Annotated in this window: 46 protein-coding genes; 21 read left to right on the top strand and 25 right to left on the bottom strand. The window is 65.8% G+C overall.

Annotated features, from left to right (window positions below):
• Positions 1 to 41: 41 nt before the first annotated feature.
• The 3 genes from AB4Y35_RS32205 to AB4Y35_RS32195 all read right to left on the bottom strand — a co-directional run bounded on the left by AB4Y35_RS32205 (position 42) and on the right by AB4Y35_RS32195 (position 5,370).
• Complete coding sequence (locus tag AB4Y35_RS32205; RefSeq protein WP_368707597.1) at positions 42 to 947, bottom strand: LysR family transcriptional regulator; 906 nt, start codon at positions 945 to 947, stop codon at positions 42 to 44.
• Positions 948 to 1,038: 91 nt separating this feature from the next.
• Positions 1,039 to 1,806, bottom strand: coding sequence for an SDR family NAD(P)-dependent oxidoreductase (locus tag AB4Y35_RS32200; protein ID WP_368690813.1), 768 nt, complete (start codon positions 1,804 to 1,806; stop codon positions 1,039 to 1,041).
• A 30-nt stretch (positions 1,807 to 1,836) separates the two neighbouring features.
• Positions 1,837 to 5,370 (bottom strand): indolepyruvate ferredoxin oxidoreductase family protein, encoded by a 3,534-nt coding sequence (locus AB4Y35_RS32195; protein ID WP_368707596.1) that lies wholly within the window; start codon positions 5,368 to 5,370, stop codon positions 1,837 to 1,839.
• A gap of 141 nt (positions 5,371 to 5,511) precedes the next feature.
• Between AB4Y35_RS32195 and AB4Y35_RS32190 the strand changes: the two genes are divergently transcribed.
• On the top strand, positions 5,512 to 5,985 hold the full coding sequence (locus tag AB4Y35_RS32190; protein WP_069263434.1) for an Lrp/AsnC family transcriptional regulator: 474 nt from the start codon (positions 5,512 to 5,514) through the stop codon (positions 5,983 to 5,985).
• Positions 5,986 to 6,047: 62 nt separating this feature from the next.
• Here the strand turns inward: AB4Y35_RS32190 and AB4Y35_RS32185 are convergent, their stop codons facing one another.
• A complete protein-coding gene (locus AB4Y35_RS32185) occupies positions 6,048 to 7,007 on the bottom strand; it encodes a DNA-binding protein (RefSeq protein ID WP_368707595.1) in 960 nt (319 codons plus the stop codon).
• Between the two features lie 456 nt (positions 7,008 to 7,463).
• Between AB4Y35_RS32185 and AB4Y35_RS32180 the strand changes: the two genes are divergently transcribed.
• The 5 genes from AB4Y35_RS32180 (at position 7,464) to AB4Y35_RS32160 (ending at position 10,721) form a co-directional block, all read left to right on the top strand.
• Positions 7,464 to 8,870: an FAD-binding oxidoreductase gene (locus AB4Y35_RS32180; RefSeq protein WP_368707594.1), complete on the top strand. Its 1,407-nt coding sequence runs from the start codon at positions 7,464 to 7,466 to the stop codon at positions 8,868 to 8,870.
• 34 nt (positions 8,871 to 8,904) lie between these two features.
• On the top strand, positions 8,905 to 9,198 hold the full coding sequence (locus tag AB4Y35_RS32175; RefSeq protein WP_342923072.1) for a GYD domain-containing protein: 294 nt from the start codon (positions 8,905 to 8,907) through the stop codon (positions 9,196 to 9,198).
• A gap of 298 nt (positions 9,199 to 9,496) precedes the next feature.
• A complete protein-coding gene (locus AB4Y35_RS32170) occupies positions 9,497 to 9,841 on the top strand; it encodes a hypothetical protein (RefSeq protein ID WP_342923157.1) in 345 nt (114 codons plus the stop codon).
• 4 nt (positions 9,842 to 9,845) lie between these two features.
• Complete coding sequence (locus AB4Y35_RS32165; RefSeq protein WP_368707593.1) at positions 9,846 to 10,187, top strand: hypothetical protein; 342 nt, start codon at positions 9,846 to 9,848, stop codon at positions 10,185 to 10,187.
• A gap of 81 nt (positions 10,188 to 10,268) precedes the next feature.
• Positions 10,269 to 10,721 carry a lytic transglycosylase domain-containing protein gene (locus AB4Y35_RS32160; protein WP_368707808.1) on the top strand — a complete coding sequence of 151 codons (453 nt, stop codon included), beginning with the start codon at positions 10,269 to 10,271 and terminating at the stop codon, positions 10,719 to 10,721.
• 48 nt (positions 10,722 to 10,769) lie between these two features.
• Here the strand turns inward: AB4Y35_RS32160 and AB4Y35_RS32155 are convergent, their stop codons facing one another.
• Together AB4Y35_RS32155 and AB4Y35_RS32150 are read right to left on the bottom strand one after the other, a co-directional pair.
• The gene (locus AB4Y35_RS32155) at positions 10,770 to 11,741 is read right to left on the bottom strand and encodes a DUF6492 family protein (protein WP_368707592.1); all 972 of its coding nucleotides are present in this window, start codon (positions 11,739 to 11,741) and stop codon (positions 10,770 to 10,772) included.
• A 19-nt stretch (positions 11,742 to 11,760) separates the two neighbouring features.
• Positions 11,761 to 13,782: a GumC family protein gene (locus AB4Y35_RS32150; RefSeq protein ID WP_368707591.1), complete on the bottom strand. Its 2,022-nt coding sequence runs from the start codon at positions 13,780 to 13,782 to the stop codon at positions 11,761 to 11,763.
• 391 nt (positions 13,783 to 14,173) lie between these two features.
• Here AB4Y35_RS32150 and AB4Y35_RS32145 point away from each other — a divergent pair, with 391 nt between their 5' ends.
• From AB4Y35_RS32145 to AB4Y35_RS32130, 4 genes are all read left to right on the top strand, one after another.
• Positions 14,174 to 14,827, top strand: coding sequence for a polysaccharide biosynthesis/export family protein (locus tag AB4Y35_RS32145; protein WP_368707590.1), 654 nt, complete (start codon positions 14,174 to 14,176; stop codon positions 14,825 to 14,827).
• Between the two features lie 64 nt (positions 14,828 to 14,891).
• Positions 14,892 to 16,178: a hypothetical protein gene (locus AB4Y35_RS32140; RefSeq protein WP_368707589.1), complete on the top strand. Its 1,287-nt coding sequence runs from the start codon at positions 14,892 to 14,894 to the stop codon at positions 16,176 to 16,178.
• A complete protein-coding gene (locus AB4Y35_RS32135) occupies positions 16,165 to 17,850 on the top strand; it encodes a glycoside hydrolase family 44 protein (protein ID WP_368707588.1) in 1,686 nt (561 codons plus the stop codon). Before AB4Y35_RS32140 ends, AB4Y35_RS32135 begins: the two co-directional genes overlap by 14 nt.
• Positions 17,843 to 19,225, top strand: coding sequence for a lipopolysaccharide biosynthesis protein (locus AB4Y35_RS32130; RefSeq protein WP_368707587.1), 1,383 nt, complete (start codon positions 17,843 to 17,845; stop codon positions 19,223 to 19,225). Before AB4Y35_RS32135 ends, AB4Y35_RS32130 begins: the two co-directional genes overlap by 8 nt.
• Here the strand turns inward: AB4Y35_RS32130 and AB4Y35_RS32125 are convergent.
• Positions 19,222 to 19,365, bottom strand: a complete 144-nt coding sequence (locus AB4Y35_RS32125; RefSeq protein WP_368707586.1) for a hypothetical protein — start codon at positions 19,363 to 19,365, stop codon at positions 19,222 to 19,224. The genes AB4Y35_RS32130 and AB4Y35_RS32125 overlap by 4 nt on opposite strands.
• Before the next feature lie 29 nt (positions 19,366 to 19,394).
• Between AB4Y35_RS32125 and AB4Y35_RS32120 the strand changes: the two genes are divergently transcribed.
• On the top strand, positions 19,395 to 19,733 hold the full coding sequence (locus AB4Y35_RS32120) for a hypothetical protein (protein ID WP_368707585.1): 339 nt from the start codon (positions 19,395 to 19,397) through the stop codon (positions 19,731 to 19,733).
• Positions 19,734 to 20,083: 350 nt separating this feature from the next.
• Positions 20,084 to 21,874: an FAD-binding protein gene (locus AB4Y35_RS32115; protein WP_368707584.1), complete on the top strand. Its 1,791-nt coding sequence runs from the start codon at positions 20,084 to 20,086 to the stop codon at positions 21,872 to 21,874.
• 78 nt (positions 21,875 to 21,952) lie between these two features.
• On the opposite strand, the gene AB4Y35_RS32110 is transcribed toward AB4Y35_RS32115, so the two are convergent.
• The 3 genes from AB4Y35_RS32110 to AB4Y35_RS32100 all read right to left on the bottom strand — a co-directional run bounded on the left by AB4Y35_RS32110 (position 21,953) and on the right by AB4Y35_RS32100 (position 24,565).
• A complete protein-coding gene (locus AB4Y35_RS32110) occupies positions 21,953 to 23,635 on the bottom strand; it encodes an alkaline phosphatase family protein (RefSeq protein WP_368707583.1) in 1,683 nt (560 codons plus the stop codon).
• 282 nt (positions 23,636 to 23,917) lie between these two features.
• Positions 23,918 to 24,172 (bottom strand): hypothetical protein, encoded by a 255-nt coding sequence (locus AB4Y35_RS32105; RefSeq protein WP_368707582.1) that lies wholly within the window; start codon positions 24,170 to 24,172, stop codon positions 23,918 to 23,920.
• A gap of 60 nt (positions 24,173 to 24,232) precedes the next feature.
• On the bottom strand, positions 24,233 to 24,565 hold the full coding sequence (locus AB4Y35_RS32100) for a PilZ domain-containing protein (protein ID WP_368690811.1): 333 nt from the start codon (positions 24,563 to 24,565) through the stop codon (positions 24,233 to 24,235).
• A gap of 243 nt (positions 24,566 to 24,808) precedes the next feature.
• Between AB4Y35_RS32100 and AB4Y35_RS32095 the strand changes: the two genes are divergently transcribed.
• Complete coding sequence (locus AB4Y35_RS32095) at positions 24,809 to 27,214, top strand: putative bifunctional diguanylate cyclase/phosphodiesterase (RefSeq protein WP_368707581.1); 2,406 nt, start codon at positions 24,809 to 24,811, stop codon at positions 27,212 to 27,214.
• A 166-nt stretch (positions 27,215 to 27,380) separates the two neighbouring features.
• The gene (locus AB4Y35_RS32090) at positions 27,381 to 28,928 is read left to right on the top strand and encodes a methyl-accepting chemotaxis protein (RefSeq protein ID WP_368707580.1); all 1,548 of its coding nucleotides are present in this window, start codon (positions 27,381 to 27,383) and stop codon (positions 28,926 to 28,928) included.
• Between the two features lie 52 nt (positions 28,929 to 28,980).
• On the opposite strand, the gene fabI is transcribed toward AB4Y35_RS32090, so the two are convergent.
• The 3 genes from fabI to AB4Y35_RS32075 all read right to left on the bottom strand — a co-directional run bounded on the left by fabI (position 28,981) and on the right by AB4Y35_RS32075 (position 33,441).
• Positions 28,981 to 29,763, bottom strand: a complete 783-nt coding sequence (gene fabI / locus AB4Y35_RS32085) for an enoyl-ACP reductase FabI (RefSeq protein ID WP_368690616.1) — start codon at positions 29,761 to 29,763, stop codon at positions 28,981 to 28,983.
• Between the two features lie 27 nt (positions 29,764 to 29,790).
• Positions 29,791 to 30,972, bottom strand: coding sequence for an acetate/propionate family kinase (locus tag AB4Y35_RS32080; RefSeq protein WP_368707579.1), 1,182 nt, complete (start codon positions 30,970 to 30,972; stop codon positions 29,791 to 29,793).
• Positions 30,973 to 31,050: 78 nt separating this feature from the next.
• The gene (locus tag AB4Y35_RS32075) at positions 31,051 to 33,441 is read right to left on the bottom strand and encodes a DUF3141 domain-containing protein (RefSeq protein WP_368707578.1); all 2,391 of its coding nucleotides are present in this window, start codon (positions 33,439 to 33,441) and stop codon (positions 31,051 to 31,053) included.
• Between the two features lie 441 nt (positions 33,442 to 33,882).
• On the opposite strand from AB4Y35_RS32075, the gene AB4Y35_RS32070 reads away from it, so the two are divergent.
• A complete protein-coding gene (locus tag AB4Y35_RS32070; RefSeq protein WP_368707577.1) occupies positions 33,883 to 35,634 on the top strand; it encodes a SulP family inorganic anion transporter in 1,752 nt (583 codons plus the stop codon).
• A 28-nt stretch (positions 35,635 to 35,662) separates the two neighbouring features.
• Positions 35,663 to 36,343, top strand: coding sequence for a VIT1/CCC1 transporter family protein (locus AB4Y35_RS32065; RefSeq protein ID WP_368707576.1), 681 nt, complete (start codon positions 35,663 to 35,665; stop codon positions 36,341 to 36,343).
• 77 nt (positions 36,344 to 36,420) lie between these two features.
• Here the strand turns inward: AB4Y35_RS32065 and AB4Y35_RS32060 are convergent, their stop codons facing one another.
• From AB4Y35_RS32060 to AB4Y35_RS32045, 4 genes are all read right to left on the bottom strand, one after another.
• A complete protein-coding gene (locus AB4Y35_RS32060) occupies positions 36,421 to 37,488 on the bottom strand; it encodes a hypothetical protein (RefSeq protein ID WP_368695517.1) in 1,068 nt (355 codons plus the stop codon).
• Positions 37,489 to 37,848: 360 nt separating this feature from the next.
• On the bottom strand, positions 37,849 to 39,750 hold the full coding sequence (locus AB4Y35_RS32055) for a hypothetical protein (protein ID WP_368707575.1): 1,902 nt from the start codon (positions 39,748 to 39,750) through the stop codon (positions 37,849 to 37,851).
• 260 nt (positions 39,751 to 40,010) lie between these two features.
• A complete protein-coding gene (locus tag AB4Y35_RS32050; protein WP_368707574.1) occupies positions 40,011 to 40,559 on the bottom strand; it encodes a DUF488 family protein in 549 nt (182 codons plus the stop codon).
• 120 nt (positions 40,560 to 40,679) lie between these two features.
• Positions 40,680 to 41,387, bottom strand: coding sequence for a transposase (locus tag AB4Y35_RS32045; RefSeq protein WP_368707573.1), 708 nt, complete (start codon positions 41,385 to 41,387; stop codon positions 40,680 to 40,682).
• Between the two features lie 21 nt (positions 41,388 to 41,408).
• On the opposite strand from AB4Y35_RS32045, the gene AB4Y35_RS32040 reads away from it, so the two are divergent.
• Positions 41,409 to 41,537: a hypothetical protein gene (locus AB4Y35_RS32040; protein ID WP_368707572.1), complete on the top strand. Its 129-nt coding sequence runs from the start codon at positions 41,409 to 41,411 to the stop codon at positions 41,535 to 41,537.
• A 203-nt stretch (positions 41,538 to 41,740) separates the two neighbouring features.
• On the opposite strand, the gene AB4Y35_RS32035 is transcribed toward AB4Y35_RS32040, so the two are convergent.
• The gene (locus AB4Y35_RS32035; RefSeq protein WP_368707571.1) at positions 41,741 to 42,688 is read right to left on the bottom strand and encodes an NAD-dependent epimerase/dehydratase family protein; all 948 of its coding nucleotides are present in this window, start codon (positions 42,686 to 42,688) and stop codon (positions 41,741 to 41,743) included.
• Positions 42,688 to 44,406: an FAD-dependent oxidoreductase gene (locus tag AB4Y35_RS32030; protein WP_368707570.1), complete on the bottom strand. Its 1,719-nt coding sequence runs from the start codon at positions 44,404 to 44,406 to the stop codon at positions 42,688 to 42,690. Before AB4Y35_RS32030 ends, AB4Y35_RS32035 begins: the two co-directional genes overlap by 1 nt.
• A 308-nt stretch (positions 44,407 to 44,714) precedes the next feature.
• On the opposite strand from AB4Y35_RS32030, the gene AB4Y35_RS32025 reads away from it, so the two are divergent.
• On the top strand, positions 44,715 to 45,539 hold the full coding sequence (locus AB4Y35_RS32025) for a WecB/TagA/CpsF family glycosyltransferase (protein WP_368707569.1): 825 nt from the start codon (positions 44,715 to 44,717) through the stop codon (positions 45,537 to 45,539).
• Between the two features lie 58 nt (positions 45,540 to 45,597).
• On the opposite strand, the gene AB4Y35_RS32020 is transcribed toward AB4Y35_RS32025, so the two are convergent.
• Both AB4Y35_RS32020 and AB4Y35_RS32015 read right to left on the bottom strand, forming a co-directional pair.
• Positions 45,598 to 47,040, bottom strand: coding sequence for an undecaprenyl-phosphate glucose phosphotransferase (locus AB4Y35_RS32020; RefSeq protein WP_368707568.1), 1,443 nt, complete (start codon positions 47,038 to 47,040; stop codon positions 45,598 to 45,600).
• A gap of 630 nt (positions 47,041 to 47,670) precedes the next feature.
• Positions 47,671 to 48,030: a DUF4148 domain-containing protein gene (locus AB4Y35_RS32015; RefSeq protein WP_368707567.1), complete on the bottom strand. Its 360-nt coding sequence runs from the start codon at positions 48,028 to 48,030 to the stop codon at positions 47,671 to 47,673.
• A 271-nt stretch (positions 48,031 to 48,301) separates the two neighbouring features.
• Between AB4Y35_RS32015 and AB4Y35_RS32010 the strand changes: the two genes are divergently transcribed.
• From AB4Y35_RS32010 to AB4Y35_RS32000, 3 genes are read left to right on the top strand one after another with little or no spacing between them, the layout of a single operon-like run.
• Positions 48,302 to 51,511 carry an efflux RND transporter permease subunit gene (locus AB4Y35_RS32010; RefSeq protein ID WP_368707566.1) on the top strand — a complete coding sequence of 1,070 codons (3,210 nt, stop codon included), beginning with the start codon at positions 48,302 to 48,304 and terminating at the stop codon, positions 51,509 to 51,511.
• A 10-nt stretch (positions 51,512 to 51,521) separates the two neighbouring features.
• On the top strand, positions 51,522 to 52,736 hold the full coding sequence (locus tag AB4Y35_RS32005; protein WP_368707565.1) for an efflux RND transporter periplasmic adaptor subunit: 1,215 nt from the start codon (positions 51,522 to 51,524) through the stop codon (positions 52,734 to 52,736).
• A 12-nt stretch (positions 52,737 to 52,748) separates the two neighbouring features.
• Positions 52,749 to 54,233 carry an efflux transporter outer membrane subunit gene (locus AB4Y35_RS32000; RefSeq protein ID WP_368707564.1) on the top strand — a complete coding sequence of 495 codons (1,485 nt, stop codon included), beginning with the start codon at positions 52,749 to 52,751 and terminating at the stop codon, positions 54,231 to 54,233.
• Here the strand turns inward: AB4Y35_RS32000 and AB4Y35_RS31995 are convergent.
• The 4 genes from AB4Y35_RS31995 to AB4Y35_RS31980 form a co-directional block, all read right to left on the bottom strand.
• Positions 54,208 to 55,623 carry a heavy metal sensor histidine kinase gene (locus AB4Y35_RS31995; protein ID WP_368707807.1) on the bottom strand — a complete coding sequence of 472 codons (1,416 nt, stop codon included), beginning with the start codon at positions 55,621 to 55,623 and terminating at the stop codon, positions 54,208 to 54,210. The two genes, AB4Y35_RS32000 and AB4Y35_RS31995, sit on opposite strands and share 26 nt — an antisense overlap.
• An 8-nt stretch (positions 55,624 to 55,631) precedes the next feature.
• On the bottom strand, positions 55,632 to 56,309 hold the full coding sequence (locus AB4Y35_RS31990; RefSeq protein WP_133183191.1) for a heavy metal response regulator transcription factor: 678 nt from the start codon (positions 56,307 to 56,309) through the stop codon (positions 55,632 to 55,634).
• A gap of 170 nt (positions 56,310 to 56,479) precedes the next feature.
• Positions 56,480 to 56,980 (bottom strand): type VI secretion system lipoprotein TssJ, encoded by a 501-nt coding sequence (gene tssJ, locus AB4Y35_RS31985; protein WP_368707563.1) that lies wholly within the window; start codon positions 56,978 to 56,980, stop codon positions 56,480 to 56,482.
• A gap of 26 nt (positions 56,981 to 57,006) precedes the next feature.
• The coding region (locus AB4Y35_RS31980; protein ID WP_368707562.1) for a type VI secretion system baseplate subunit TssF at positions 57,007 to 57,671 on the bottom strand (665 nt) is incomplete at its 5' end.

Genomic DNA, 57,671 nt, shown 5'->3' with positions numbered 1-57,671 from the left:
TTTACCCAGGTACGGTGAGCGGAGGAGCGCGGCCGCCCCCCTCAATTCCCGCAAGCATGAATCAAAAACTGCTGCATCGCTCTCGCCGGATCGCTGAGCACTGCCCCAGGATGCCACAACATGCCCGCTTCCATCTGCGGAATGGCATCCTCGATGGCGCACGCGTCGATGCGCTTGCCCTCCAGCGACCACGGCCTGAACACCATGTCCGAGAGTATCGTCACGCCGAAGCCGTGCGCCACGAGCCCGCGCAGCGCCTCCATCGAACTCGTGCGAAACGCGATATTCGGCGCGACGCGACGCTTTTTCCAGTAGCGCAGCGTCGAGGCCTCGCCCTCGTCCACCGTAAGCTGGATATAGGGGTAACGGGCGATGTCGCGCAGCGTGACGGTGCCCATCTGCGCGAGCGGATGCGTCGGCGCAGCCCACAACTGGCGGCGTGAACGCATCAGCAAGTGGTGGCCGAAGCGCGCGCGCCGCTCCACGTTGGAAAGCAACGCCACGCCGAGATCCACCTTGCCCGCGAGCACGGCCTCTTCGATGGCGGGCCGGTCCAGATCGTGCAGATCGATCTCGATCTCGGGATAGGTCGCACGAAAGCGCGCGAGCAGTTCCGGCAGGAAATAGCCGAGCAGCGTATAGGAGGCGGCCATGCGCACCGTGCCGCGCAGGCTGTGCGCGCGAAACGGCGCCTTGTGCAGCGCGTCGCGCACCGACTCCAGCACGTGGCGCGCGTGATTGAGGAAGTCCTGCCCGTCGGGCGTCAGTTCCACGCCTTGGGGCAAGCGCACGAAGAGCCGCGTGCCGAGCGCCTCCTCGAGCGCGAGCACCGCATTGGTGATTGCCGACTGCGAGACATGCTCGGCCGCCGCCGCCATCGAAAACTGCCCGTTCTGCGCCGCCGCCACGAAGTAGCGGAACTGCCGCAAGGTCACGTCCTTGGCCATGTGCTTTTCGAATATCGTGAGTCGATGGATCCGATTCTACGATACGTGGTCTGCGACGTCCCCGCGGCGGTCGGCCCCACACAACCCGTTATCAGCGCGGCGCCATGCGCAAGGCGCCGTCGAGCCGGATCACCTCGCCGTTCAGATAGCGGTTGCCGACGATATGCTCGACGAGCGCCGCGAACTCCGCGGGCTGGCCAAGACGTTGCGGAAACGGCACGCCCGCGCCCAGCGCCTGCTGCACTTCGGCGGGCATGGCGAGCAGCATCGGCGTTTCGAAGATGCCGGGCGCGACGGTCACGACGCGAATACCGTTGCGCGCCAGTTCGCGCGCCGCGGGCAGCGTGAGCGAAACGACGCCGCCCTTCGAAGCCGCATAGGCCGACTGGCCGATCTGGCCATCGTACGCGGCCACCGAAGCCGTATTGACGATCACGCCGCGCTCGCCGCCGGCGTCGGGCGTGTTGTTCGCCATCGCCACGGCGGCGAGACGCATCACATTGAAGGTGCCGATGAGGTTGACGCTCACGACCTTGGCGAACAGATCGAGCGAATGCGCGCCCTCTTTGCCGACGATGCGCTGCGCCGGTGCGATGCCCGCGCAGTTGACCACGCCATGCAGTGCACCGAAGCGCTGCGTGACGAGCGCGATCGCCGCCTCGACGCTTGCCGCCAGCGTCACATCCACCTCGACGGCCAGTGCATGCTCGCCGCCGAGCGCCGCCACGTCACGCGCACGCGCTACGTCGATATCGCCGAACACAACATTCGCGCCGCGTTCGAGCAGGTGTCGGCCCACCGCCGCGCCGAGTCCAGAACCACCGCCCGTGATAAAAAACGTCTTGTCCTGCACAACCATTTGAGTCTTCTCCATTAGTTATCCGATCTTTTAAACCGTCTCAACCACCAGTTCCGCGCGATACTTTTCGCGCACGCCGCGCGAACGCTCGTAATTGCGCTCCTTGACGATACCGAAGCCTCGCACCGCACCCGGCACGCCGAGCAGGCCCACGGCCGCAGCAAGCGTCTGCTGCGTAACCTTGCCGAGCACGAGGCGCACGTCGTCCTCGAATTCGCCGATCATCGCGCGCTCGATCACGCGGTCGCGCTGCCGTGCGAACGGATCGAGCGGCGTGCCGCGCAGCGCCTTGCCGTGCTTGAGCACGCGCAGCAGCGGCTCGGCCCACACGCCGCGCAGCGCGATCTTGTTGCGGCGCCCCGTTTGCGCATCGCGGCGCGTGAGGAGCGGCGGCGCCATGTGGAAAGTCTTCTTGCCCGCCGTGCCGTCGAACAGGCCGGACAGGTACGCGCCGAAGCCGCCATCCGTGTGCAGGCGCGCCACTTCGTACTCGTCCTTGTAAGCCAGCACCTTGAAGTAATGGCGCGCTGCCGCTTGCGCGAGCGCGCCGCTCGCCCCTTCGATCGCGCGCTCGGCCTGCGCGACGGCATCGACCAGCGCGCGATAGCGCTTCGCATAGGCGGCGTTCTGGTACTGCGTGAGATCGCGCTCGCGTTCGGCCACGAAACGTGCGAGATCGAACGGCGTGTCCGCGGCCGCAACCTCCGCTCCCGTCACGCGTCCGAGCACACGAGTGTCCTGTGCGATCAGACGCCCCCAAAGGAACGCGCGTTCGTTCATCTTCACGGCCGCGCCATTGAGCCCGATTGCCTGCAGGATCGATGCTTCGCTAAGCGGCACGAGGCCGGACTGATACGCGTAGCCCACCATCATCATGTTCGAGGCGATGGCGTCGCCGAAAATCGCTTCCGCCGCCGCCGTACAGTCCCAGAACACCGCGCCGTCCGCGCCCATCGCGCTCTCTATCGCCGCTTGATGGACGGCCTTGCTCACGGGCAGATCGCCGTCGCGCACGAAATCGGCGGTCGCGTTGATGCGCTCGTTCACGATCGCGCGCGCGCCGCTGGCCGGCAGGCGCGAGAGCGCGCCCGACGATGCCGCCACCACCGCGTCGCAGCCCAGCAGCACGTTGGCCGCCTGCGCGCCGATGCGCGAGGTGGTGATGAGCCCGCGGCTCTGCGCGATCTGCACGTGGCTCAACACCGCGCCGTTCTTTTGCGCGAGGCCGGTGAAGTCGAGCGTCGAGGCGCCGCGCCCTTCGAGGTGCGCGGCCATGGCGAGGATCGCGCCGATCGTCACGACACCCGTGCCGCCCACGCCGGTCACGACCATGCGCAGATGTTGCTCCAGCGCCTGCGGCACGCGCGCGGGCGGCGCGAGCGTGGCGCGCAGTTCGGCTTCGATGCGCTGGATGCGCGCGGCGTCCGGGCGCTTCGGCTCCATGCCCTCGACCGTCACGAAACTCGGACAAAAGCCCTTCACGCACGAGGTGTCCTTGTTGCAGCTCGATTGATTGATGGCCCGCTTGCGGCCCAGCGCCGTTTCGAGCGGCTCGATCGCGATGCAGTTCGACTGCACGGAACAGTCGCCGCAGCCTTCGCACACGGCCGGATTGATCACCACGCGCGTAGGCGGATCGATCAGCTTGCCGCGCTTGCGGCGGCGGCGCTTTTCGGCGGCGCAGGTCTGGTCGTAGACGATCACCGAAACGCCCTTCTGCTCGCGCAGGCGGCGTTGCAGCGCATCGAGCGCGTCGCGGTGCAGGAGCGTCACGCCCGCAGGCAACCCCAGCGATCCCGCGTATTGCTCAGGCCGGTCGGTGACCACCACGACTTCGTTCACGCCTTCGGCCTGGACCTGCGCCACCACGCGATGCACGGTCAGGCCGCCCTCGGCGGGCTGGCCGCCGGTCATCGCCACCGCGTCGTTGAAGAGAATCTTGTAGGTGACGTTCGCGCGCGCCGCCACGGCCTGGCGGATCGCCAGGCTGCCCGAGTGCTGGTAGGTGCCGTCACCGAGATTCACGAACAGATGCGGCATGTCCGTGAAGGTCGACATGCCGACCCACTGCACGCCTTCGCCGCCCATCTGGCAGAACGTCGCCGTGTTGCCCGCCTCGCCGAGCGCCATGATGTGGCAGCCGATGCCGGCCGCGGCATGCGAGCCGTCCGGCAGACGCGTCGACGTATTGTGCGGGCAGCCCGCGCAGAAGAACGGCTTGCGCGTGAGCGGTTCGCCTTGCGGCACCTGCGCGAGCGCGATCACGCGCTGCGCGCCGCCCAGACGCGCCTGGGTTGCGCTCGTAGCGAGCAGCGGCACATCGACCTCGACGTGCCGGAAAAACCGCTGCAGTGCTTGCGCGAGCTGCTCGGGCGCGAACTCCATCGCGGCGGGCAGCAGCGGCTCGTGCTCGCCAAGCGTCTTGCCGTGCACGGAGGGCCGCTCGTCGGCACGCACGTTGAAGAGCGCCTCCTTGATCTGCCGCTCCACGAACGAGCGCTTCTCCTCCACGACGAAAAGCGCCTGCATGCCGCGCGCAAATGCCTTGATCCCTTCGGTTTCGAGCGGCCAGATCATGCCGACCTTATAAAGCCCGATACCGAGTTGTTCGAGGCGCGCCGCCGTGAGGCCCAGCGCCTCGAACGCGGCCAGCACGTCCGCATGCGCCTTGCCCACCGTGACGATGCCCACGCGCGCCTGCGCGGGGCGCAGCAACGCGCGGTCGAGCGGATTCGCGCGCATGAAGGCGAGCGCGGCGGGCAGGCGCTCTTCGAGCACGCGGCGCTCCAGTTCGGCGCGCTCCGCGGGCCAGCGCAATTGCGTGTCGTAGTTGAAGCCGCGCGGCGCCGGCACCGCGATGTCCGCAGGCAAGCGCAACGGCGCGCCACGGCCCACGCGCATCGAACGGCCGCTTTCCACCGTCTCCGTAATCGCCTTGAAACCGACCCACAGCCCGCTGAAACGCGACAGCGCATAGCCGGTGAGCCCGTACTCGATGTACTCCTCGACCGATGCCGGAAAGAGAATCGGCATCATCGCGCCTTCGAAGACGTGGTCCGTCTGGTGCGGAAACATCGACGACTGCGCCGCGTGGTCGTCGCCGGCCACGGCCAGCACACCGCCGTGCCGCGCGGTGCCGAGCATGTTGGCGTTGCGGAATACGTCGCCGGTGCGGTCCACGCCCGGCCCCTTGCCGTACCACATCGAGTAGACGCCTTCCACACGTTTGCCGGGGAACGCGTCGAGTTGCTGCGCGCCCCACAGCATGGTCGCGCCGAGGTCTTCGTTCAGGCCCGGCTCGAAGCGCACGTCGAAGTCCGCGAGCAGTGCCTTCTGGCGCCACAGTTCCTGATCGAATCCGCCGAGCGGCGAGCCGCGATAGCCGGAAACGAGACCCGCCGTTTTCAGCCCGGCAAGCCGGTCCGCGCGCGCCTGTTCGATCAGGATGCGCACCAGCGCCTGGGTGCCGGTGAGAAACACCGCGCCGTCCTCGCGCAGATAGCGGTCTTCGAGGCGATAGTCCGTATCGATCTGGCGGTCGGTCTCGACGGCTCGCATGTTCATGGTTGTCTCCGCTGTTCGGCTTGTGGGTATTAGCGGATTCTAGGTAGCCAATAGCGGCGATTCGTGCCAAACTGAGCCACAGTTTGCTCACGAATTAGCAACACTCGCCCCAAATTCACCTTTTTCAGGGAAACCTGGCCAATGAAATTCGACCGCGTGGATGTGGCCATCCTGCACGCCCTGCAGCGCGACGCGCACGTGAAGTCCGCCGACCTCGCGGAATCGCTCGGGCTTTCGCTCTCGCCGTTCTACCGGCGCATCCGCATGCTCGAAGAGCGCGGCGTCATCACGCAGTACGTCACGCTGCTCGATCAGGAGAAGGCGGGCTTTCCCGTCAACGCGTACGTGTCGGTGGCAATCGAGAAGAAGAACGAGACACGGCTGGCCGCGTTCGAGCGCGCGATCTCGAACTACGACGAGGTGATGGAGTGTTATTTGATGACGGGCGCGTTCGACTACATGCTGCGCGTAGTGGCGAGCGATATTGCGGGCATCGAGCGTTTCGTCATGACGCGCCTCACCAAGATCGAGGGCGTGCGTGACATTCACACTTCCGTGGCGCTGCGCCGCGTGGAGTACAAAACCGAGCTGCCGGTGCGCGTGCGCGACGAGTGACACGCGGCGCGACGCCGTGGTTCAGTGAGGAGGTCGAAGGAATCGCGGAACAGATAAAGCCGTCACGCCTTTTGTCCCGCCTTGCGCGCCGCTCGCAGCGGCTTCGCGGCAGCGCCGTTCTCCGGCGCCGCCTCACGCTCTTGCCCCTGAATTGTGTGGGTCGAACGCAGTGCGTCGAGCCGGCCTTCGAGCGTGCCCACCTGGTGGCGCAAATCGCCGAGCTGCGTCTGCAACGCCTGAATTTCGGCGCGCGCGCTGTCCTCCGTGCGCGCCGCGCGCTGCGTGGCGGCTTCGGCATCGCGCTGCAAACGCGCGTTGGCCGTGCGCTCGCGCTCGATTTCGAGCTGGGCGCGCTTCTCCGCTGCCTGCCAGCGCGTTTCCGCGAGTTCGGCGCTTGCGCGCAGCTTGTCGCGTTCGGCCGCAAAGTCGGCGCGCGCCTGGGTGAGCGCCGTGTCGCGTTCGCGGCTTGCCTCGCGCTCGCGCACCAGTTCCGCTTCGAGTGCGCCGCGCGTGGCAACCGCGGCGGCTTGCGCCTGCTCCAGCTCCTGAATGCGCACCTGCGCCGTGAGCAGCGCGGCGGTGCGCTGTTCGAGCGCCACCTCCGTGTGTGAGAGGTCCGCGCGCACGGCGGCCGTTGCGCCTTCCGCCGCACGGCGCGCCTCCTCCACTTCCAGCCGCAGCGCTTCGAGCGACGCCTGTGCGGCCGCCGTGGCGCGCGTCCAGAGCGCGCCCATGAGTTCGCCGGCGGCGCCTTGCAGTTCCTCGGGCAGATCGGCGTGCTCGATACGCACGCGGCTCTTCTCGCGCAGGGTGGCCCAGAACTCCGAAAGGACTGCCGTAGGCGTGCTCATGCTGCCGCGGTGCACGAGCTGATAGAGCCGGTTGGCCGTGGGCGTGATGCCATAACGGAAGAACATCAGCGCGCACACTTCGCGATACAGCTCGCGCGTTTTGGGAAACTCGGCCTTGAGCCGTTCGATCTCGGCGGCGAGGCGTACTTCGTCGGGGGCGACGTCGGTCATGGGACGGTGCGGGGCTGGAATGCGTCGATATTACAACGTAAAGCGTACGATTCCTACCGCCACGCATGCCGCCCGCTCGTGCGCGAAAATTATAGAAGCCATGCAGTGCGCTTGCTAAACTATTAAAGCGAATCCAGACGCGACAATAATCTGATTTAATTGCACGTTTTTTTATCAGGCTGCGTAATTTAGGTTATCTAATGAATCGGCGAGGCTCGGTGTCACAAAGCGCTCGCCCCCGGTCCCTCGCGGTCCGGCCAGAGGCGGCCCCCGCCGCCCTTTGCGAAAGCCCTTCCTTCCCGCTTTCCCGACCGGACGCACGCCGCGTCACGCGCGTGCGTCAGCCGCATTGATTCGACAATTGAAGCGGTCGCCCGCAGTTCCGTTCAGTCCATGAAAACGCACGCCCGGCTAGTGGCGCGCGCTTGTCCGATCCGTTGAATTGAGAGGTGTGCCATGTCGAGCCTGTCGAGCGAATCCATCGCCACATTGAAAAGCGCGCTGCGCGGCGAAGCCCTGCAACCCGGCGACGCGGCCTACGAAGAAGCCCGGCAAATCTGGAACGCGATGATCGAGCGCCGCCCCGCGCTCATCGTGCGCTGCCGCGGTTGCGCCGACGTGCGCCAGGCCGTGGCGCTCGCGCGTGAAAGCGGGCTGCCGCTCGCCGTGCGCGGCGGCGGCCACAATATCGCGGGCAGCGCGCTATGCGACGGCGGCATCGTGATCGATCTCTCGCTCATGAAGTCGGTCAGAGTCGAGCCCGCCACGCGCCGCGCGTATGTGGAGCCAGGCGCCACGCTGCACGACTTCGACCATGAAGCGCAGGCGTTCGGCCTCGCCACGCCGCTCGGCATCAACTCGACGACGGGCGTCGCGGGTCTCACGCTCGGCGGCGGCTTCGGCTGGCTGAGCCGGCGCTTCGGCATGTCGATCGACAACCTCGTCGCCGCCGACGTCGTGACCGCCGACGGCAATCTGCTGCGTGCGAGCGCCGAAGACAACGCCGACCTCTTCTGGGCGTCGCGCGGCGGCGGCGGCAACTTCGGCGTGGTGACGATGTTCGAGTTCGCGCTTCACCCCGTCGGCCCCGAGATCTACGGCGGACTGGTCGTGCTGCCGTTCGACGCCGCGAAAGAAGCGCTGACGCATTACCGCGAGGCGGCCGAAGCGATGCCCGAAGACCTGACCGTGTGGAGCGTCTCGCGTCTCGCGCCGCCGCTGCCGTTCCTGCCGCCCGAGGTGCACGGCAAGCCCGTCATCGTGTTCGCGATCTGCTATTCGGGGCCGCCGGAAAACGGGCCGAACGCGGTGGACGCGGTGCGGCGCTTCGGCAAGCCGTGTGGCGAACATCTCGGGCCGATGCCCTACGCCGCGTGGCAGCAGGCATTCGATCCGCTCCTCACGCCGGGCGCACGCAACTACTGGAAATCGCACAATCTCAACGCGTTGCCCGACGGTCTCATCGACACGCTGATCGACGCCATCGCCGCGCTGCCCTCGCCCGAGTGCGAAATATTCTTCGGCCAGATCGGCGGCGCGACGCTGCGCGTCGCGTCCGATGCGATGGCCTACCCGAGTCGCGACGCGCTCTACGTCATGAACGTGCACGGCCGCTGGACCGATCCCGCCGACGACGCGCGCTGCGTCGCCTGGGCGCGCGGCTTCTTCGAAGCTTCCGCGCCTTACGCGCTCGGCAGTGTCTACGTGAACTTCCTCACCGACGACGAACGCACGCGCGTCGAAGCCGCCTACGGTCCGAACATGAGCCGTCTCGTCGCCGTCAAGACGAAATACGACCCGCACAATCTTTTCCGCCACAACCAGAACATCCGGCCCGAAGGGTCGGCCGAGGGAAGCCAGTAGTCCGCGTATCGATGTCATCGTAAGGAGATTCGTCATGGCGACTTATGTGGTGCTCTCGCAGTTCACCGACCAGGGTATCCGCGCCGTCAAGAACAGCGCGCAACGCGCCAGTCAGGCAGCGGAACTCGCCAAAACTTTCGGCTGCGAAATGAAGCAGATCTACTGGACGCTCGGGAAATACGACGTCGTCACGGTCATCGACGCGCCCGACGAGCAAAGCTTCATGGCGTTCGGCCTCGCCCTCGGGTCGCTCGGCAATATCCGCACGCAAACGCTGCGCGCCTTGAGCAAGGACGAGTTCACGGCGGTGCTCGGCAAGCTCAATTAACGAGCGCCGGCGCGCGGCACCCGGGCCGGTGCCGCGCGGCCGTTCAGCATTCTTCATACCTATTCGCCGCATGCGCGGCGCATTCCCCTTCCAGATCGGGGAGGCAGTTCCCTGCCCGAACACACCATGGCGCGCGGGCAACCTTCCGGGAAGCGGCACTGCGCGAGCGAAGTCTTTCTTTTTGGCAAACGTTTGCCGCCTGGGTATCAAGTCCGCGCGCGCGAGGCCGACAACGCGTACATCGCCACGAATTTTTGGAGACCCGGACGTGACGCGCGTTTTGCTTTTACTTGCCGTAATGGTTGTGACAGGCTGCGCGCAACTGCAGCCGCCCAGCACGGCGCAAACCGGGAAACCCGCCGTGTCGAACGTCATCATGAAGTTCGACATTCCCGCCGATGCGCTAGGCGCGCACGACCCGCAGCTGAGCGCGGTGCTCGCCAAGGCGGGCGCGCTCGCCGCCGCGCAGAAGCAGCCCACCGTGATCCGCGTGACGGCGCTCGGCCAGGACTTCAAGTACATCAATCAGGCCATCTGGCGGGGCGTGCCCGCGCAAGGGCCCAAGCCCACGCTCGAAAACCTGACGGCTGGCGCGAACCAGACGTACAGCGTCTCGATCGAACCGTGGCATGCGGGGAGCTGACACGATGCGTCCGATCGTTTTCGCCGCCGCATTCGGCTTCTGTAGCGCCGCCTGGGCGGGCCAACCCGCCGCCAGCGCGCCCGCCACAGCCACCGTCGTTGCCGCTGCGGCGACGCCCGCCGCCGACAAGGTCTATCCGCCGCTGCCCTCGCTCGCCATGCTGCCGCCCACGACCGGCGACGACGACGAGGTTCCCGCGCCGCATTCGTCTTCGCACAGCAAGAAGAAGGTGCGCCAGCGCGATTGCCACTGCGCCATGCCCACGCCGCGCCTCGTCGTCTCCGACACCTCGCGCGCCTACCTCAGGGACATCGAGCAGCAACTCGATTCCGCTCTCGCGCAGTGACGTCGCGCATTGACGCCCAACCCGGAGCTTTGACCCATGCAGCAGAAGACCAACGCCCTGCGCCAGTTGCGATCGCGAGTCATGCGCGCGTGGGTCGCGTTCATGAGCCTCGCGGCGCTCGGCGCAACGGCCGCGCACGCCGCGCCGCCCGCCGACGAATGCTTCGAAAAGGCCGGCGCCTACCAGGGCGTGAATCCGCTCGTGCTGCGCGCCGTGGCGTGGCGTGAATCGAAAGGCGACGCGGCGGCCATCAATCACAATGCGAACGGCTCGATCGACGTCGGGCAAGCGCAGATCAACTCGATCCACTTTTCGGAGCTTTCGCGCGAGGGCATTCCGCACGGCGCCCTCACGGACCCGTGCGTGAATATTTTCGTGGCCGCCTGGCTGCTCAAGCAAAAGATGGTGCGATACGGCAACACGTGGCGCGCCATTGGCGCGTACCACTCGGAGTCGCCGCACGAGCGCGATGCCTACGCGCGCAGCATTCAGGCGATCCTCGTGAGCTGGGGCCACCTGCAGCCGGGGCGATGAACGACGCGCACGGCGTCGCTTCAGATTCGTTGCCTGCGCAACGACCGCTTAGCCGCGCAGCTTGTTCAACAGCTTGAGCCCGCGACGCGCCACAGCCGAATAAAGCTCGGCGCCCTTGAGCGCGGGGTCGATATGGCGCTCGTAAGGCTGCAGCGTGATCGGGAAATACGGCGCAAGCTTTTCCACCACGCGCTGCGGCGAGATGTGCGTGTTGCTCTGGACCACGGCGAACATGCCGTCGCTTTCCGGCGCGAGGTGGCGCGCCTCGCTCCAGCCTTCCATCTTGTCGGCGAACCAGACGCTTTCGTCGGCGTGCAGCGCGCGCTGGCCAGGCTTCGGGCCCGTGTGGTACTGCTCCAGCAGCCCTTCGTTTTCCGCGTTGAGCCAGTAAAGCGTGTATTCGGTCCAGTCGAGCGCGTAATTGGCGAGCAGCACGCGGCGCCAGTCGGTGCCGTGCAACGCCGCCAGGCGCTCTTGCAGGCTCAGGCACAGCGTGCGCGACAGGATGGCCGGCGTCCACCAGATGCCGTCGCGCGCGAGTTGCGGATCGAGATCCAGCAGCTTCGCCGAAGCCTCCCAGTAATACGGCTCCACCGTACGCGGCTGCACATGCGTGAGCGCACGGCCGTCGAGAATCAGCGTATCCGCGCTGAAGCGATGCGTGGCGAAGCAGTCGGGGTCGAGCACGAGGAAATACTCGGTCTCGATCCATTCGGGCGCATTTAGCTTGATGATCTGCTGCCGGTGCCAGTTGCGGATCTGGTGACGCTGCGAGAACTCCGCAAAAATGCCCATGTACAGCGATTCGTCGACCACTTCGATGGGGAAATCGGACCACGCCTTCGCGTAGCCTTTGACCTCGTCGAGTTCCTCGTGCGGCACGACGATCACGAAACGGTGAAACGTTTTGGGCGTCGTGAAGTGACGCAGCGACGAGAACAGGATGTCGCAGCGGCCGATGTTGTCGGCGTAATGCCGTCCCCGCGTCTTGACCGGCAGGATGGCGCTGATCTGATGCATGGCAGTCAGGTCCCGAATGTTAGAAGAATCGATAAATGAAGTTCGGGATATAGCCGCGCCGATGCGTCAGCGCGATGCCGATCAACCTGCCGCCCGCGTCGAGCAGCTGCGTTTTGAGGCCGAGGACCACGGGCTTGCGCGACACCTCTGCGCGCACCGCCATGACCGTGGCGTCCGCCAGCGCCGCGTTTTCGATGCCGGCGAAGGACTGGCTCGCGGGCGGCGCATGCACGACGATGTAGTCGTGCGCCTCGCGCAGCGCGTCGAAGAGAGTCGTGGTCTGCTGCCACGAAGCCGGGAACGTGCCGCTTTCCGGCCGCGCGACGACGATGTTGTGCCGCTCGACGCTCTCGAACACGAGTCCGCCCGAAGCCGCGATCTCCGTGGGCGCCGCGCTCGCCGCACGGCTTTGCCCGCCGTGCCCCGACCACGTCAGCAGGCCCTGCGCGTTCGGCGGACCGTAGAGCGGCGCGTCGGCGCCGGAAGCCATGTCGAGAATGAGGACCGGCTTGGTCGTGCGGTGCTCCAGTTCGACGGCGAGGCCGCGAATCACTGAAAGCAGCCCGTCGTTCTTGCCGAACGAGAGCGCCATGACGACCTTGGCGGGCGAGTCCGTGCTCGCGTTGATGGCCGCGATCATGCGTCCGTACGCCATATGCGCGGGCCGGCTGGCTGCCTTGCCCGCGTCGGCTGACGCGCCCGCGGCGCCGGGCCGGCGCGCACCGCCACCGCCGAGCATCACGGGCGCGTTCAGCACCGGCAGCAGCAGCGAGCGCTCGGCCTGCTCCGGACTCAGGAAGGTCTCGCGCAGGCTCGCCATGACGAGCACGACGAGCGCCGCAATCAGCAGACCCGCCGCCACGCTCGCCGCAATGACGAGGCTCGCCGACACGCTGCGCTGCGAAGGCGGGAACGGCGCCTGGATCACGCGCACGTTCGTGCTGTTCACCTGGCTCACCTGCCCCTGCTGGATCTTCGCCAGCTCGACCTGGCGCGAACGGTCCTTGAAGCTGTCGGCCAGAATGTCGCGCGTTGCCTGCAGCTGGCGCATCTGGCTGGAGATGTCGCTCAAGTTCCGCAGCGTCGCGCGGGTGCCCTTGATCTGATCTTCGAGCGCCTGCTGGCGCGCGGTTTCGCCCGCGATGCTCGCATTGAGCGCGGCCAGCCGCCCTTGCACCACGTCGTAGTAGTCGTTGTGGCCGTAGCGCGTGGCCGTGGCCATCTGCGCCTTGCGACGCGCGATGCTCGCGTGCATGTCGGCGATCTGCTGATCGAGCTGCTGCACGAACGGCGAGCTATCCATGTAGCGCGAGGCGAAATCGGCGCGGCGCGCTTCGAGCTGCATCAGCGAAAGCTGCATCGTGTCGAGCGCGTGGGCGGCTTCGGAGTCGTCGGTGAAGATCGGAATCGTCGCCTTCACCCCCTTCGAGGACGCCTGCTCCGACTTCAGTTCGCCGCGATGCTGCGCGAGCGACGTGTCGTTCTCGAGCTTTTGCTGCACGAGCTGGCTTTCGAGCAGCACGGCACGCGAAGTCTGGTCGTCGATATTGACGATGCCGTGCGTTTTCTGGAACGCGAGCAGGTCGGCATCGGCCTTTTTCAGTTGCCTTGCGACTTCGTCGCGCTGGCCGGTCAGGAAATCGACGCGGCCCGACGTGAAGATCGTCGCGCGCCGGCGGAAGTACGTGTCGAGCAGACGCGAAAGCGCATCGGCCGCTTCCCTGGGATCGGCGTCGTAATACGTGAGGTTGATGGTGCTCGCGAGATCGTTCTGCTCGATATGCAGCCGATGCTCGAATTCCTGCAAATGGCTGTCGATTTCGTGTTCGCTGGCGTTCGGCCCCAGTTTCGCGATCACCACGTCGCGATGCAGTTCCGGGCTGCTGAGAATTTGCGCCTCGACGCCGTCGAGCTGGCCGATGGCGGGCTGCACCGCGGCGCCGCCATTCGGGTTGTTCGACTGGTCGTAATATCCTGCAAGGAGTACGAGCAGCGTCGACTGCGCCCGGTAAGGCATCGGCACCAGCAGCGCGACCGCCACGCCGATCGCCACAACGGAAAGAAATACCGCCGTGGCAAGCTTGCGATAATAAAAAACGGTGTTGAGATAATCCCGGACCGTCAGTTCGACAACAGCCGCCTTCCTTTCAGGCCTTGTTCTAGTAGTAATAACCATACAGGTGCGGTTCCGGGCCAGCAGTGAAGATTCGACGGCGCATATAATACGTAAGAAAACATCCAGGATGTCGCGTTAAACTGACATCCGCGAAAAAATCGTGTGAGTTCCACCCTTCATTAACGGCAATTCCTGCCGTTACTTGACAAGAGATCAGGAACCGCAAGCCACCGCTTCACCCACGCGCCCGATGAACATATTCCGACCAGCCTGCGTCCTCGGGCTGCTGACGCTTACCGCCTGCACCCAGACCTGGGTGGAACCGCAATTCCAGCAGCGCGCGCAGTTCGCCGCGTGGTCGCAAGCCACGCCCGGCGTCTATCGCATCGAACCCGGCGACGACCTTTCGGTCGTCATGCCCTTCAATGCCGAGCTGAACTTTCGCGGTTCGGTCGCGCCGGACGGCGGCCTGACCATGCCGTTCGCGGGCACGATCCCCGCCGCGGGCCTCACGGTGGCCCAACTCGGCGACGCCATCAACAAGGCGCTCGCCGCCAACGGCATGGCGAAGAACGCGCACGCTTCGGTCGCCATCGTGCAGTCCGCGGCCAAGGTCTATGTGGCCGGCCAGGTCGGGCGCCCCGGCGAAATCGCGCTGCACACGGGCATGAGCGTGCTGCAGGCCATCTCCGCCGCGCAGGGCTTGCTCGACACGGCGCGCACCAACGAAGTCGTGCTGATCCGCCGCAGCCCCGATGGCCGTCCGATGCTGCGCACGATCGACCTCGACGCGCTCACGCATCGCGGCGACCCGACCCAGGATGTCGTCCTGCAGGCCACCGACACGATCTTCGTGCCGAAGTCCTCGATCGCCGAAGTCGACCAGTGGGTCGATCAGTACATCGACAAGGTCATTCCGTTCCAGCGCGGCTTCGACTACACGATCTCGAACAACCCCACGACTTACTAGGCCTGCTCCGCGAGCCCGTGGTTTTCCACGCCCGGGCCAACGAATCAAGCGCGAATCACACGCGATGGAAACCGCCACCCCAACCACCGGGCTTGCCCCGGTCTTTTCGAGCGAGCCCGCCAGGTGGCGGGTCACGTGGTGGCTGCTCGCGCTCCTGCCGCTCTTCGGCCAGACCTTCCACTACCTGAGCACGCTCGTGCCGCTCTGGGCGCTCTCGAAAGCGCTGCCGGTCATTTCGCTGCCCGCCGTGCTGCGCCTGGGCGGCGAACCGCGTTTTCCCATGACGCGGCAAATCCTCATCAGCTTCGCGTGGCTCCTGCTGGTGCCGAGCTTCGCCGCCGTGTTCTATTTCCACGAAGGGTTTTTCACGAGCATCACGGCGCAGGTGAAGCTGCTGCCCGTGCTCTATTTCTTCTCGTTTCTCGCGCTGCTCCTCACGCTCAAGCCCAGGCTTGGCGAGCTGGAGCGCGGCTTCCTGGTGCTCGGCGTCGTCATTCTCGCGGTGCTGATCGTGCTCTGGGCCGTGGTGCCCTCCGACTGGTACCAGGAGTCGTATGTAATCGGCCAGTCGCCCTTTTTTAGCGCCGACAACCGCGGCCACCGCATCCGCATGTCGATGTATTTCCCGCTCATCCTGCTGTTCTTCTGCTACCGGCGGGCCTTTTTCGAAAGGCATGCGGGCTATCTGCTGGGCGTGGTCGTCGCGTTCGCCGTCACGCTGCTGATCGTCAAGACGCGCGCCATGGTCATCGGCATCATGGGCGTGCTCGTCATCAACACCTTCGCCTGGTCGCGCATGCGCACGCGCGTCCTGCTGCTGCTCGCCGCGCCCGTCGCGCTCGTCGCCCTGTTCTCGGCGGGCTACCTCGCCACGACCTTCAGCACCGACGCGAGCACGGGCTTCGACACGCGCCGCATCACCATCCTGCTCGCCACGAAGTTCCTCGGCAGCGAGCCGATGCGCTGGCTCTTCGGCGTGGGCACGATCAGCTCGACCAGCAAAGACAACCTGATCGACTACTTTCACCACTTTTTCTTCCTCGCCGACATTACGTGGCTCGGCATCGTGTTCGAGTACGGCCTGATCGGCGCGCTCATCATCCTGTTCTTCCAGCTGCGCGGCATCGTGTTCTACCGGCGCCTGCGCAAGAAGGTCGACGACGATTTTCTCGGCGCGCTGTTCGACTATCTCGTCTACGTCCTGCTCATTTCATTCTTTTACCCGCCTACCCTCACGCCGGGCGAGACCGCGGTCATTCTCGCGATCTTCGCGTACATCTGGCGCGTGGGCGAGCTGGACGGCCATCACGACGACCATGCCGATCTGCAGGTTCACCATGCCACGCCCTAAGCGCAACAAGCGGATCAAGCGCCCCAACCTGCATACGCTGCTGGTCGGCGCGCTGCTCATGTCGGGCGCGGCGGCCTGCACCGACGCGACCTCGGGAACGCCCTTGCCGGTAGCCATCTCGGTGGATGCCGCCGCCGGCCGGCACCCCATCAGCCCGCTGATTTACGGCATCAACTTCGGCACGACGGCGGTCCTGCAAGACCTGCGCGCGCCCATCAACCGCTCGGGCGGCAACAGCGCCTCAGCCTATAACTGGCGCCTCGACGCACGCAACGCGGGCAAGGACTGGTATTTCGAGAGCCTCGCCGTCAATCCCGCCGATATCAACGACCAGTTCGGCGAGCGCTTCGTCGCGCTCACCCAGGCGGCGGGCGCCACGCCCATCGTGACCATTCCAATGCTCGGCCGTGTGGCGAAACTCGGACCGGCCCGCGAGACGCTCGCGAGCTTCTCGATCGCCAAGTACGGCCCGCAGCCGAATCACGACGTGAACGGTCACGCCGACGCCGGCAACGGCGTGGCGGCCGGCGGCAAGCCGATTGCCGGCAACGACGCGAACGACGCCTCGACGCCCGACGACCCGCAAAACGAGCAGGCGCGCGTCGCCGATCTGGTGAAGCAATTCGGCGGCGCGAGCGGGGGCGGCGTGCGCTACTACGCGCTCGACAACGAGCCGAGCCTCTGGCAGCTCATACACCGCGACGTCCATCCCACGGGCGCGCATGCGAGCGAAATCGCCGGCAAGGTGATCGCCTATGCGCGCGCCGTGAAGGCGGCGGACCCGCACGCGCAGATCGTCGCGCCCGAAGAATGGGGCTGGCAGGGCTATTTCTACAGTGGCTTCGACCAGCAGTACGCCGCGGACCACGGCCTCGATCACACGCCGGACCGCACAGGCGAAACCCAGGGCATGCCGTACGTGCCCTGGCTGCTCGCGCAATGGAAAGCGGCGGGCCATCCGGTCGACGTGTTCAGCCTGCACTTCTACCCGCAGGGCGGCGAATACGCCGAAACGGGCGTGACGAACTCGCAGGCCGTGGCGCTCACGCGCAACCGCTCCACGCGCGACCTGTGGGACCCGAACTACAAAGACCCCACGTGGATCAACAACGTCGTCGCGCTGATCCCGCTGATGCGCCATTGGGTCGATACGTACTACTACCCGGGCACGCCCATCGGCATCACGGAATACAACTGGGGTGGCGACACGCTGATGAACGGCGCGACGGCCCAGGCCGACGTGCTCGGCATTTTCGGCCGCGAGGGGCTGGATATCGCCACGCGCTGGGGCACGCTCGATCCCTCGATGCCGGTGTACAAGGCATTCAAGCTCTACCGCAACTACGACGGCAACGGTGCGGCGTTCGGCGCGACCAGCATTGCCGCGAACGCGCCCGACCCGGACACCGTTTCCGCATTCGCCGCCTTGCGCGAGCGCGACCATGCGCTGACGCTCGTGGTCATCAACAAGCAGCTGGACCGCCCCGCCGATGCCGCCGTCACACTCGATCATTTCGCGGCGAGCGGCGTGGCCGAAACCTGGCGGCTCGCGAACAACCAGCTGTTCCGCATGCCCGACGCGCGCTACCAGGACAGCACGCTGCGCGCGAGCCTGCCCGCGCAGAGCGTGACGCTGTTCGTCCTGCGCGGCGCGCAGGCGCAGCATGAGTGAAGCCCGCGAAGCGCGCATGCCCGCGCGCCCAAACGGCGGTTCGATGATCCGGGGCTCGCTCGTGAGCCTCGGCGTGCGCCTGCTCGACCTGCCGAGCCGCTACGGCTTCCATCTGCTGATCGCCGCCATGCTGGGCGTGGTGCAGACGGGCGACTTCTATATCGTGTTCAGCACGATGGTGGCGCTCGCGGGGTTCGGGCGCCTCGGCATCGACCAGGCGCTCACGCGGCAGATCGCGATGGACCTCGCGGCGGGCGAGGCGCGCGCCGTGCGGCCCGCCATTCGCCGCGCGCTGTGGCTGGTGCTGCTCGCCTCCGTCGCCATCTCGATCGCGCTTGGCGCCGGCGCATTCGCCTTCGCGCACGACGTGCTGAAGAAGCCCGAACTCGCCTGGCCGCTCGCGCTCGGCGCGCTCTCGTTCATCCCGCAAAATCTCGGCGCGGCCATGGCGGGGGCGCTTGCCGGACTCCAGCGCGTGGGCTGCAGCCAGATGATCTATTCCTGGCTCTGGCCCGCGATCTTCTGCGCCGTCGCCATCCCGCTCGGATTGACGCACGGCATGAGCGTCGCCAGCACGCTCATGCTGATCGCCGCCAGCTTCACGCTCACCGCGCTGACCGGCGCGTTTCTGCTCAGGCGTTTTCTTGCCGGCGTGCCCGCTAGCGCACCAGCGCCCGCCGAACCGCCGCGCCTGCTCAAGGCGGGCTTGCCGCTTTTCACGCTGGAATTCACGAAGCTGTTGATCACCTCGGCGCCCGCCATCGTGCTCGGCATCGTCGCCTCGTCGCGCGAGACCGGGCTCTTCGCGCTGGCGTGGCGTCTCGCGCTCGTCATCAATCTGCTGATCAGCGGCGTGACCGGCATGGCCGCGCCGAAGTTCGCGAGCCTTTTCGCGCGCAACGACCGGCATGGGCTCGACAAAAGCGCGGCCCAGGCGGCGGGCCTCGTGCTGTGCCTCGCGTTGCCCGCCGCGCTCTGCATGCTGCTCTTTCCCGAACACTTGCTGCGCCTGTTCGGACCGGGCTTCGGCGGCGGCGCGGCCGCGCTGCGCGTGCTCGCGCTCGGCCAGATCGCCGCGGCCTGCTTTACCGCCATGCCCGAACTGCTGGGCATGACCGCGCACACTTCCGTCCTGTACCGAATCAACTTCTACTCGGTCGCCGTGCTGCTCGTGGGCCTCGCCGTGCTCGCGCCGATGGGCGGCAGCGTCGGGGCGGCGGCTGCGGCATCGCTCGCCATTGCCGTGAACGGCGTGCTCGCGGCTTGGGCGGCGCACCGGCTGCTGGGCGTGTTGCCACTTGCGCTGCTCGGGCGATGGGTGCTCGGGCGCGTGCCGGGACGCAGCGCGGAGCAAGACGGGCAACAGGACGTCTAGATCGTCGCGATTTCAACGGCGCCGGCTTCAACTGCTTGCGCCTGCAACGACTCATCGTTCCGGCGCGGATAAACACGGGCAAGCGCACGCGGCACGGCGATTGCGGAATTCATGGTCAGGCAGGCGGCAATCGTCTGCATCGATACCCAGTCTCAAGGAGGTACGGATCATGAACAAGGCAACCAGCACCCTTATCGCGGCCGCCGCCCTGCTCGCACTGTCGGGCGGTGCGTATGCACAAACGGCGCCGGCGGGCGCAGGCATGGGCGGCAGCGGCTCATCGAACCCTGGCACGGCGCCCGCAGCGACGACGAACCAGATGAACGACACGTCGAGCGGCTACGGCATGCCTGGCGCCACGAACTCCGATAGCGGCATGGGTATGACCGCGCCGAACTCACCCCAGCAGCAGGGCATGAACCCTGACGTGGCGCCTCACACCAGCGGGCCGAAGAGCAACAATTCGCTCGCGACCCCGAGCGTCGTGTCCCCGGCCGACCAGCAATAACGGCACGCCAGGACGACAGCGAGGCGCAAGCGAGCGCCGCGGCCCGCGACATGCTGCGCGCCCATGAGGCGCGCAGCATTGCTGATATCATGAAAAGAACCCCTGACCCCTCTGCGCTAAAAACCGCTTTACGCCGATGGCGGGACGGTGCGGCCGGTGCGGTGCCACATGGCTCGTCAACACCGTGAAGTACACCCATCCTGACCGCGCGATCCGCGAGTGCGCTTGCTGCTCGACGGGTTAGACGCGGCGATCGTCGAAGCCGGCCGCTCGCTTCAGCGGGCTCTGGCGGCGCTGCCTCATAATTGGGAAAACTAAGCGTTTCGCTCGTCGCGAGGAGAAAAGCCGTCATGAAACGACGCTGCCTGCTAAAGGGGGTTGTCGCGTTGCCGTGCCTCACCGCTACCTCGAGTTTCGCCGGCGCGCTGCCTGCCGCCGCTCGCGCGGGCCGCATCCGGCCCGGCGATCCCGCGTGGCCGAAAGCGCCGGAATGGGAGGCGTTGAGCCAGGCAGTCGGCGGAAATTTGCTGCAACCCACCACGATCTGGCAGACCTGCGCGCAAGCGCCCCACGCGCCAGAGTGCCTCGCGAGAATCAAGGAAGCGCGCAATCCGTTCGCGCTCGGCGACGATCCCGGCGCCACCCAGATCTCCGGCTGGCTCGATGCATGGACGGCGCACGCAAGCGCCTACGCAGTGGCGGCCCGCTCGACCGCGGACGTCGTCGCGGGCGTCAACTTCGCGCGCCGACACAACTTGCGCCTGGTGGTAAAAGGCGGCGGCCACAGCTACCTTGGCGGCTCGAACGCGCCGGATTCCCTGCTGATCTGGACGCGCGGGATGAACCGCATCGCACTCCATGACGCGTTCGTGCCGGCCGGCTGCCCGACGCCGCCACAGCCGGCTGTGACGGTGGAGGCAGGCTGCATGTGGATCGACGTCTATACCGCCGTCACGACGCAGGCGGGACGCTACGTTCAGGGCGGCGGATGTACGACCGTGGGTGTCGCCGGCCTCGTTCTGGGCGGCGGCTTCGGGTCCTGGTCGAAGCGCTACGGACTCGCGGCCGCGAGTCTGCTCCAGGCGGAGATCGTCACCGCCGATGGCGTTGTCCGCACGGTCAACGCATGCCAGGAGCCCGATCTTTTCTGGGCGCTCAAAGGAGGCGGCGGCGGCAGTTTCGGTGTGGTGACGAGGCTCACGCTGCAGACCCATGACCTGCCCGACAACTTCGGCTGGGCCAGGTTCAAGGTCAAGACTTCATCGCACGAGGCTTACCGACGGCTCGCTGCGCGACTGGTCGATCACTACGCAGAACATCTGTTCAACCCGGCATGGGGCGAGCGCTTCATCTTTCACAGCGACGAGATCGAGGTGGCGATGGTGTGCCAGGGCCTCGACGACCATCAGGTCAAGTCGGTCTGGGCGCCCTTCATCGATTGGGTGCGCGCCTCGCCGGCGGATTTCACCTTCAACGAAGGACCGCGCGTCGGCGCCGGCCCGTCGCGCCGCTGGTGGGACGTCGAAGCCAACCCGGGACTCGTGCCCGACCCGCGCGCGGGCGCCACGCACAACCACGGCTGGTGGCAAGGCGATGGCGAGCAGGCCTCCGCCTTCCTGCACGCCTACGAATCGCAATGGCTGCCCGCGGCCCTTCTCGAACCGGCGCAGCGCGGCCGGCTCGTTGACGCCTTCGTGGCGGCGGCCCAGTTTCAGGCCGTCGAGCTGCATTTCAACAAGGGACTCGCGGGTGCGCCGCGGGAGGTGAACGAGCAGGCGCGCCAGTGCGCGACGAATCCGAAAGTCGCCGACGCCTTCGGCCTGATGATCGTCGCCACCGGCGGCCCGCCGCCGTTTCCCGGCCTGCCCATCCCCGCGCCTGACATGGCGCAGGCACATCGCAACGCCGAAAATATCGGCAGGGCTGCGACGATTCTCAAGGCGCTGTCGCCGCAAAGCGGCTCCTATATTTCGGAGACCGATTTTTTTCGCAACGATTGGCGCGAAGCGTTTTGGGGCGTCAACTACACGCGGCTGAAAACGATCAAGGATCGCTACGACCCGGAAGGTTTCTTTTACGTCCATCACGGCGTGGGCAGCGAGGACTGGAGTCCCGACGGCTTTACGCCCGCGCAATCGTGAACGTTGCGGCGGCGGGTGCGCATCTTCACGACACGCCGGCGGCCCCAAGCCAAACGTGGACCGCCCGCGCGCTCACGGCTACTGCTGCGAATTGCCACCCGAGTCGTCGTCTCCCGTGGTCTGGAGGCCCGGAAGGACCTGGGTGCCTTCACGCTGAACGGCAACCAGCTTGTGCGGGTCGAGACCGAGCGCCTTCAGGATGGTCGGCGCCACCTGCATGTTGGTCACCGGCGTATTGACGACATTCTTCCGCAGCTTCGGGTTGGAGACCACCAGCAGCGTGTTCGTATCGTCGGTGTAGAGTCCGCCGTGCTCTGCCAGCTTCGCCGCGCTCTTGCTGTAGATCGTTCCGGGTATCGGCTGAATGATGAGGTCGGGCACCCGGCCCTGGGCAGGGTCGCCCCAGATCGCCTTCAGCGCTGCGTCGTGGTAGAGCGTCTGGATGTGAGTGGAATTGCCGCTCGCCACGTCAGCGTCAATGAGCGAGACCGCCTTTGCCGCATCGCCGTGGTTCTTGAGCCAGATGAGCGACACGTCGTCGGCCGTTTCCTGGGCGACCGGCACGCCGCCATTGCCGAGCACGGTGGCGACATCGCTCACGTCAGCGGTGGCATACGCGTTCTTCGAACCGCTCAGCATGTGAAGCTTCTTCAGGTCGATCGGCGACTGGCCATGCTTGCCGCCGACGATGAACAGCGTCGAATGCAGGAGATGGCCCGCTTTGAGCGCGTCGTACATCTGGCCCAGCGAGGCATCGACGAAGTCGAGCGACTGTTCGAGCGGCACGGTCGGCGTCCCGGCGGCGTCGAGATAGCCGCCGCGCGTCGTGGTCGTGCCTTCCATCGCGGACGTGACCTTCTGTCCGACGCTCACCGCCTGGAAGTTCATGCCGAAGATCGCGGGGACGCCCACCTGCTTCGCGCCGGTCTGATCGAGCCCATGAATCCAGTTCAATACGACCTTGACTTTGAAGCCGTCATAAGCCCGGGTATATATCGGGTCGGCGGTCCAGTCGTCGGTCGCGGGCGCGCTCGGGAAGCCATTGGCTTGCAGCGAGGTCGAGTTGATCTCGGGCGCGTAGAGTTCGTCGAGTCCCAGCCCCGAAGGCCCGTTCACGATCTCGTAGGCCGGGTGCTTGTCCGACCACGCGGTGCGCATGCCGGCCTGATGAATGATCTCGAAGATCGTGTTCGTGCCGTTCTTCATGTACAGATGCGGCCAGACCTGCACGCAGGCGCCGCCGGCCGTCTTGCGCAGTGGAAGCTTCGCGGGATTGATGTGCGGATTGCGCGGGTCGTACGTGGCCCCCGCAGGCGGCGAACCGCCGTCGAGCTGGGTGAGATCCCAGTCGAGCGCTTCGAAGTTGGTCACCTCGGTGCCGGGCGTGCCCGTGCAATTGCTGCCCGGCGGGTACAGGGTCGCGTCGTAGGTGTCGTCATAGAAGACGCCGTGGCTCAGCGGGCTGCCGCCGGTTGCGAATGCAAGGAGCCCGGGATACGAGTCGGAGGGCCGGGACGTCGAGGCGTGGGTGTACTCGACACCGTGTTTGACGAGCTTCGCGAAGGTGGATTGCGGGTGTGTCTTGATGTAGTTTTCCAGGTCGGCCTCGTGCATCCCGTCCACACTGATCAGCAAAACGTGCGTGTATTGCTGGTTGTGATCGCCATCCTGATCCTGCGCTGCCGCGGCCATGCTCGCAAACGCCAGCACGCTCGCACTGACGATTGCCCTGACTCCAAACCATTTTCCAATCGCGTTCATTCTTCACCTCTTGATATGAATTATGAATTGGGCGCGAAAGCGCCCAAGAGGAGATAAGTCGCGGAATGAGAAAATGCCGTGAAAGATTACTTTCGGTTGTCTTCCACAGGAGCGCGGGAGGCTTGAGGGACGTGCGTTTGACTCAATGTAACAGGTTGTATCAGGGCGGCGCGGCTATTCCATGAGGTTGTGAATGCGGCGATCTATTTCAAGCGATTAATCCATTTCCGATGTCAATCTGGAATCCTGATGATAATGTTTATCATTTATTGCGTTAATCGTCTAACCAGTCGAGCCCGCCCCGTTCAGATCGATGTCATTGCCCTTTTCGCGCTCGAGCATATCGAGCGCGAGCACACGCCCGACATCGCGCACGAACGCTTCCATGACCGCGAAAGATTCCGGGCTGCCCGGTAGACAGTCTTCGGGATTCCGCTTTCCCTGTGCCCGTCTGATCGCGCGGATGCTGGCTTCCAGCGCCCGTGCTTCTGCCCAGATCGGATCGTCTTGCGGTGGTTTGGGTTGTTCGTGCGCCATGCTGGGATTTTCGGCGGCCGGCACACAAACTTTAGCGTCTGGGCGTGACTCGTTGATCGGCTAGGGCGCGGCCTTCGCAATGAGATCCTGCAGCCGGGCCATCGAGCGCTGATCCAGCGGGTGCATCTCGCAACCCACGCGGCTCCACCCTCTGTCCTGATCCTCGGAGATCCAGCGAACATCGAGCGCGACGGCCAGGACGATCTCGTCTTCGTCGTCGATCGGCGCCGACTGCAGCCACCCCGAGACCGTCTCTCCGCGGAACAGCAGACCGTTGCGCGCGTGCAGGAGCGCCCCGCGCGAGCTGAGGTCGGCGACCTGGGCGAGAGCCTTGCCGTCCTTGTTCAGAAGCAGCGGGGCGAACAACATCGGCGTACGGACCTCCCGACGCATATCCAGTCCACTTCGCATACGCATGGCACCTGTTTTCAACGTTTCATTTTTATTGAGCGTCGGGATTTTAACGTGACTGCGCACAATTAAGCGCCTGAACAGTTCGGCCGCTCTTCACGTGCCCCCAATCCGCCCTGGCGAAATAGCGATTGCCTGCCCTCAAGTTGCGCGGATCTTTGTCGATATGTCAATTGCATTGATTGTGGGCGCAGGGTGACGAGTATGCAGCGTGAGGACAGCAAGATGGCGGATAGCGCACGAAATCCGGCCGCCCGGCCGGCGCTCATCGGGCTATGGCGCGTGCTGCACGTATGGCGCGCACAAAAAACACGCCTGGTTGCGCCGCTGGCGCTCGTTGCAATCCTGTCGGCCATCGCCCTGAACACCGTCATCGCCCTGCGGCAATCTCATGAGCAGCGCTATGCGCTCGCGCAGCAGCGTGCCGTGGAATCGGCCAAGCGCGATCTCGACGAACTGCAGAACGCGCTTCTCGATGAGCATGAGCAGCTCTACACGGTCATCGGCACGCGGCCGTTCTACCGGCGCGCCGCCTACATTTATCCGCTTCCGGCGCTGATCGACAACGCCAACGCGGCGCAGCGGACCTGCGAAGGCCGCGAGCGCTGCATCGCCCTGCTCGACGAGTTGAAGGACATGATTCGCCATCTGGGCGCCCTGAGCAACCGGCTCGCGATGCTGTCCATGCTCAAGCCGGGCAGCGTGACGGTGGCTACGCCGTCGCTGGGCGAACTCGACGCGCGCTTTTTCCAGACGATGCAGAAGATCGGCGAGATCCGCATGGACGAAGACGCGCATCTCGACCGGTCGGTCAGCAGGGCGTCGCGTGATTCGCAAATGGCCTCGGCGCTCCTGCTCGGCTCGGGACTGGCGGCGGCACTCCTGCTGCTGGCCTTCCTGCGCCGCAACGCGCGCATCACGAAATCGTTGCGCAAAGCGCTCCAGACGGCGGACGTGAACCGCAAGAAATACAAGCGCCTCTTTCAGCTCAACCCGCTGCCGATCTGGATCGTCGACGACGCGTCCATGCGGCTCGTCGCCGTCAACGACATGGCGGCAAAAGCCCTGGGCTATCGCGCGAGCGAGATGCTCTCGCTGACGCTTGCCGACCTGCGCATGAACAAGACTGCGCTGCATGGAGCATCGTTTTCGCACGCGCGCGCCCAGGACGACGACACGGCCATCTGGGAACACAGAACGAAAAGCGGCGAGCTGCGCTCGATGAACGTGTTCCAGCTGCAAACGGATTTCGACGGCCGCAGCGCGACCCTTTGCGTGATGGAGGACGTCACGACGCAACTCGCCGCTCAGGCCGAACTCAGGCACCGGGCCGAATACGACGCGCTCACCGGTCTCACGAACCGCAAGTATTTCGACGAGCGTGCGACCCGCGAGCTGCAACTGGCGAGCCGGACGGGCAAGACGCTGGCGATGATCTTCCTCGATCTCGACAATTTCAAGGAGGTCAACGACTCGCTCGGCCACCGCATCGGCGACGCGCTGCTGGCCCAGATCGCGCGGCGCATCGAGCGCGTCGTCGGCGAACGCGGAACCGTGGCGCGCTATGGCGGCGACGAGTTCATGGTCATCGCCGACGGCACCGCCCCGTTGCTCGAACCGCTGCTCGACGCGCTGCTCGCCGCAATGACGGAACCGATCCAGGTGGCGGGACACGAACTCTTCATCGAGGCCAGCATCGGCATCAGCCTCTACCCCGCCGACGGCGACGACGCCGACGCCTTGGTGCGCAACGCCGACGCCGCGATGTATCTGGCCAAGCAGAACGGCCGCAACCAGTACCAGTTCTATCGCCCGGAACTGAGCGAGGCCGCGACCTCGCGCTTGCGCATTTCGACGCGCCTGCGCCAGGCGTTCCGCAACGGCGCGTTGACCGTGCTGTATCAGCCGCAAATCGATATGGCGACAGGCACGATGATCGGCGCCGAGGCGCTGCTGCGCTGGACCGACGCGGAACTCGGCAGCGTGTCGCCGGCGGTGTTCATCCCGGTCGCCGAGGAAACCGGCCTGATTCGCGGCATCGGCGAATGGGTGCTGCGCGAGGCATGCCGGGAAGCGGCACGCTGGAATCTGGACCCGGCGCGGCCGATCCGCGTCTCCGTCAACGTCTCGCCGTTGCAGTTCGAGCATGGCGACCTGATGGGCCAGGTGCGGGAGGCACTGCGCGATACGGGTCTGCCGCCGGCGCTGCTCGAACTCGAGGTGACCGAGGGCGCACTCATGCGCACGCCCGATCTCGCCGCGCGCACGCTGGCCGGTCTGCGGGAGATGGGCGTGCGCGTCGCCATCGACGATTTCGGCACGGGTTATTCGAGCCTCGGGTATCTCAAGCGCTTTCGCGTCGATCGCCTCAAGATCGACCGCGAATTCGTGCGCGAGATCGGCCAGGACACGGAAACGGAAGCGATCACGCTCGCCGTCATCGCCGTGGCGAAGGCGCTCAATTTCGAACTGATCGCGGAAGGCGTCGAAACCAGCGGACACCGCGATTTCCTGCTGCAAAACGGCTGCACGCATGCCCAGGGTTTCCTGTACAGCCACGCCGTGAGCGCCGGCGCAATTGCCGACATCGCGGCGAATGCGGCAGCACGTCCGGCGCCGCTGCCCGCGTGAACCGCGCTACGGCGCGCTCGCGCGGCGCGACGATTAGCCGCGTCACAAAAAATTCACTCAACGTTTCAGTCGATCCGCCGTAAAAAGACGCGCCGCCCTCGTGGCCGTCCGTTCATTCCCGATTCATGCCCGCCCGCTTCACCGAGCGCGCCCTCGCGAGTTTTTCATGCGCAAGCTCACTATCAAATCCCGGCTCGTTCTGTTGAGCACGGCGGTCGTTCTGGTTTCGCTGTGTATCGGCGCGGTGGGTCTGTTCGGCGTGTCGACGTCGATCGGCACGCTCCAGAACATGTTCGAGGGCCGCGTGCAGGCGCTCCAGGCGATCTCGACGATCGACGAACTGGTCACCGAAGCGAGCTTTTCGGTGAGCGACGCCATCCTCGATCCCTCCGCGCAAAAAACCCAGCTCGTGGTCGAAGGTACGACGAGCCGCATTGCGCGCATCGACGCGCTCATGCAAGCCTGGTTGTCGCACACGGATTCGGGCGACGGCCGCCGCCGCGCCGAGGCGTTTTCCGCGAACTGGACCACGCTGCGCGACAAGGGGCTGCGCCCCGCCGTGCAACTGCTCGGGGCGAACAATCTCTCTGAAGCGCAGTGGGTGCAGACGCAGACCATCGATCCGCTCTCGAAGACCGTGAAGACGCAGGGCGCGCAGCTGCGCGCGCTCGAACTCGCCGATGCGCACTCGGAATACGAACGCGCGCGCAAGACGGGGCAAGTGGTCGAATGGCTCGTGGTCGGGCTCATCGTCGTCGGGCTCGCCGGGGTTGCCGCCCTGTGCGCCTCGATGGCGCGCAGCCTGTTTCGCGACCTCGGCTCGGAGCCGTTCGTGGCCGCGCAGCTCGCCAATCGCGTCGCGGCGGGCGACCTCTCGGTCGAGGTCGTGGTCAAACCGGGCGACACGCGCAGCGTGCTCTACGCCATGAAGGCCATGCAGCAGCGGCTCGCCGCGATTATCGGCGGCATCCGCGATTCGGCTGAAACCATCGCGGAGGCGACCGCGCAACTCGCGTCGGGCAACGGCACGCTGGCCCAGCGCACCGAAGAACACGCGGCCAGCATTCAGCAGACCTCGTCGAGCATGGCGCAACTCTCCACCATGGTGCGCTCGAACGCGGGTCATGCGACGCAGGCCCGCACGCTCGCCGGCATCGCGTCGACCAAAGCCGGCGACGGCGACCGTGCCGCGCGCGACGCGGGTGAGCGCATGCGGGCGCTCGCGCAGCGCTCGGCGCGCATTCAGGAAATTACCTCGGTGATCGACGGCATCTCGTTCCAGACGAATCTGCTGGCGCTGAACGCCGCCGTGGAAGCGGCGCGCGCCGGAAGCCAGGGGCGAGGCTTCGCGGTCGTCGCGCAGGAAGTGCGCGCGCTTGCGGAACGCAGCTCGGGCGCGGCCAAGGAAATCGACACGCTCATCAAGGAAATGACGGCGGAGGTGGATCAGAGCAATCACGCCGTCGAAGCCGCCGCCGCGACCATCGTCGATCTGCTTGGCGCGGTGCGAGGAGTCGCCCAGCTGGTCGATTCGATCGCCGATGCGTCAGAAGAACAAAGCACCGGCATCGAGCAGGTGAACGCGGCCGTCACGGTGATGGATCGCGTCACCCAGCAAAACGCCGCCTTCGTGCAGGACGGCGTTCAAGCAGCCGGCGCACTGCGGGCACAGGCAGAAACGTTGCGCTCGGCGGTGCGCGCATTCCAGCTGTGATGCGCGACGGCGGGCCCGACTGAATGCGCGACTGGAAGCGGCGTTCGCGCGCCTACGCCATGATGTGAACGCCGCCGTCCACATAAAGCGTTTCGCCAGACAGGCGCCGCGCGTAGGGCGTTGCGAGGTACGCGCAGGTGAAGCCGACGTCCATGATGTCGACCAGTTCGCCAAGCGGCGCCCGTTCCGCCGCCTGGGTGAGCAGCACGTCGAAGTCCTTCAGACCCGATGCCGCGCGTGTTTTCAGCGGCCCGGGCGATACGGCGTGCACGCGGATCTGCTGCGGACCCAGTTCATACGCCAGATAGCGTGCGCACGCTTCCAGCGCCGCCTTGACCGGACCCATGACGTTGTAGTTGGGGACCACCTTGTTCGCGCCGTAATAGCTCATCGCGAACATGGTGCCGCCCTGCTTCATCAGTGGTGCAGCGAGCCGGGCCATGCGCACGAACGAATGGCATGAAATGTCCATGGCCGCCGCAAAGCCCTCGGCGGAGCAGTTGAGCAACCCGCCCTGCAAATCGTTCTTCGGCGCCCATGCGACGGAATGCACGAGGATGTCGAGTTCGCCCCATTCGCTCGCGATCCGCTCGAATAGCGCCTCCAGCTCCTCCTGCTTCGAGACGTTGAACGGCATGAATATTGGCGCTCCGAGGTCTTTTGCCAGCGGCTCCACGTATGGCCTGGCCTTCTCGTCGGCATAGGTGATCGCGAGATCGGCGCCCACTTCGTGGAACGCCTTCGCGCAGCCGTAGGCGATCGAATGCTCGTTGGCGATACCCGTCACCAACGCCTTCTTTCCGGTCAGCACCGGGTGTTGAACGCTCTGGCTCATCAGACTCTCCAAGGCAAGCGCGCAGATTCACGCAATGCCCGTCACGTCACGCGTGTGGCGGGCGATCATGAGTTCTTCGTTGGTCGGTATCACCCAGACCGAGACCTTGCTCGACGCCGTGCTGATGCAGGGACCGCCCGCTTCGTTCGCCCTGCTGTCGATTTCCACCCCGCACCAGCGAGCCTGTGCGCAGGCCCGCCGCCGGATCTCCGGCGAGTGCTCGCCGATGCCCGCCGTGAAAACCAGCGCGTCGAGCCCCTGCAGCGCGGCGGCGAGCGATCCCAGTTCGCGTCCGATGCGATACGCGTACAGCTCGACGGCGAAGGCCGCGCGCGCGTCGTGGCTCGCCAGCAGCGTACGCATGTCGCCCGAAATACCCGAGACCCCCAGCAGCCCCGAACGGCGGTACAGCAGGTCTTCGACGCCGCGCGTATCCATCTTCAGTTCGTCGAGCAGATAAAGAATCGCGCCGGGATCGAGATTGCCGCTGCGCGTGCCCATGGGCAGCCCGTCGAGCGCGGTGAAGCCCATCGTGCTCGCCATACTCCTGCCCGCGTCCATCGCACACATGCTCGCGCCATTGCCGAGATGCGCGACGACGGTGCGGCCTTTCGCGGCGTCGGGAGCCACATCGGGCAGCGTGCTGGCGATGTACTCATAAGACAGGCCGTGGAAGCCGTAGCGCCGCACACCTCGCTCCGTCAACGCTGCCGGCAGCGCGAACGTCGAGGCAAGCGCAGGCTGTGTCGCATGAAACGCCGTGTCGAAACACGCGACTTGCGGCAACTCCGGGTTGCGTTCGGCGATGACGCGAATCGGCTTCAGGTTGTGAGGCTGATGGAGCGGCGCGAGCGGCGTGAGCTTGTCGAGTTCGTCCAGCACAGCGGGCGTGACGGCCACGGGCTTCGAGAATGCCTGGCCGCCATGCACCACGCGATGCCCGACGGCGACCAGGTGGTTGCCGTCGCGATGACTGCGCAGGAACTGGGCGATGTGAGCAACGGCCTCATCATGCCCAAGGGGTTGAGTGCCCCAGTCCTGACTCCCGGTCAGCACGCCTTTGCCATCGAACGCGACGAAACGCGGCGCCGTCAGCAGCCCTTCGATCTGGCCGTGCATGACAAGCGGCAGATCGTCCGGCTGCGCATTGAACGCGCTGAACTTGATGCTCGACGAACCGGCATTGAGAACGAGGATGACGTCGGCCATGGTGCTACCCTGCCGCTCGCGCGCCGGCGAGCAACGACGGACCGCTGGCAAGCCGCAAATACTTTTCGTGTTCGCGCTTCACGACGCCTCCTTGAGATCGGGTGCCACGCGGGTGGTCGGGGCCTCGGGGACCTCATGCATCGTTGCGGCGGACCGGACTGCCGGCGCACGTTCCAGCGGCAGGGACGAACGGATCTTCTCAAGCATGCTGAGCTGCGTGGCGGTCGGCCCGGCGTCCTGAACGCGCCGGTCCGCCAGCAGCTTTTCGGCCAGTCCGAGCAGCTTCTCCCGGTCCTTCGGGTCTTCCAGCAGATGCGGCAGCGTGGCGAGCGCCTGTTCCGGCTCGTAACGCACGATGATTTCCTGCTCGCCGCGCACGCGCCTCCACTGGTCGCCCGGAAGCTGGGGCAAATACGCGGCATAGTCCTTCGCGAGTTCGCTGCGCAGCGCAAGCCGCGCGAGCGGGAGCGGCTCGCCCCGGCGCGCGAGCAGGCAAGCGGCGCGAGCCAGCGCCTCCGTGTAGCCGCCTTCGGTCATCGACGCCAACGCGTCCCTCACGTAGGGCAAATCGCGGTGGTCTCCGGCCGCCGCGGCGGGTCGGGCTCGCGCCTCTTCGCCGTGTTCGACGGCGTACATGTTGCCGTAGAAGGAAAAGAACGCGCTCTCCGTCATGGCGTCGCGCATCGCGCGATAGAAGTCGAGCGACGCACTGATCATCTCCGAGCCATAGTGTTCGAATTCCCGCAACCGGGTGTCCTCATGGGCTTCGGCATGCCGCTTTGCCCGGACCGCCTCGGCAGCCGGCCCAAGCCATGCGAGCCACGGATTCAGGTCCGAAAGCGCCCAGCGTTGCGCGCGAAGCGGATGAAACTGCCGCTGCAGGTTCGCCGTCGTTTCGTTCGACCACGCCCGTACCCACGGCTGCAGGAATAGCTCGTACGCGCGCTGGTTCAACTCCGATACGCGCTTGACGGCTTCGAACGGCTGCTCATCGCTACGCTCGAACCGGTTCAGGCGCCCGGCGATATCTTCGAGCCGGTACTCGCGGAACGACACGTCGTATTCCGTCTTACCGTCTTCGCCCCGGCGCTCGGCGATCTCCATGCCGTAGAGACCGGGCGGGAAGGCTTCGATCGCTTCGAGCACGGAGGCGATCTGCTGATGCTCCTTCTTCGCCACCTTGCCCGAAACGAAGATGCCGAGATGGCCGATGCTCTGGTGCACGAGCCCCACGATCACCTGACCGCGCGCCTTGATTTCCTCCGTGCTGCCGTAAATATCGGCGACCCAGTTGAATGCCTGCTGCGGCGGCGTGATGTTGTCGCCCAGTGACGCGAACAGGATGATCGGCGACTTGATTTCCCGCAGATCAAACGCCGTCCCGTCGAGACCCCGAACCTCGCCCGACCAGAGCGTGTTGCCGACGAACAGGTTGCGCGTGATCCACTCGATCTCCTCGCGGTTCATCAGGTAGTAGCCGCCCCACCAGCGCTCGAAGTCGAGGAAGCGCGGCGGCTCGGTGTCGGCATTGTCGAACAGGTGGTAGTACTTGTCCCACAGACTGTTGGCGGGATTGAGGTTCTCGAAGTTCTGCACGAGATGGGCGCCGTCGAACTTGCCGTTGCCGAGATCGGCCGTCAGCGACGCGAGCCAGGTGCCGCCCAGCATGCCGCCCGAGTAGCGCATGGGGTTGTCGCCCTCGCCTTCGCTCCACGCGCCGCTCCAGTACGACATCGGCGCGCCGTTGATGACTAGCGGCCCCGTATGGTCCGGATCGGAACTCGCGAGCATCATGGCGGCCCAGCCGCCCTGGCAGTTGCCGACGATCGCCGGTTTCGGGCTGTCCGGGTGCAGTTCGCACACCTTCTTGACGAACTGCGCTTCCGCCGCACAGACATCGAGCAGGGTCTGGCCGGGCTCCGGATCGCGAAAGAAGATCACGAAATACACGGAGTGGCCGGCCTTGAGCGCAACGCCGGCCTGCGAATCGTCCTTGAACCCGCCGATGCCGGGACCGTGGCCCGCACGCGGGTCGATGATCACATACGGACGCTTGCTAACGTCGATGACCACACCGTCGGGCGGCAGCAGGCGCACGAGCGCGTAGTTGACCGGCCGCGCCAGCTTGCGGCCGTCGATCACGAGTTCGTGGCCGAAATGGAGGACGGGTTGCAGACCGTTGCGCGCCTGCTCGACGAAACCATTGCCGCGCTGACGCAAGGTGTCCCAGAACAGCACGGAACGCTCGGCGACATCCACCGCGTAGCGGTAGCCGGCCCAGGGGTCCAGCGCAGTCGCCCATGCGGGGCTCGCCGAAGCGGGTTGATCGCTCTCGCCCAGGCGCTCAGCCGCATCCGCTAAGCGCTGACTGAATTGGGTTTGCGCGACTTGCGATCGCTTTGCGAGGACCCGGGCAACTTTGCCGCCTGTTTCCTGGCAACGCGCATATTGATTGGCTAGGTCGGTCATGGCATCACCTTCTGGTCCGCGAGCGGGAGGCAAACGCCACGTCCGCCGCCTCGATTGAATGAAAGGAATGCTTACGAATATGCCGGGCAGTCACGCGCGTAGCCGCAAAGGCGGACATGGCTGCTGTCTCTGTAGACACTGGCAGACGCACGTGACAGGTTCGTTACGGGCCGCGCCGGGCCGGCGACGATGCCGCTTGCACGAACTGAATCGTGCAACCGCTCGCGTGCTTTCTCTATAGGACCATCGGCCCATACCCTGCCGTTACGATTGCTCTCGCCGCAGTAGGACCAAAGTCCGATTGACGTTTGATCCACAACATGGGATTCGTCAAATTTCCGCTTCGGCATGTTGAATGCAGTAGCCCACGGGAAGGCAGCGGTGAGACATTCGACGTAGATGTGCGTCGGTAGTGTTTCTGTTCCTGGAGGCCACAGCATCATGCGCGATCAGTCCGCGTCGCACCGCAAATCCAGCTTTCGTCTTCCCGTGCTCGAATGGGTACGCGACTACCGGACAGCGTGGATCAAACCCGACATCGTCGCGGGCGTCACGGCGGCGGCTGTCGTGTTGCCGAAAGCGATGGCTTACGCGACCGTTGCCGGACTGCCGGTCGAGACCGGGCTCTACACGGCGTTCGTGCCGATGGTGATCTACGCGCTCTTCGGTACGTCAAGGCCACTGAGCGTCAGCACCAGCGCGACGCTGGCCATCCTGAGCGCGGCCGCGCTCGGTCAGGTTGCGCCCGATGGCAACACCGCCCAACTGGTCGTCGCGACCGCCACGCTCACGCTGCTCGTCGGCCTCTTTCTCGCGCTCGCTGCCTTGCTCAGGCTGGGGTTTGTCGCGAACTTCATTTCCGAGCCGGTGCTGACGGGCTTCAAGGCCGGCATCGCCATCGTCATCGTGCTCGATCAACTGCCGAAACTGATTGGCATTCACGTCGTGAAAGGATCGTTCTTTCATAACGTGTATGCGCTCGCTGCAGGGCTTCCCCATGCGTCGATGGCGACGGTTGCCATGGGCGCGCTGACGATCGTCGTGCTGGTCGCGCTCGAACACTGGTATCCGAAGTCCCCGGCCCCGCTCATTGCGGTGGCGCTCGGGATTGCGTGCGTCGCTTTTGCCGGCGTGCAGCGGTACGGCGTGGAGGTCGTCGGCGAGATCCCGACCGGACTGCCGTCGTTCGTGATGCCGGATCTCTCGCTGATCGGCGCGCTCTGGCCGGCGGCGGTGGGCATTGCCTTGATGAGTTTTACCGAAACGATTGCTTCAGGGCGCGCATTCGCGCTCAGCGGGGAACCCGTTCCGCTGCCGAACCGCGAACTGCTGGCGACGGGCCTGGGCAATGCGCTGGGCGCGCTGTTCGGCTCGATGCCCGCGGGCGGCGGGACGACCCAGACGGCCGTCAACCGGCTGGCCGGTGCGCATTCGCAACTGGCCGAACTCGCCACCGCGGCCGTGACGCTCGGCACCATGGTGCTGCTCGCGCCCGTCATCGGCCTCATGCCGCACGCCACGCTCGCTGCCGTGGTGATCGTCTATTCGATCGGCCTGCTCAATCCGGCGGACTTCCGCGCGATCCTCGCCATCCGGCGGACCGAGTTCGTCTGGGCGGTCGTGGCGCTGGTGGGCGTCGTGCTGCTCGGCACGCTGCAAGGCATTCTGATCGCCATCGTCGTCTCACTCTTCGCACTCGCCCATCAGGTCTCCGATCCCCCTGTGTACGTGCTGCGGCGCAAGCCCGGCACGAACGTATTCCGCCCGGTATCGGACGAGCATCCAAACGACGAGGACTTTCCCGGACTGCTGCTCCTGCGTCCCGAGGGACGCATTTTCTTTCTCAACGCCGCCAACATCGTGCACAAGATCATGCCGCTGCTCGCCCAGACGCGCCCCAGGGTCATGGCGCTCGATATGCGGGCCGTATTCGATGTGGAGTACACAGCATTGAAGATGCTGACCGAGGCCGAGAAGCAATGTCGCGAGAGCGGGATCGAAGTCTGGGTGGTGGGCCTCAATCCCGAAGTCTTCGCCGTGGTCGAGAAGGCGCCGCTCGGCAGCGTGCTTGGACACGAGCGCATGTTCCTCAATCTCGAACAGGCGCTAGCCGCGTGGTGGGAAGCGCAGCATGCCATTTCGCGCGAGGGCGTATCGTCTGCCAGTCGCCATCCCGGACAGAGAACGCCATGACCGCTCATCTCCTCCTGTACGAGGCCATATGAATACCGCTACCCCGACACAGCAGACCACGTCTGAAAAGCGCGAGCCCATACTCAATACGGTCGAGCGCGTGACCGAACTGTGCTTTGGCCTGTTCATGGCGTTGACGTTCGTCGGCGCGGTCAAGGCGGTCACGGCGGGCGAGGACGCCGGCAGCAAACTGTTCTTCGCCGCCCTCGGCTGCAATCTCGCCTGGGGCCTCGCCGACGCCGTGATGTATCTGGTCCGCACGCTCGCGGATCGCGGACAGCGCCTGACGCTCGCCCTGACCGTGAAGCGCGAACCGGACCGCGCCGCAGCCGTGCGGGCGTTGCGCGCCGCGTTGCCGAGGGCGCTGGAGCCGCTCGTCGACGACGACGAACTCGAGCTGATTCGTGCGCGCCTCGCCGCGGAGCCTACGCTGCCACCTCGCGCGCATTTCAGGCGCGACGACTTTCTTGGGGCACTGGGCGTTTTTCTGCTCGTCGTCATATCGACGTTCCCCGTTGCCCTGCCGTTTATCCTCGTGAGGGATCACACCGTGGCGCTCGTCGTCTCCCGCGTACTCACGCTCGCAATGCTCTTCACTGCCGGTTTTGCGCTAGGACGCTACACCGGCGCGGGCGCGATGAAAGCAGGCTTCGCAATGACGCTGCTTGGGATCGTGCTGACGATGGCGATCATTGCGCTCGGCGGCTAGCCGTCAGGCAACACGGATTCGTTATCCGCGGCCATCGGCAACCCGCACCGCGGTTGCCGATGACCGTCACCCCTGCTTTAGAAGTGGATTTCGGCCACGAACATCGGCACGGATGTCTGGGTCGTGCCCGGTTGCTCGGAAGCCGGCGTGCCGTACATGTTGTGCCAGTACTCGTAGCCAAGACCCATGTACGCCGTGCGCGGATGGCCGGCGAACGATCCGACGTCCGCCAGCAGATACGCGCGGGTCAGGAACTCCGTCGTGGTATCGACTCCGGCGCCATCCTTCCCTTTCGGCCCGGTGACGCTTGCGAAGCCCTTGAAGACCAGAGGCACAGGACCGATGCGGAAGTTATAGAGCCAGGAGCTCTCGAGGTGCACGGCGGGGTTGAAATGCACATCCACGTTCGTGATGCCGTCGTGATTGCTCTCGGTGCGAACGCCGAGCGTGATGTTCCAGAACCCGTTCGGTATGGCAAGGTCGATGGTGGGCCCGACAACCAGCATGCGGGCCCGTTGGCCAAAGGCATCGTTCTTGGTGCCGAATTCGTAGCCGACCGTCAGGCCGAAGTCCCGCATGAAGCCATAGGAAAACGATCGGCCGAAAATCTTGCCGGCGCTGAAGGAGACACGGCCGACGCTGTAGAGCTCCTGCGCGCCGCCCGGCCCCGGCGTGGGATAACCGTATTGATTGGTCGGCCCCGCTTCGGGGTTCGCCATGCTCGATACGAGGTAGTCCACGTTGAACGCGTAACTACCGAACCTGAAGCCGCCCGTGGTCGTCAAGTAGCCGATGTTCTGCGTGATTTTGGCGGGTGCGCCGGCCTCGGTTCGCACACCGGGGTAGTAAAAATTGGTGCCGACGCGATAGCCGATATACGTGTCGTTCCACGAGGTCGGCGGCGTGTACAGTCCGGGCGGCGGCGAGAGCGGCGCAGTCACGGTGCTGGCCTGCGACAGCGTCAGCGGCGCGGCGGCCGAAACCGGCGTAGTGCTGGATGCCTTGCTGTCCGTCTGGGCAACCTGTGCCGGCTGAGCCCCGCCCTCTGCAGTCTGTGAGGGATCCGCTGCGTGTGCCGCACCGGCGAAGCAGCTGAGGACGGCAACACTTAACAGCGGCGTGCGGATAGCGATCGTTTTTTTCATGTCTCCTTCCATATTTTGTCGATATGCAAGATGCGGTCGATTGGCGACTCTCGATTTTTCGCACCGTCGGCAAAGCCTTGCGTTGGTCAACGTGGTAAAGCCTGCTGCGGTGGAGTGGAATGTATGCGATACCCGCGTGTATGCCTTTACACAAAAGTGATTTTCGCTGGCACTTTTTACTGAGAGCGGGTGAATATCCGGGTAAATCTCGACTCGCGCAGGACTCGAAAGTACCGGACGTTGAATCGCGCCATTTCATTGATCAGTACTGCCATGCGAATCCTGGTTGCGAGCAGCCGCAATAAAAAAAGGCACCGCGCCTGAGCGCGGTGCCTTTGTCGATTAAGCCTGCGGAGGGGCTTACTGTCTGGGAATATAAAGCGGCATCGAATCTTCCCAAAGCGTGTCGGTAATCGCACGCCGGTCGCTGCCGTCCGCATTCATCACCCAGTTCTGGCCGTCGGGCTGGAACGTGTCGTCGTAAAGCGAAAGCTCGTCGCGGAAGCCATACTCGCCTGAGCTGTAGGCAATGCGGCCGTCCCATGTCCAGGTTGCGTGGGCCTGATTCGAACCCGGCGGCGTGACGCGCTGCACATCCGTGCCGTCCGGGTGGATCGTGTACACGTCATAGTGGAACTTGTTGGGGTCAGTCGGGTTGACCTCCTTGCGCGTGAACACGATGCGCTTGCCGTCCGGCGACCAGCCTGGCAGGTTGTCCGGCTCGGTGGTCAGCACGGTGGTCTTGTGCGTCTCCAGGTCGAGGACGCGCAAGCCCTTGTCCGTATCGCTCCACACGCGGTAGACGACCCGGGTGCCGTCCGGCGAATAGCTCGGGAAGCCTGCGTTCTCTTTCCCGTCGGTCAGCACCTCCGGCTTGCCGTTCATGCTGCCATCGGCCTTGATGCGCATGATGCGGCCCGGCATGTGAGCGCGCGTGAAGAACCAGCCGCCCACGCCGAAGGCCACCCACTGCTTGTCCGGCGACCAGGTCGGCTGGAACGCGCCCGCCAGCCCCATCTTGATCATCTTCGGATCGAGGCCGCTGGTCACGGGATCGTAGATATGGCGGGCGTCGGTGAAGTCGGCATTCGCAACGACGATCGACGAGCCGACCGCCTTCTCCGTGTACACGAGCGATTTGCCGTCGCGCGAGAGTTGCGGGAAGACATCGACGAAACGGTAGTTCCACGCGGGATCGAAACTGTAGAGCGGCGTGCCGTTCGGATGGAACGGCTTGTTGTACACCACCTTCTCGTAGACGACCTGCTTGCCGTCAGCCGAATAGTGCGGCGAGCGGATGCCGCTTCCCGCCGTCGCGCGCGATTGGCCGCCCGTCGTATAGAGCCCTTCCTGCGCGCCGTTCTTGATGTGATACGCAACGTCGGTCGCGCCCACGTATTGCGGGAACACCTTGAATCCCGGCGTGTTCGTCAGTTCCTTGCGCTCGCCCGTCGCCACGTCGACCTGAACGATCTGCGTGTCGACCTTGCCGATCGCCTCGGGACGGTGCGCGCCCCAGGTCGATTCAACCGGCGTCTCATAGAACACCATGTGCTTGCCGTCCGCCGACCACGACGGCGAGCCCTCGGCGAAGCCGGCGCGGGAGGTGATCTGCCTGAAGCCCGTGCCGTCCGGATGGATCTCGTAGATGCTGCTTTCCTGGGTGCGCTCCCAGCCGACCGGCAGGTTGTGGCCGCGCCAGTCGCTGCCGATATCCGACGACAGCGCGATCCACTTGCCGTCCGGCGACCACGAAGGCCGGAAGAAGCTGTGCGGCTTGTCCGGGTCGAACTTGATATCGCCGGTCACGTTATGCAACGCACCCGTCTTGAGGTTGAGCGTCCAGATGTTCGTCGTGCCCCAGCTGTCCTTGCCGCGACGCGACGACACGAACGCGATCAGATCCGGATCGGCCGGGTTGTAGACCGCCGCGTCGCTCACCCCGATCCAGTCGGTCAGGCGCTGCAGGCCCGTGCCGTCCACGCGCACGCGATAGAGGCTGGCATGGCCGAGACCGTCGCGCTCCGAGGTGAACACGATCCATTTTCCGTCCGGCGAAAAGGAGCCGTGATAGTCGAACCCGTCGGACTGGATCAGGCGGTGTTCGTCGCTGCCGTCGGCATTGGCGACGTAGAGTTCCGAGGTGCTCGGGCCGATGCGGTAAATCAGCAAGTCGCCCTTGGTGGCCGTCGCGGCGTCCGCGCCCGGAACGAGCGCCGCAGCGGCGGCAAGGGCGAGGCAAGTCAGGATTTTATTTTTCATCTGAAGCGAAGAACGCACAGTACTAGTCTCCATTTTTTATCAGCGTCACAGCCACCCGTAAACCGCTGGACATCGGATTCGCTGGCAGAAAGATAGGCCCTGGGCGCGAAGCTGTCCCTATACAATTTTCAGATTCACTGGCACTTTTTGGGAGCCGGGCAGCCGTATGGGAACCCGGAAGTTGCGATCGGCGAGGCCGCGGATGCTGGCGCTCGCGGCCTGGCAGGCGGGCGTGCCGTAGACATCGCCCGGATGGCAATTCAGGTTTTCGCCTGGTTCGCCGGAGGATAGACGATCGACCCATCAGGACGAACGACCGCCCCCGCTGTCAGCTGCGCGGGTTCGTGCCGTTGCGCACTCATGATGTGTAAAACCGTTTCACCGCGCGCGATCAGATAGTCGGCGATGATGCGCCGGTGACACCGCCACCAGACGGCTTCCGAGCACATCACGGCACAGCGTCTGGCGCGCCCCTGTTCGACCAGATGATCGATGCCCGCGTGAAACGCCTCGGAAAGCGCGTAATCGGCGTAATGATGGAAGCTGCTGTTGATCCAGAAGCCATTGACGTCCGCGGAGACGGTTCGCGATTTTCCGCGCAGACCGCCGAGAACGGATTCGTGCTCGTACGAGATCTCGCATGCCGCAAGCGCTGCGGGCAAGGTTTCCTCGTTGAATTGCGGGTTGGTTCTCGACCTCGGCATTTTTCTGACGTCGACGAGCATGCCGATGTCCGCACCCCTCAACAGCCCGATAAATTCATCGAGGGTGCGGTCGGAATGGCCGATCGTGAAGAATGGGAGATTCACTTCCCGCCTGCGCGTGAACAATAGCTGGATGACTCGCCGAGCGCTTATTATGCGCCTCCACGAAAGAGGCGCACGCTCGTGATTCCGCTCGCTATGCAGCGGCTAGCCCTTCGTCGCTCGTCATGCGTGGGCGCTAGCCGTGCGAACCTTGCTCGGCCGGTCGCGCAGCAGCAAGGGCATCAACCGCCGGTTGGCGGTCTGCGCCGCCCACTCGCAGTATGCAGCGCTACCGAGCACCCAGCCTTCGAGCGTCGCCCGCATCAGGTTGCTGACCTCGGCTTCGTCCAGAGGCTGCACGCCCAGATCGCGGTAGGACTCGTGGCGCTCGAACGGCGTATCGCCGAGCGCCCGGTAGAGCGGATGGTCCTTGATGAACCTGTCGACCCGCAACCCGACGTGGTGCGTGTAGCTCGACCACGGATAGTTGCCCGGCTCGGCCACGAGGTGGTTGCGCACCGGCGCATGATCGATGACCTGGCTCGCGAGCAGGAAATAGCGGTCGGGTTCGATCACGGTTGCCCGGTACTCGCCACGCCACATCGCACCGCGGCGGCCATGGCGGCGGTTGAAAGTCTCGACATAGCGACGGCAAACCGCCTGCATCGCCATGGCCACGCTCGACTCGTAGGAAGGCGTGACGAGGAACTGCACGGCGTCGGGCATGAGCACCCACGCGTGGACTGCCAGATCGGCGACGCGCGCGGCGTCCGCGAGGCAGGCGAGAAAGTAGAGGTAGTCTCCTTCGTCGAGGAATGCGGGCCCTTTGAGCCCCTGCAAGATAACGTGCTGCGGTTGTTCTGGGACGTAGTGCCGTGCAAGCCGTGTCATGCTGAATTAACCGGAAATCCGATGTGGGGAAGCGATCCGACAGGTATCGATCGCCTGACGCTGCGTGAGTGGATCTACGCTCAAATTCTATGGGGCGCGCGCGCGCGCCTGCGTCGCGAACAGGCCTTTTTTATGGCCTCAATTCGCTGATTTGACGATTTGAGCGCGCGCTTTTTTATGCCGCCGCTGAATAGCCGTCGCGTCGCGATCCGGCACCACAAAGGCGTCGCAACACGAGGGTACGATGGTCGAAGCGGCTGCGGTTGCCGAATGTTGTTTGCAGGAGTCCGAACGATAACGGCAAGCCGAAGCCGAGACTCCGGCGAACCGAAACCCGGACTAACCCGACCGGTTCAGTCGGCGCGCGACGCCGCCGCCACGAACGCTTCGGCCTGCAGCGCGACGCGCCACGGCGTCCACGTCATGTCAAAAGCCTGTTCCGCGCGGCGCGCGTCGAGCCGGATGTCCTGTTGCCACAACCGCGCGAGCGAAGGCGGCAGCGGCGGCGGCACCTTCACGCCACCCAGTTTCCGTCCGGCGATCCCGGCAATCTTCAGCGCGGGCGCCCACAGCTTCGTTTCGAGCGCAAGACGCCGCGCACCGATCTGCTCCACCGGCGTCGCCCCCAGAATACGTGCGTACGCGACGAAGTACTCGTTCCAGCGCGGCGCCTGGGCCATCGCCAGGTTGTAGGCCTGAGTGCCCGAAGCCGGCGTGCGCAGCGCGGCCAGCGCCGCCCGCACGACGTCATCGATGTGAACGAGATTGCTGCAGCCGTCGCCGGCAGCGCCGAGGTCGCCCAGGCGCCGCGCGCGCAGCAGTTGCGCAATGCGCGCCGACCACTGCGGACTGCCGCCTCCGTAGATGCACCCCGGGCGCAATATCGTCAGCGCGGGCAGCGAAGCGAGCAGTCGTTCCGACTCGACCTTCGCATGGCCATAGGGGCTCACGGCGTCGAGCGCCGCCGCTTCGTCGATACGGCCTTCGGCGGCGCCGTACACCGCCATCGAACTGAAGTGGACCACCGGCAGCGGCGCACCGCGTGACGCCAGCGCGGCCGCCAGCGCGCGCGCATTCGCGACGATCGTCGCCGGCGCACCCGCCACGCAGTTGACCACGCCGTCCACGTCGGCCAGCGCGGCGGCGAGCGACGCGGGGTCCGCGGCATCGACACGGCGCAGGCCGCTTCCTTCCCGGCGCGAGGCGGCCACCGGCTCGGCCCACCCGGTACTGTCCAACGCTTTCACCAGATGGCGGCCGACGAAGCCAGTCGCGCCGAGAACGAGAATACGGGCTTTCATCACGCGGGTTCGGATTGGTTTGCGATGGGAACAGGCAGCGCGCCGAGATCGGCGGCGCCCTTGAGGTGTTCGGCGAGCCGCAGGGCGAGCGCGACGATGGTCAAGGTCGGATTCGCCTGGCCCGAAGTCGGGAACACGGCGGCGCCCGCCACGTAGACGTTGTCCGCTTCGTGCAGCCGGCAGTCGGCATCGACCACGCTCGTGCGCGCGTCGCGCCCCATGCGCGCCGTGCCGATGTGATGGCCGCCATAGGCGCCGTAGCGCGTCATTTCGGCTTCGACCTGCGCGGGGTCGTAGCTGAAGCGGCCCACGCCCGCGCGCTCGACCTCGTGCGCGAGCGCGGCGAGCGCGCGGCTCACGGTCTCGACGTCCTGTTGCGTATACCGCCAGTCCACATGAATGCGGCGCAGGCCGAGCGCATCGGTATCGTCGCCGAGCGTCACGCGGCTCGCCGGATTGGGCTCCTGCTCCGCATGGAAGTCGAGCGAGAAGCGCAGATTCGCGGGCCGCACGATCACCGAGGGGAACTTGCGCGCGGCCAGCGTGCGCCGCCGCAGCCAGTGCCACAGGAAACGCGCCGTGTTCGGCGCGTCGGCAACGACGTTCTTTGCGTGCGCGAGCGTGGACCCCGCATAGCCTTCGGGCGTGCCGTCGTAGAGGCGCTTCGCGTATTCGTAGGGCACGATGCCGCGCGCGAGATACAGCGCGGAGAGGATGCCGTTGCCGTGCCCGGCGTCCGGAATGCGCGGATGATGCAGGCGCGCAATGAAGTTGCCCGCGCGCAGCGCGGCTTGCTGTTCCGGGCGCAGTGCGAGGCGGCGGCGGCAATAGATGCCCTCTTCCGTCACCTCGTAGCCGTGCCACACGGACTGCGCCGCCGCGAGATCGAGCGTGCCGATCGTGCCCGCGAGATGGCTCATGTAATAGCGGCCCACCGCGTCGTGGGCGTTGCCGAGCCCCCGGCCGCTCGGCCCGGGGCTGTTGAGCAACAGACGCGGCACTTCGAGGCCGCCAGCCGCGAGCACGTAGGCGCGCGCGGCCACCTCGAACGTCGCGCCGCCCGTCGCGTCCTTTGTATTGAGCACGCGCACCTGGGCCGCGCCGACGCGCCGCGTCGAACCCGCCAGCATCGGCAGGCGGCACAGGTTCGCATGCTGGAGCACGCGCACGCGGCCCTTCGCGAGGCGCGCCCGGTAACGCTGACCGAAATCGGTCGGGCAGCTGAAGCGCTCGAGCGTGTGCGTCGAAAACACGTCGCTGGCAAAGCCGCCGATCATCGGACGCGGCGGCACGGCGAACGCGCCTTCCGCCGTATAGGCGAATTCGCCCGCTTCGCACAGCGCGTTGGCTTGCGGGTAGTGGCGCAGCACATCGGCGAAGGCGATCGGCCAGCCGCTGTGCGCGACGTAGGCGCGCGTCTCGAAGTCGAGCGCGTCGAGCGGCATGCAGCGGCCGCCCCACAGCGTGGTCGAGCCGCCGAAGCGGCGCACGCGGTAGTGGTCGGGCGGCGGATGCAGCGCCGCGTTCGCCACCGTGCCCGCGTACAGCTGCTGGGTGGCGGGCTCGGGCGCATCGCCGCCGCTCTCCAGCACGATCACGTCGAGCCCGCTCTCTTCCAGCGCGAGCGCGAGCGCAATGCCGGCGGCGCCGGAACCCACGATGCACAGGTCCGCGTGCAGCGTCGTGCCGGCGGGAATCTCACGGGCGTCGGTGATCATCGTCTGTTACGTATGGGAAAGGGAAAACGGGCCGCGGCGATCGTAGCCGATCGCCCGCGTGCAACCACCGGCGCCACCAGAGAAATTTCAGACGCATCCCGATTTTTGTCTCTAAAAAAACACTGTTGTATTACCCGCAGCACCGACACAGCAGTAAGATTCCGTCTGAAGTCCAAAACGCCTTGGCAAAAGCCAGGAGACCAGAAAAAAACATAACGTACGTCGCATGACGGGGTGGCACGACGCCGGTTCAACGGGCGCCGTGCGTGGCTCTCGTCGTGTGCGCACGTCGGGGTCACAAAAACAAGATGAGCACGCCTTACATAACAGCGGCGCCGCAGGCGTCCGCACGGGGTGTCTTCAAGCCGAGCATTCCCTTGTTCGGTCTCAATATCGCCGCCGTGTCGTTCGACACCGCGCTCGACGTGCTTTGCACCGCCGCCTTGCAGCGCGACGGCCGGGCGCGTGTCGCGGTCACGCCGAACGTCGACCACGTGGTGCGTCTCGACACGCAGCCCGATCTGCAACGCCTTTACCGCACCGCCGACTTCCTGTTCGCGGACGGCATGCCCGTGGTCTGGGCGAGCCGCCTGTTCGGCGCGCCGCTGCCGGAACGCGTGACCGGCTCGGACCTGTTGCCCGCACTGTGCGAGCGCGCCCACGCGGCCGGCTGGAAAGTGGTGGTGGTGGGCGGCCGCCCGGGCCACGAAGCCACGCTCGTAGATGGCTTCGCGCAGCACTATCCGGGCCTCGACGTCGAGGTGATCGCGCCTTCCATGACGTTCGATCCGACCGGCCCCGAGGGCGATGCGGTGGCCGAGCGCGTGCGCGCTGCCGCGCCCGACATCGTGTTCGTGTGCCTCGGCATGCCCAAGCAGGAACGCTGGGCCCTGCATCACGCGGGCAAGCTGCCGGGCGGCCTCATGCTGTGCGCGGGGGCGGCCGTCGAGTTCGCCGTCGGCCTGCAGCAACGCGCCCCCGTGTGGATGCAGCGCTGCGGTCTCGAATGGTGCTGGCGCATCAAACAGGACCCCGCGCGCCTGTGGCGCCGCTACCTCGTGGACGACCGCCGCTTCTTCGCCATCCTGTGGCGTCACTGGCGCATGGCGCGCACGCAGCAGCGCGCGGCGTAACGCCGCCGATGCGGACGCGGCCGGCTCACGTCCGGCCTCGTCTCGCGCGGCGCACGCTTCACACCGCATTGCGGCCCGAGACGATCGACGGGATCGTCTTCAGCAGGATCTGCAGGTCGAGCCACAGCGACCAGTGCGTGATGTAGTAGCGGTCGTACTCCACGCGGCGCTGCATCTTGTCGGGCGTGTCGGTCAAGCCGCGCAGCCCGTTGATCTGCGCCCAGCCGGTAATGCCCGGCTTCACGCTATGGCGCAGCATGTAGCCCGGAATCAGCTGCCGGTACTCTTCGTTGTGCTCCGCCGCGTGCGGACGCGGACCCACGAGACTCATCGAACCGCCCAGCACGTTGAAGAGCTGCGGCAACTCATCGAGCGAAGTCCGGCGCAGATAGCGCCCCACGCCCGTGATCCGGTCGTCGCCGCTGCGGGCCTGGCGCACACCCTGCTCTTCTGCATCGCCCTCGTTGTACGCCGCGACGCGCATCGAGCGGAATTTGTGCACGACGATCGCCCGGCCGTGCTCGCCGTTGCGGCGCTGTTTGAACATCACCGGGCCCGGCGAATCGAGCCGGATCGCCAGCGCGATCGCGAGCATGACTGGCCACAGCAGCGCGAGCAGCAACGCGGCGCCGGCAAGGTCGACCGCGCGCTTGAGCATGCGTGAAAGCCCCAGAATCGGCACGTCGTGGAGCGCCAGCAGCGGTACTCCGGCGAGGTCCGCGCCGGTCGTCGCGACGTCTTCGAGGTAGCGCAGCTCGGGCACGAGATAGATCGCGGCCGTCGAATCGTAGAGGCGCGTCACGATGTCGGCCGTGATGTCCTTCACTTCCGTTGCGTCGGCGCGCGCCATCGCGGCCTGGTCCATCGCGAGAAACACGATCTCGTAGTCGTTCGCGTGGATGCGCGCGGCCGCGTCTTCATAGCGGCCGAGATAAGGCGGCAGCGCTTCGCCGTCACGCGGCACGGCGGGTGCGTCGTTGTAATAGCCCGTCACGTGAATGCCGAGAATCGGCGAACGCCGCAGGCGCAGGTTCAGCTTGCGCGCCTCGCTACCCATGCCGAAGAACACCGCACGGCGCAGGTTGCCGGGCGCGTTGTTGACGCTGTGGGCCACGCCGCGCAAAACGGCCAGCCCGACGAGCTGCAGCGGCAGCGCGATGGCGGCCCACTGCACGACCAGCGAGCGCAGGGCCGTCGTGCCGCTGTCGCCATGCGTCACGAACAGCAGCACCATGAGCGCGACCGGCAGCCGGCACCAGCGCCATGCGCCGCGGCCCAGCATCCACCAGAGATGACGCGCGCTGGCGATCAGGTGAAAGCGCGCAAACACGACGAACGCGGCCACGGCGAACGCGCCGGTCAACGCACGCGTGTACGGCGTGTCGCCGGTCTGTCCGCGCAGCAACAACAGCGCGACGAGCGCGCCCGTATTGAGCGCCGCGCTGATGACACCGACCAGCGCCATAAAGAGGCGATGATGGTGGGTCGACTGGGTGGACATGACGGGTTCGGCCGGTATGTGCGACTGTTTGATACGCCTGATTGGCATGACGGCGGGATTAGACCGCGGGGGGAATGACCGTCTGCGCAAGGCGCAACAGCGGCAAGCGGCGCCAGACGATTCGCCGGAACGGCGAAACGCGAGACTCAAACGCTTGCGATTAAACACACAATCCGAACGTACGCGCTTTTTTTAAACATCGAGCGCAATTCGTAGTGCAAGACGGCCGCTCCCCGTCGGCCTGATGGCGCGGACTCCTGTTCCGGTGGCGCGAGTGGTCTGGATTCGCGCCAATAGCCCGGAATGGAGAGCGGCCATCCCAATTCGCGCGTATCTTACCAGCGCATTATGAATTTGCGTGCGTCTGTAAGACGACACCGTAAAAACGCGCGATATTGTGGTGAATTTGCCAATGCGGCTGATTTAACGCCGCCTTTATTAATGGGGCAGGTTCGCGACTTTAATAAAAATGAATAACGCTTTTTTACGCGCGAATGGGGCGAATTACGTCCGCGCAAACGTTTGAGCAAGCGAATCGAAATGTGCGGTGGCGCCCGGCGTTATCGCCGGGGCTGCTGCGCCGCGCTCGAGCACACAGCGGCTCGCGCATTGGCTCGCGCATTGACCCGCTCAGTGGCCCGCATAAATCGACCGCTCGCCGACGCTCGCCACGACCGGCGCACCCGCGTCCGAGCTGCCCGTCATCGCCACGCCGCCGACCGCCGTGCTGCCGGGCGCGGCCTGCTGGGTCTTTTCCGCCTGCGCCTGCGCCTGCTCCTGCGCCACGATCGCCTCCGCGTGCTGAATGTCATCCGGGTAGTTGACGTCCCTGGCCACAGGACGATACCCAGCCTGCTCCACCCGCACGAGATCGGCGATCACCTGGGCGCGTGTGACCGGCGTGTTGGCGGGGTTGGCGGTTTGTGCGAAAGCGGCAGCCGGAGCGGCCAGGGCGCAGGCAACGAGCAATGTGGAAACGAGTGCTTTCATGATGTTCATCTCTCAAAGAATGGCCGCTGCATCGGGGAGATGCCGCCTCAGCCGCCCTCGGCAATGTCGCGAAGGTTGACTGCATTCTGGTCGTGCGGCGCTGACCCAAAGCTGACCTGCTGATTACGAGTTCGTTATCTGGGCGCTACGCGCCCACGGCGGCCAACGTCCCCGCGCGGCAAAGATGACAAATCCGTAATGTCGAGGTCAGCACCGGGTAAGCGCGCCCTCCCGATACTTGCGCCACTCCTGCCTCAACCCGGACCCCGTCATGTGGATCGTCAAACTGGCGCTCAGACGGCCTTACACGTTCATCGTGCTGGCCGTACTGCTTTTCATCCTCGGGCCGCTCGCCATCATGCGCACGCCCACGGACATTTTTCCGAACATCAATATCCCGGTGGTCAGCATCGTCTGGACCTACAACGGCTTCTCCGCCGAGGACATGGCGCACCGCATCACCTCGAACTACGAGCGCGCGCTGACTTCGGACGTGGACGACATCGAGCACATCGAATCGCAGTCGCTCAACGGCGTGTCGGTCGTGAAGGTGTTCTTCCATCCGGGCGCCGACATCAACCGCGCGATTGCCGAGGCGGCGTCGAACTCCGCTTCGATCCTGCGCGTCCTGCCGCCGGGCACGCTGCCGCCGAACATCATCACGTACAACGCCTCCACGGTGCCGGTGCTGCAACTGGGCCTGTCCAGCGCGACCTTGCCCGAGCAGTCGCTCTACGACCTCGGCAACAGCTTCATCCGCACGCAGCTCGCGACCGTCCAGGGCGCGGCCGTGCCGCTGCCCTATGGCGGCAAGATCCGCCAGATCATGGTGCAGCTCGATCCGAAGGCGTTGCAGGCCAAAGGTCTCGCGCCCGCCGACGTCGTCAACGCCGTGAACGCGCAGAACCTCATCCTGCCCGGCGGCACGGCGAAGATAGGCTCGCGCGAATACAACGTGGAGATGAACGGCAGCACACAAACCGTAGCGGCGCTCAACGACCTGCCCATCAAGACCGTGAACGGCAGCGTGGTGTATGTGCGCGACGTCGCGCACGTGATCGACGGCTACGCGCCGCAAACGAATATCGTGCGCGCGGACGGCAAACGTGCTGCACTCCTTACGGTCGAAAAGACCGGCAGCGCCTCGACGCTCACGATCATCCAGCAGGTGAAGGCCATGCTGCCTAAGATCGCGGCGGGCCTGCCGAGTGCACTCAAGATCACGCCGCTCTCCGATCAGTCTGTGTTCGTGAAATCGGCAATCTCGGGCGTGGTGCGCGAAGCGCTCATTGCGGCCTGCCTCACCGCCGCGATGATCCTGCTCTTTCTCGGCAGCTGGCGCGCCACGCTCATCATCGCCGTCACGATTCCGCTCGCCGTGCTCACGTCGCTCATCGCGCTCGCGGCGCTCGGCGAGACCATCAACATCATGACGCTCGGCGGGCTCGCGCTTGCGGTCGGCATCCTCGTCGACGACGCCACCGTCGCCATCGAAAACATCACGCATCACCTGGAGCGCGGCGCGCCGCTGCACGATGCCATTCTCAACGGTTCCGGCGAAATCGCCGTGCCGACGTTCGTCTCGACGCTCTCCATTTGCATCGTGTTCGTGCCGATGTTCCTGCTTTCGGGCGTGGCGCGCTATCTGTTCGTGCCGCTCGCCGAGGCCGTGGTGTTCGCGATGTGCGCGTCGTACTTCTTCTCGCGCACGCTGATTCCCACGCTCGCCATGTATCTGCTGCGTGCGCGCAAGCCTGACGCTGCACCCAGGCGCGGCATCGCGGGTATGTTGACGCGCTTTCAGGCGGGCTTCGAGCACCGCTTCGAAGCCGTGCGCAACCGCTATCGCGCGCTGCTTCAGGCCGTGATTGCGCAGCGCCGCCGTTTCGTCGTGCTGTGGGTCGCGCTCTGCCTCGGCTCGCTCGTGCTCGTGCCGTTCACCGGACGCGACTTCTTTCCCGCTGTCGATACCGGCGAAATCCGCCTGCATCTGCGCGCGCCCACCGGCACGCGCATCGAGGAAACGGCCCGTATCACCGACGAAGTCGAAGCGAAGATCCGCAGCGTGATTCCGCCCGCCGAACAAGCCGCGGTGCTCGACAACATCGGCGTGCCGGTGAGCGGCATCAACCTAACGTACGACTCGTCGGATCCCATCGGACCCGAAGATGCGGACATCCTCATTACGCTCGCGCCGAAGCACAAACCCACCGCGCAATACGTGGCGAAGCTGCGCAACGTGCTCAACGCCGCGTTTCCAGGCGTGACCTTCGCGTTCCTGCCCGCCGACATCGTGAGCCAGATCCTCAACTTCGGCCTGCCCGCGCCCATCGACGTGCAGATCGTCGGCAACAAGCTTGCGCAGAACCGCGTCGTGGCGAACCACCTGCTCGACCAGATGCGCGGCGTGCGCGGCCTCGTCGACGCGCGCATCCAGCAGCCCGGCGACGAGCCCACCATCAACGTCGATGTGGACCGCACGAAGGCCTTGCAAGCAGGCCTCACGCAGCACGACGTGGCGCAGAACCTGCTCATCGCGCTCTCGGGCAGCTCGCAGACCACGCCCAATTTCTGGCTCGATCCGAAGAACGGCGTGAGCTATCCGCTCGTGACCGAGGTGCCGCAATACGATATTCATTCGCTGCAAACGCTCGCCAATATTCCGCTGACGACGTCGCAATCCGTCACGTTCACGCCGCAGAACCAGCTCGGCACGCTCGGCACGGTTTCGCGCAGCTCGCAGGAAGCCGTGGTCTCGCACTACAACGTGCAGCCCGTGCTCGACATCTTCGCGTCGACACAGGGACGCGACCTGGGCGGCGTCGCCTCCGACGTGAACCGCCTCGTGAACGCCGCGCGCGCGCAACTGCCGCCGGGTTCGTCGATCGTGATGCGTGGCCAGGTGCAGTCGATGAACGCCTCGTTCAGCGGCCTCGCGGCGGGCCTCGTGTTCGCCATCGCGCTCGTGTACCTGCTGATGGTCGTGAACTTCCAGTCGTGGCTCGATCCGCTCATCATTGTGAGCGGCCTGCCGGCCTCGCTCGCCGGCATCGCGTGGATGCTGTTCGTCACGCAAACCACGCTCAGCGTGCCGGCGCTCACGGGCACGATCCTCTGTATGGGTATCGCCACGGCGAACAGCATTCTCGTCATCAACACGGCGCGCGAGTCGCTTGCCGCGGACATGGAGCCGCTCGCCGCCGCGCTCGACGCGGGCTTCGACCGCTTTCGCCCCGTGCTCATGACGGCGCTCGCCATGCTGATCGGCATGCTGCCGATGGCGCTGGGTCTCGGCGACGGCGGCGAACAGAACGCACCGCTCGGGCGCGCCGTGATCGGCGGCCTCGCGATCGGCACGCTGTCCACGCTCGTGTTCGTGCCGGTCGTGTTCGGCCTGGTGCATGGCTGGCTCGCTAAACGCCGCGCCGCGCGCGATGCCAGCAACGATGCGCAAGCCAGTGCAACCACTCACGTTGAATAAGGATTCCAGAATGAAATCACAGACACCGCCCGAAGAATGCGATGCCGCGGCGCCAACCGCAACGCGAGGTCGCTCGGCTGTCGTCGTCGGCCTGACCTGCCTCGCCATCGCCGCGACGCTCCTCACGGCGGGCATCGTGCCGCGCCTCGAGGCGCGCACGGCGCAAGCCCGGCAGGTCGCGGCACAGCGCGAGCTGATCGTCTCCACGCTCACGCCCACGCGCGCACCCGCCACGCAAGACCTGTTGCTGCCCGGCTCGGTCATGTCCTGGGCCGACGCCTCGATCTACGCGCGCACGAGCGGATACGTGCAGCACTGGTACACGGATATCGGCGCGCATGTGAAGGCGGGCCAGACGCTCGCACAGATCGACACGCCCGAACTCGACGCGCAGCTCCAGCAGGCACGCGCCGACGAAGGCACCGCACAGGCCAACTATCGCTTCGCCAGCAGCACGGCGCAGCGCTGGCAGACGATGCTGCAGACGCAATCGGTTTCCGAGCAGGACGCCCAGGCGAAAACGAGCGACGCCGCCGCGAAACTGGCCACGCTCCAGGCGGCGCAGGCCAACGTGGCGCGGCTGCAGGAGCTGGTTTCCTATCAGAACGTCACGGCGCCTTTCGACGGCGTCATTACGGCGCGCAACGTGCAGGTCGGCGCGCTCGTCACGGCGGGCGGCACGCCCGGCCTCGCCACGATGCCAGGCGAGCTGTTCCATATCTCGCAGACCGACCGGCTGCGCGTGTACGTGGACGTGCCGCAGGACGACGCGAGCCTCGTCACGCCGGGCACAGCTGTCTGGCTGACAACGCAGCAGTATCCCGGTCGCCGCTTCGAAGCAAGCGTGGCGCGCAGCGCGAACGTGATCGATCCCGTGAGCCGCACGTTGCGCGTGGAAGTCGATGTGGACAATCACGACGGCGCGCTGATGCCCGGCGCCTACGCGCAGGTGCATCTTGCGCTCACGGCGGCCGCGCCGGCGCTCGAACTGCCCGTGAGCGCGCTGCTGTTCCGCCCCGACGGCGTGACCGTCGCGGTGGTGGATGCAAAGAATACGGTGCAATTGCGCAAGGTGACTATCGGCCGGGATTTCGGGACTTACGTGGAAATCGCCACCGGACTCGCGCCGGCCGATCGCGTCATCAACAATCCCGGCGATGCCATTGCCAGCGGCCAGAGCGTGCGCGTGGCGGCGGCCTCGACGGCTGCGCAAGCGAAAGCGTAAGCGAGGCTCATCATGTTCGAACGCCCTCTTCCTGCGCTGCGCCGGATCGTCGTTGCCTGCACGGCAGCATCGCTCGCGGCGTGCACCACGTTGCCGCGTTACAGCGCGCCCTCGGTAGACGTACCCGCGCACTACGCCACCCAGGCAACACAACCGGCGGCGGCGCCCGGCTGGACCGTCGCCGCGCCCGCCGACGCCAAATCGCGCGGCCCATGGTGGACCCTCTTCGACGACCAGGACCTCGACCAGCTCGAAGCCCGCGTGGATGTGTCGAACCAGAGCGTGCGCCAGGCCGTCGCCAATCTCGAAGCCGCGCGCGCGATGATCGACTATCAACGCGCGGGCTATGCACCGACCGTCACGGCGGGCGTGGCGGCGCAGCGTTACCGGACCTCGCAGAATCTCGTGGACCATTCGCTCGCGGGCAAGACGATTCCCGATTACTCGACGGGCCTCACGGCAAGCTGGGAACCCGACCTGTTCGGACGCGTGAAGGACGCGACCACCCAGGCGCACGCCAACGCCCAGGCCACACAAGCGGACCTCGAATCGGTGCGTCTTTCGGTGACGAGCCAGCTGGCTGCGGACTACTTCGATCTGCGCTCGCTCGATCGCCAGAAGAAGCTGCTCGACGACACCGTGACCGCCTACACTGCCGCGCTGCGCATCGTGCAGCAGCAGCTCGCCGATGGCGCGATCGACGCCTCCGCCGTCGCCCAGGCGCAAACCCAGCTCGAAAGCGCGCGCACGGCGGATAGCGACATCGACGTGCAGCGCGCGCAGCTTCAGCACGCCATCGCCACGCTGACCGGCGTGCCCGCTTCGACGTTCAGCCTGCCGCCGCGTGTCGATCCTGCCGTCGTGCCGTCGATTCCCGCGGGCGTGCCCTCCGCGCTGCTCGAACGGCGTCCCGACATCGCGGCGGCCGAGCGGCGCGTGGCCGCGGCCAATGCGGGCATCGGCGTAGCGCGCGCGGCCTTCTATCCCGACCTCACGCTCTCCGCGACGGCGGGCCTCGAAAGCACGTTCTTCGCGCCGTGGCTCAGCGCGCCGAGCCTGTTCTGGTCGCTCGGCTCGCAACTGGCGGGCACGCTCTTCGACGGCGGCCGGCGCGACGCCACGCTCAAAGGCGCGAACGCACAATACGATGCGGCAGTAGCCGGCTACCGGCAAACCGTGCTGACGGCGTTCCAGCAAGTCGAAGACAACCTGAGCGCGCTCGACACGCTGGCGAGCGAAGCGCAAAGCCAGCAGCGCGCCACCGCCGCCGCGCAGCTCTCGCTCAAGCTCACCACCAACCGCTACCAGGCGGGCGCGGTGAACTATCTCGATGTCGTGACGGCGCAGACCATCGCGCTCTCGAACGAACGCAACGAGGAGCAGATCGCAGGAAGAAGGCTCGACGCGAGCGTGCATCTGCTGGAGGCGCTAGGCGGAGGTTGGGACCGCGCAGCGCTGAGCGACTTGAGCGCTAAGCGCGGGCGAACGTCAGGATGAACCGCGTGCTCGCCGCGTCGCTTTCGGCGCGCGCCGAGCCGCCGTGCAGCGCCATGATCGTGCGCACGATCGCGAGCCCCAGACCCGCCGAAGCACCCGCGCGCGCCTCGCGGTGGCGCGACGCATCCGCGCGATAGAAGCGGTCGAAAATGCGCTCCAGCAGCGCGGCTTCGATGGGAGTGCCCGGATTGGCCACCGTGACCTCGACGGCCTGTGGCGTCTGTTCGACGCTCAGCGTGATCGCCGCGCCGCGCGGCGTATAGCGCAGCGCATTGGCGAGCAGGTTGCCCACGGCGCGCCGAAACAGCTCCTTGTCCGCGCGCAGGCTGCCCTCGCCCTGCACGCGGATTTGCACGCCCGCTTCGTCGGCGAGACCTTCGAAGTAGTCGGCAATCTGCGTGAGCGCATCATGTACGTCGAACTCCGCGAGCGTCGTCATGAACTGCGGGTGCTCCGCGCGCGCGAGAAAGATCACGCTTTCGATCATGCGCGAAAGTCGTTCGCATTCCTCCAGATTCGATTCGAGCAATGCCTCGTATTCGGCCGTGGTGCGCTCTCGCGCGAGCGCCACTTCGTTCGCGCCGCGCAGGTTGCCGAGCGGCGTGCGCATGTCGTGCGCGAGATCCGCCGTGTATTGCGACATCCGCTCGAAGCCGCCATGCAAACGGTCGAGCATGGCGTTGAGCGACTTCGTGAGCGCTTCGAGCTCGCTCGGCGCGCGTTCGACTTCGATGGGCGTATCGAGCCGGTCCACCGTGACCGTGGCCGCACGCGCCGCCATCTCGCGCAGCGGGCGCAGCGACTCGCGCACGAGCAGCCAGCTCATGAGGAACGCGAGCAGCATGCCCGCCAGGCCGAAGCCGTAGAGCCGCTCGCGATAGTGGTCGAGCAGCCGCCAGCGGTCGGTCATGTCGCGCGCGATGACGATGGTGACGGGCGTGCCGTCCGCCAGCGCGGCGTCGGTGGCGAGTCCGCGCACGGGTACGCCGCGCACGTTTCGCCACGCCACCACGTCGCCTTCGGTAATGCGTTGCGTCGGCGGGAGGCGCCGTGCAAGCGCCGCTTCGGGAAACGCCGCGTCCGCGATGCCCGCCGTGTTGTGCTCGACCAGTTGCGCGCCGCCGGTGCCGAGTATTTCCATGGAAAGCGCAGGGTTGCCGAGCACCTGGCTCGTGAGCCGCTCCGCATGTTCGCGCACGTCGTGCTCGTTGTGCAGTTCCTGAGCAAGGCGGCGCGTGTGCCGGGAAATCAGCACGATATCGAGGTCGTCCTGCTGCTTCACCTCGCGGTCAAGCGTGAAATAGAGCGTGCTGCCCACGAGCGCGAATACTGCGAGCGTCGTGCCCGCGAAACTCAGCGCGAGGCCTGTGGCGAGCGAGCGCACCGCCATGCGCGGCATCAGGCGTTCCCTTTGATTTCGGCGACGTAGCCCACGCCGCGCACCGTGTGGATCAGCTTGACGTCGAAGGCGTCGTCCACCTTCGCGCGCAGGCGGCGAATGGCGACTTCCACGACGTTGGTGTCGCTGTCGAAGTTCATGTCCCACACGTAGGAGGCGATTTGCGTGCGCGTGAGCACTTCGCCCTGGCGGCGCACGAGCAGTTGCAGCAGCGAGAACTCCTTCGGCGTGAGGTCGATGCGCGTGGCACCGCGCTTCACGCGCCGGCGCGTGACGTCCACTTCGAGGTCGCCGAGCAGCAGCACATCGCTCTCGCGCGGGGGGCCGCGGCGGGCCAGCGTGCGCACGCGCGCGAGCAGTTCGACGAAGGCGAACGGCTTGACGAGGTAGTCGTCCGCGCCCAGCTCGAGGCCCTTCACGCGGTCGCTGATATCGTCGCGCGCGGTGAGGAACAGCACCGGCGTGGTGTGCGTGGCGCGCAGCGTCTTGAGCACCGTCCAGCCGTCCATTTCGGGCAGCATGACGTCGAGCACGATCACGTCGTACGCGGCCTCTTTTGCGAGAATCAGGCCTTCCGCGCCGTCCGCGGCCACATCCACGGCATAGCCGGATTCCTCGAAGCCCTTCTTCAGATACGCGCCGGTCTTCGGCTCGTCTTCGATCACAAGAATGCGCATCGCCGTTCAGTTCTGAGTGGGTCCGGGTCAATTGTATGCGTTGTGCCGGTTGGTGCGCGTGGGCGTGACACCTGGCAGTGTGCGTCCCCATGCGATACCGGCGCGTGGCCTCGTCGTGCGCCGGTTCGAGCGCGGACAGCGCATGAGTATCATCGATCAGTGCAGAGACTTCATCGGTGCTCCGAGTCGATTTCCAGCGTGCGCTCCGCTGCCACCAGCCTCACAGGGTCGGTCTTCTTCCACTGCGATTTCGGCACCAGTACGGACCATTCGGTGTTCGCTGTGTCGCGAAAGAACGCCGCTACGGCTACGTAGTTCGCCGCTTCGCCGATCCGCTCCGACACCTTCAGTGTCTGCCCCGGACCCAGCGTCACGTCCCGGCTCCAGAGCGTTGAGGCCTTCAGCGCATCGTTACCCTCCAGCAGCTGCGCATAGGTCGCCGTCGCAAAGGGCTGGTCATCCTTGAGCTGATAGATCCGCAGCACGACCGGCAGCGAAGCGCCGCGCACGTCCTGGTTCAGCGCGCCGCGCGCCGTGATGACAAGATTCATCTGTTCGACCTTCGTCTCGAACACCGCGCGCGCGGCATGCACGGTTCCGTCCTTGACTGACTGCCACATACCGCACGCCGAAACCGACAGCGCGAGACCTGTGACGAGCGCACCCCGCACGATTCCGGTATGGATCCCAGCACGCATCAGAATGGTGCCCCCTTAAAGTCGGCGCGTGGATACACCGTCTCCTTGCCGTCGATGGTGAGTACCACTTGCATGGAACATTGCGCGCTCGCGTAACGTCCCAGGAAGTGGTTCAGCACGTCACCGAACAGGATAGCGTCGCCCGGCCCGTCGAAACCGCCCGCGTCGAGGTCGACGTGGATGCGCACGATCCGCAGGACGTAACCATGCTGCAGGATCTGCTGGTCTTCCGAGAAATGCACGGTCCGGATCGCGTCGATGCGCTGCGGTACCGCGTTGTCAGGCGTCCAGTCGTAGAGTTCGAGGATCTCGCGCAGTACCGGCGCGCCTTCCATCAGCATCCGGTTGAATTCATTCGCACCATTCGCGGCGTAGTGGCCAAGCACGCGCCAGTCGTAACCCGGGTAGTAGCGCGGCGGATACTGCGGCAGGCTCGGCGCCGTCACGTTGTGCACCAATGCGATGCCGGTAAAGCCCGTGACCGTTTCCGTGATCGTTGCCTCCGCAAGCGCCATGCGCGGCAGGCGTCCGTTGTTCGCGAGCGCACGCACCGTGACATGGCGGTCGGGCCGTGGACGCGCTTCATCGTCCGGTGCGTGGCGGTACGTCCCGGCCCAGAGCTGCCCTGAGAGGGTCACCCACAGCTCCTGCCCCAGCACGCCGT

Source organism: Paraburkholderia sp. EG286A (genome assembly GCF_040965375.1).
Taxonomy (GTDB): Bacteria; Pseudomonadota; Gammaproteobacteria; order Burkholderiales; family Burkholderiaceae; genus Paraburkholderia.
The sequence above is the reverse complement of the archived record's forward strand: the minus strand, read 5'-3'. Positions and strand labels throughout refer to the sequence as shown.

Coding starts and splice junctions, on each gene's coding strand:
- AB4Y35_RS32205 (WP_368707597.1), bottom strand. CDS start 947: ATGGCCAAGGACGTGACCTTGCGGCAGTTCCGCTACTTCGTGGCGGCG.
- AB4Y35_RS32200 (WP_368690813.1), bottom strand. CDS start 1,806: ATGGTTGTGCAGGACAAGACGTTTTTTATCACGGGCGGTGGTTCTGGA.
- AB4Y35_RS32195 (WP_368707596.1), bottom strand. CDS start 5,370: ATGAACATGCGAGCCGTCGAGACCGACCGCCAGATCGATACGGACTAT.
- AB4Y35_RS32190 (WP_069263434.1), top strand. CDS start 5,512: ATGAAATTCGACCGCGTGGATGTGGCCATCCTGCACGCCCTGCAGCGC.
- AB4Y35_RS32185 (WP_368707595.1), bottom strand. CDS start 7,007: ATGACCGACGTCGCCCCCGACGAAGTACGCCTCGCCGCCGAGATCGAA.
- AB4Y35_RS32180 (WP_368707594.1), top strand. CDS start 7,464: ATGTCGAGCCTGTCGAGCGAATCCATCGCCACATTGAAAAGCGCGCTG.
- AB4Y35_RS32175 (WP_342923072.1), top strand. CDS start 8,905: ATGGCGACTTATGTGGTGCTCTCGCAGTTCACCGACCAGGGTATCCGC.
- AB4Y35_RS32170 (WP_342923157.1), top strand. CDS start 9,497: ATGGTTGTGACAGGCTGCGCGCAACTGCAGCCGCCCAGCACGGCGCAA.
- AB4Y35_RS32165 (WP_368707593.1), top strand. CDS start 9,846: ATGCGTCCGATCGTTTTCGCCGCCGCATTCGGCTTCTGTAGCGCCGCC.
- AB4Y35_RS32160 (WP_368707808.1), top strand. CDS start 10,269: ATGCGCGCGTGGGTCGCGTTCATGAGCCTCGCGGCGCTCGGCGCAACG.
- AB4Y35_RS32155 (WP_368707592.1), bottom strand. CDS start 11,741: ATGCATCAGATCAGCGCCATCCTGCCGGTCAAGACGCGGGGACGGCAT.
- AB4Y35_RS32140 (WP_368707589.1), top strand. CDS start 14,892: ATGGAAACCGCCACCCCAACCACCGGGCTTGCCCCGGTCTTTTCGAGC.
- AB4Y35_RS32135 (WP_368707588.1), top strand. CDS start 16,165: ATGCCACGCCCTAAGCGCAACAAGCGGATCAAGCGCCCCAACCTGCAT.
- AB4Y35_RS32130 (WP_368707587.1), top strand. CDS start 17,843: ATGAGTGAAGCCCGCGAAGCGCGCATGCCCGCGCGCCCAAACGGCGGT.
- AB4Y35_RS32125 (WP_368707586.1), bottom strand. CDS start 19,365: ATGCAGACGATTGCCGCCTGCCTGACCATGAATTCCGCAATCGCCGTG.
- AB4Y35_RS32120 (WP_368707585.1), top strand. CDS start 19,395: ATGAACAAGGCAACCAGCACCCTTATCGCGGCCGCCGCCCTGCTCGCA.
- AB4Y35_RS32115 (WP_368707584.1), top strand. CDS start 20,084: ATGAAACGACGCTGCCTGCTAAAGGGGGTTGTCGCGTTGCCGTGCCTC.
- AB4Y35_RS32110 (WP_368707583.1), bottom strand. CDS start 23,635: ATGAACGCGATTGGAAAATGGTTTGGAGTCAGGGCAATCGTCAGTGCG.
- AB4Y35_RS32105 (WP_368707582.1), bottom strand. CDS start 24,172: ATGGCGCACGAACAACCCAAACCACCGCAAGACGATCCGATCTGGGCA.
- AB4Y35_RS32100 (WP_368690811.1), bottom strand. CDS start 24,565: ATGCGTCGGGAGGTCCGTACGCCGATGTTGTTCGCCCCGCTGCTTCTG.
- AB4Y35_RS32095 (WP_368707581.1), top strand. CDS start 24,809: ATGGCGGATAGCGCACGAAATCCGGCCGCCCGGCCGGCGCTCATCGGG.
- AB4Y35_RS32090 (WP_368707580.1), top strand. CDS start 27,381: ATGCGCAAGCTCACTATCAAATCCCGGCTCGTTCTGTTGAGCACGGCG.
- fabI (WP_368690616.1), bottom strand. CDS start 29,763: ATGAGCCAGAGCGTTCAACACCCGGTGCTGACCGGAAAGAAGGCGTTG.
- AB4Y35_RS32080 (WP_368707579.1), bottom strand. CDS start 30,972: ATGGCCGACGTCATCCTCGTTCTCAATGCCGGTTCGTCGAGCATCAAG.
- AB4Y35_RS32075 (WP_368707578.1), bottom strand. CDS start 33,441: ATGACCGACCTAGCCAATCAATATGCGCGTTGCCAGGAAACAGGCGGC.
- AB4Y35_RS32070 (WP_368707577.1), top strand. CDS start 33,883: ATGCGCGATCAGTCCGCGTCGCACCGCAAATCCAGCTTTCGTCTTCCC.
- AB4Y35_RS32065 (WP_368707576.1), top strand. CDS start 35,663: ATGAATACCGCTACCCCGACACAGCAGACCACGTCTGAAAAGCGCGAG.
- AB4Y35_RS32060 (WP_368695517.1), bottom strand. CDS start 37,488: ATGAAAAAAACGATCGCTATCCGCACGCCGCTGTTAAGTGTTGCCGTC.
- AB4Y35_RS32055 (WP_368707575.1), bottom strand. CDS start 39,750: ATGAAAAATAAAATCCTGACTTGCCTCGCCCTTGCCGCCGCTGCGGCG.
- AB4Y35_RS32045 (WP_368707573.1), bottom strand. CDS start 41,387: ATGACACGGCTTGCACGGCACTACGTCCCAGAACAACCGCAGCACGTT.
- AB4Y35_RS32040 (WP_368707572.1), top strand. CDS start 41,409: ATGTGGGGAAGCGATCCGACAGGTATCGATCGCCTGACGCTGCGTGAG.
- AB4Y35_RS32035 (WP_368707571.1), bottom strand. CDS start 42,688: ATGAAAGCCCGTATTCTCGTTCTCGGCGCGACTGGCTTCGTCGGCCGC.
- AB4Y35_RS32030 (WP_368707570.1), bottom strand. CDS start 44,406: ATGATCACCGACGCCCGTGAGATTCCCGCCGGCACGACGCTGCACGCG.
- AB4Y35_RS32025 (WP_368707569.1), top strand. CDS start 44,715: ATGAGCACGCCTTACATAACAGCGGCGCCGCAGGCGTCCGCACGGGGT.
- AB4Y35_RS32020 (WP_368707568.1), bottom strand. CDS start 47,040: ATGTCCACCCAGTCGACCCACCATCATCGCCTCTTTATGGCGCTGGTC.
- AB4Y35_RS32015 (WP_368707567.1), bottom strand. CDS start 48,030: ATGAAAGCACTCGTTTCCACATTGCTCGTTGCCTGCGCCCTGGCCGCT.
- AB4Y35_RS32010 (WP_368707566.1), top strand. CDS start 48,302: ATGTGGATCGTCAAACTGGCGCTCAGACGGCCTTACACGTTCATCGTG.
- AB4Y35_RS32005 (WP_368707565.1), top strand. CDS start 51,522: ATGAAATCACAGACACCGCCCGAAGAATGCGATGCCGCGGCGCCAACC.
- AB4Y35_RS32000 (WP_368707564.1), top strand. CDS start 52,749: ATGTTCGAACGCCCTCTTCCTGCGCTGCGCCGGATCGTCGTTGCCTGC.
- AB4Y35_RS31995 (WP_368707807.1), bottom strand. CDS start 55,623: ATGGCGGTGCGCTCGCTCGCCACAGGCCTCGCGCTGAGTTTCGCGGGC.
- AB4Y35_RS31990 (WP_133183191.1), bottom strand. CDS start 56,309: ATGCGCATTCTTGTGATCGAAGACGAGCCGAAGACCGGCGCGTATCTG.